Source organism: Streptomyces spinosisporus (genome assembly GCF_022698145.1).
Classification (GTDB): Bacteria; Actinomycetota; Actinomycetes; order Streptomycetales; family Streptomycetaceae; genus Streptomyces; species Streptomyces spinosisporus.
The window spans coordinates 1-57,671 of sequence record NZ_JALDAX010000026.1 but is presented as its reverse complement, the minus strand read 5'-3'; the positions used below and the strand labels follow the sequence as shown (position 1 = coordinate 57,671).

The 57,671-nt window shown below is 70.9% G+C and carries 50 protein-coding genes and 1 pseudogene (1 of these 51 running past the window's edge); 29 read left to right on the top strand and 22 right to left on the bottom strand.

Features of this window, described 5'->3' with window-relative positions; all coding sequences use genetic code 11:
- Positions 1-808, bottom strand: partial view of an amidase gene (locus MQN93_RS40250; RefSeq protein ID WP_242713396.1) — the 5' portion only. Its footprint begins 536 nt before the window's first position; 808 of the gene's 1,344 nt are visible here — the first part of the coding sequence; it begins with the start codon at positions 806-808; the stop codon falls past the left edge of the window.
- Between the two features lie 258 nt (positions 809-1,066).
- Between MQN93_RS40250 and MQN93_RS40245 the strand changes: the two genes are divergently transcribed.
- Genes MQN93_RS40245 through MQN93_RS40235 form a run of 3 tightly spaced genes read left to right on the top strand, consistent with a single transcriptional unit; the run spans position 1,067 to position 6,871 of the window.
- Complete coding sequence (locus MQN93_RS40245; RefSeq protein WP_016431122.1) at positions 1,067-3,442, top strand: alpha-L-fucosidase; 2,376 nt, start codon at positions 1,067-1,069, stop codon at positions 3,440-3,442.
- Entirely contained in the window at positions 3,435-5,279 is a 1,845-nt protein-coding gene (locus tag MQN93_RS40240) for a glycoside hydrolase family 20 protein (protein ID WP_242713395.1), read from the top strand. The genes MQN93_RS40245 and MQN93_RS40240 overlap by 8 nt, the downstream gene beginning before the upstream one ends.
- A gap of 50 nt (positions 5,280-5,329) precedes the next feature.
- The gene (locus MQN93_RS40235; RefSeq protein WP_242713394.1) at positions 5,330-6,871 is read left to right on the top strand and encodes an alpha-L-fucosidase; all 1,542 of its coding nucleotides are present in this window, start codon (positions 5,330-5,332) and stop codon (positions 6,869-6,871) included.
- 67 nt (positions 6,872-6,938) lie between these two features.
- Here the strand turns inward: MQN93_RS40235 and MQN93_RS40230 are convergent, their stop codons facing one another.
- The 4 genes from MQN93_RS40230 to MQN93_RS40215 form a co-directional block, all read right to left on the bottom strand.
- The gene (locus MQN93_RS40230; protein WP_242713393.1) at positions 6,939-7,547 is read right to left on the bottom strand and encodes a DedA family protein; all 609 of its coding nucleotides are present in this window, start codon (positions 7,545-7,547) and stop codon (positions 6,939-6,941) included.
- A 45-nt stretch (positions 7,548-7,592) separates the two neighbouring features.
- Complete coding sequence (locus MQN93_RS40225) at positions 7,593-8,123, bottom strand: MaoC family dehydratase (RefSeq protein WP_242713392.1); 531 nt, start codon at positions 8,121-8,123, stop codon at positions 7,593-7,595.
- Positions 8,124-8,171: 48 nt separating this feature from the next.
- Positions 8,172-9,077: a Sco1979 family transcriptional regulator gene (locus MQN93_RS40220; RefSeq protein WP_242713391.1), complete on the bottom strand. Its 906-nt coding sequence runs from the start codon at positions 9,075-9,077 to the stop codon at positions 8,172-8,174.
- 159 nt (positions 9,078-9,236) lie between these two features.
- Complete coding sequence (locus tag MQN93_RS40215; RefSeq protein WP_016431116.1) at positions 9,237-9,479, bottom strand: DUF397 domain-containing protein; 243 nt, start codon at positions 9,477-9,479, stop codon at positions 9,237-9,239.
- A 231-nt stretch (positions 9,480-9,710) separates the two neighbouring features.
- On the opposite strand from MQN93_RS40215, the gene MQN93_RS40210 reads away from it, so the two are divergent.
- A complete protein-coding gene (locus MQN93_RS40210) occupies positions 9,711-10,256 on the top strand; it encodes an ATP-binding protein (RefSeq protein WP_242713390.1) in 546 nt (181 codons plus the stop codon).
- Between the two features lie 73 nt (positions 10,257-10,329).
- On the opposite strand, the gene MQN93_RS40205 is transcribed toward MQN93_RS40210, so the two are convergent.
- The gene (locus tag MQN93_RS40205) at positions 10,330-11,232 is read right to left on the bottom strand and encodes an AraC family transcriptional regulator (RefSeq protein WP_242713389.1); all 903 of its coding nucleotides are present in this window, start codon (positions 11,230-11,232) and stop codon (positions 10,330-10,332) included.
- Between the two features lie 170 nt (positions 11,233-11,402).
- On the opposite strand from MQN93_RS40205, the gene MQN93_RS40200 reads away from it, so the two are divergent.
- Both MQN93_RS40200 and MQN93_RS40195 read left to right on the top strand, forming a co-directional pair.
- Positions 11,403-12,485, top strand: coding sequence for an aldo/keto reductase (locus tag MQN93_RS40200; RefSeq protein WP_242713388.1), 1,083 nt, complete (start codon positions 11,403-11,405; stop codon positions 12,483-12,485).
- Between the two features lie 139 nt (positions 12,486-12,624).
- A complete protein-coding gene (locus MQN93_RS40195) occupies positions 12,625-13,470 on the top strand; it encodes an RNA polymerase sigma factor SigF (protein ID WP_242713387.1) in 846 nt (281 codons plus the stop codon).
- A gap of 73 nt (positions 13,471-13,543) precedes the next feature.
- On the opposite strand, the gene MQN93_RS40190 is transcribed toward MQN93_RS40195, so the two are convergent.
- Positions 13,544-14,431, bottom strand: coding sequence for a YihY/virulence factor BrkB family protein (locus tag MQN93_RS40190; RefSeq protein ID WP_242713386.1), 888 nt, complete (start codon positions 14,429-14,431; stop codon positions 13,544-13,546).
- A gap of 59 nt (positions 14,432-14,490) precedes the next feature.
- Entirely contained in the window at positions 14,491-15,537 is a 1,047-nt protein-coding gene (locus tag MQN93_RS40185; RefSeq protein ID WP_242713385.1) for a LacI family DNA-binding transcriptional regulator, read from the bottom strand.
- Between the two features lie 220 nt (positions 15,538-15,757).
- On the opposite strand from MQN93_RS40185, the gene MQN93_RS40180 reads away from it, so the two are divergent.
- From MQN93_RS40180 to MQN93_RS40160, 5 genes are all read left to right on the top strand, one after another.
- Positions 15,758-17,050 (top strand): ABC transporter substrate-binding protein, encoded by a 1,293-nt coding sequence (locus MQN93_RS40180; protein ID WP_242713384.1) that lies wholly within the window; start codon positions 15,758-15,760, stop codon positions 17,048-17,050.
- A gap of 9 nt (positions 17,051-17,059) precedes the next feature.
- On the top strand, positions 17,060-18,001 hold the full coding sequence (locus MQN93_RS40175) for a carbohydrate ABC transporter permease (protein ID WP_242713383.1): 942 nt from the start codon (positions 17,060-17,062) through the stop codon (positions 17,999-18,001).
- On the top strand, positions 17,998-18,903 hold the full coding sequence (locus tag MQN93_RS40170) for a carbohydrate ABC transporter permease (protein ID WP_242713382.1): 906 nt from the start codon (positions 17,998-18,000) through the stop codon (positions 18,901-18,903). Before MQN93_RS40175 ends, MQN93_RS40170 begins: the two co-directional genes overlap by 4 nt.
- Before the next feature lie 35 nt (positions 18,904-18,938).
- Positions 18,939-20,201, top strand: a complete 1,263-nt coding sequence (locus tag MQN93_RS40165) for a glycoside hydrolase 5 family protein (protein ID WP_242713381.1) — start codon at positions 18,939-18,941, stop codon at positions 20,199-20,201.
- Between the two features lie 144 nt (positions 20,202-20,345).
- On the top strand, positions 20,346-23,366 hold the full coding sequence (locus MQN93_RS40160; protein WP_242713380.1) for an alpha-mannosidase: 3,021 nt from the start codon (positions 20,346-20,348) through the stop codon (positions 23,364-23,366).
- A gap of 113 nt (positions 23,367-23,479) precedes the next feature.
- Here MQN93_RS40160 and MQN93_RS40155 read toward each other — a convergent pair whose 3' ends face one another.
- Complete coding sequence (locus tag MQN93_RS40155) at positions 23,480-24,181, bottom strand: FadR/GntR family transcriptional regulator (RefSeq protein ID WP_242713379.1); 702 nt, start codon at positions 24,179-24,181, stop codon at positions 23,480-23,482.
- 165 nt (positions 24,182-24,346) lie between these two features.
- On the opposite strand from MQN93_RS40155, the gene MQN93_RS40150 reads away from it, so the two are divergent.
- The 8 genes from MQN93_RS40150 to MQN93_RS40115 are packed head-to-tail and all read left to right on the top strand — an operon-like array spanning position 24,347 to position 32,267.
- Positions 24,347-25,423, top strand: a complete 1,077-nt coding sequence (locus MQN93_RS40150; protein WP_016431100.1) for a sugar ABC transporter substrate-binding protein — start codon at positions 24,347-24,349, stop codon at positions 25,421-25,423.
- Positions 25,420-26,937: a sugar ABC transporter ATP-binding protein gene (locus MQN93_RS40145; RefSeq protein ID WP_016431099.1), complete on the top strand. Its 1,518-nt coding sequence runs from the start codon at positions 25,420-25,422 to the stop codon at positions 26,935-26,937. Before MQN93_RS40150 ends, MQN93_RS40145 begins: the two co-directional genes overlap by 4 nt.
- Positions 26,930-27,958 carry an ABC transporter permease gene (locus tag MQN93_RS40140; protein WP_016431098.1) on the top strand — a complete coding sequence of 343 codons (1,029 nt, stop codon included), beginning with the start codon at positions 26,930-26,932 and terminating at the stop codon, positions 27,956-27,958. Before MQN93_RS40145 ends, MQN93_RS40140 begins: the two co-directional genes overlap by 8 nt.
- Before the next feature lie 36 nt (positions 27,959-27,994).
- Entirely contained in the window at positions 27,995-29,374 is a 1,380-nt protein-coding gene (locus MQN93_RS40135) for an L-fuconate dehydratase (RefSeq protein ID WP_242713378.1), read from the top strand.
- A complete protein-coding gene (locus tag MQN93_RS40130; protein ID WP_242713377.1) occupies positions 29,371-30,126 on the top strand; it encodes an SDR family NAD(P)-dependent oxidoreductase in 756 nt (251 codons plus the stop codon). Before MQN93_RS40135 ends, MQN93_RS40130 begins: the two co-directional genes overlap by 4 nt.
- Positions 30,123-31,109 (top strand): aldo/keto reductase, encoded by a 987-nt coding sequence (locus MQN93_RS40125; protein ID WP_242713376.1) that lies wholly within the window; start codon positions 30,123-30,125, stop codon positions 31,107-31,109. The genes MQN93_RS40130 and MQN93_RS40125 overlap by 4 nt, the downstream gene beginning before the upstream one ends.
- A gap of 13 nt (positions 31,110-31,122) precedes the next feature.
- Entirely contained in the window at positions 31,123-31,437 is a 315-nt protein-coding gene (locus MQN93_RS40120; protein WP_016431094.1) for an L-rhamnose mutarotase, read from the top strand.
- Positions 31,434-32,267, top strand: a complete 834-nt coding sequence (locus MQN93_RS40115) for an amidohydrolase family protein (RefSeq protein ID WP_242713375.1) — start codon at positions 31,434-31,436, stop codon at positions 32,265-32,267. Before MQN93_RS40120 ends, MQN93_RS40115 begins: the two co-directional genes overlap by 4 nt.
- Before the next feature lie 17 nt (positions 32,268-32,284).
- On the opposite strand, the gene MQN93_RS40110 is transcribed toward MQN93_RS40115, so the two are convergent.
- Positions 32,285-33,706, bottom strand: a complete 1,422-nt coding sequence (locus MQN93_RS40110; protein ID WP_242713374.1) for a lipase maturation factor family protein — start codon at positions 33,704-33,706, stop codon at positions 32,285-32,287.
- A 125-nt stretch (positions 33,707-33,831) separates the two neighbouring features.
- Between MQN93_RS40110 and MQN93_RS40105 the strand changes: the two genes are divergently transcribed.
- Together MQN93_RS40105 and MQN93_RS40100 are read left to right on the top strand one after the other, a co-directional pair.
- Positions 33,832-35,907 (top strand): SpoIIE family protein phosphatase, encoded by a 2,076-nt coding sequence (locus tag MQN93_RS40105; protein ID WP_242713373.1) that lies wholly within the window; start codon positions 33,832-33,834, stop codon positions 35,905-35,907.
- Positions 35,908-35,948: 41 nt separating this feature from the next.
- Positions 35,949-36,812 carry an Fpg/Nei family DNA glycosylase gene (locus MQN93_RS40100; protein ID WP_242713372.1) on the top strand — a complete coding sequence of 288 codons (864 nt, stop codon included), beginning with the start codon at positions 35,949-35,951 and terminating at the stop codon, positions 36,810-36,812.
- Positions 36,813-36,858: 46 nt separating this feature from the next.
- On the opposite strand, the gene MQN93_RS40095 is transcribed toward MQN93_RS40100, so the two are convergent.
- From MQN93_RS40095 to MQN93_RS40085, 3 genes are all read right to left on the bottom strand, one after another.
- On the bottom strand, positions 36,859-37,518 hold the full coding sequence (locus MQN93_RS40095; protein ID WP_242713371.1) for a zf-HC2 domain-containing protein: 660 nt from the start codon (positions 37,516-37,518) through the stop codon (positions 36,859-36,861).
- Between the two features lie 172 nt (positions 37,519-37,690).
- Positions 37,691-38,197, bottom strand: a complete 507-nt coding sequence (locus MQN93_RS40090) for a hypothetical protein (RefSeq protein ID WP_016431088.1) — start codon at positions 38,195-38,197, stop codon at positions 37,691-37,693.
- A gap of 155 nt (positions 38,198-38,352) precedes the next feature.
- On the bottom strand, positions 38,353-38,898 hold the full coding sequence (locus MQN93_RS40085; RefSeq protein WP_016431087.1) for a sigma-70 family RNA polymerase sigma factor: 546 nt from the start codon (positions 38,896-38,898) through the stop codon (positions 38,353-38,355).
- Positions 38,899-39,132: 234 nt separating this feature from the next.
- Here MQN93_RS40085 and MQN93_RS40080 point away from each other — a divergent pair, with 234 nt between their 5' ends.
- Entirely contained in the window at positions 39,133-40,284 is a 1,152-nt protein-coding gene (locus MQN93_RS40080) for a CapA family protein (protein ID WP_016431086.1), read from the top strand.
- 4 nt (positions 40,285-40,288) lie between these two features.
- Here MQN93_RS40080 and MQN93_RS40075 read toward each other — a convergent pair.
- From MQN93_RS40075 to MQN93_RS40065, 3 genes and pseudogenes are all read right to left on the bottom strand, one after another.
- Positions 40,289-41,143 (bottom strand): annotated as a pseudogene (locus MQN93_RS40075) (hypothetical protein).
- Between the two features lie 78 nt (positions 41,144-41,221).
- Positions 41,222-42,634: an amino acid permease gene (locus tag MQN93_RS40070; RefSeq protein ID WP_016431084.1), complete on the bottom strand. Its 1,413-nt coding sequence runs from the start codon at positions 42,632-42,634 to the stop codon at positions 41,222-41,224.
- A 367-nt stretch (positions 42,635-43,001) separates the two neighbouring features.
- Complete coding sequence (locus MQN93_RS40065; protein WP_242713370.1) at positions 43,002-43,463, bottom strand: universal stress protein; 462 nt, start codon at positions 43,461-43,463, stop codon at positions 43,002-43,004.
- 89 nt (positions 43,464-43,552) lie between these two features.
- Between MQN93_RS40065 and lysX the strand changes: the two genes are divergently transcribed.
- Positions 43,553-46,834, top strand: coding sequence for a bifunctional lysylphosphatidylglycerol synthetase/lysine--tRNA ligase LysX (lysX, locus tag MQN93_RS40060; protein WP_242713369.1), 3,282 nt, complete (start codon positions 43,553-43,555; stop codon positions 46,832-46,834).
- Positions 46,835-46,930: 96 nt separating this feature from the next.
- Positions 46,931-47,779 carry a polysaccharide deacetylase family protein gene (locus tag MQN93_RS40055; RefSeq protein WP_242713368.1) on the top strand — a complete coding sequence of 283 codons (849 nt, stop codon included), beginning with the start codon at positions 46,931-46,933 and terminating at the stop codon, positions 47,777-47,779.
- Positions 47,780-47,810: 31 nt separating this feature from the next.
- Here the strand turns inward: MQN93_RS40055 and MQN93_RS40050 are convergent, their stop codons facing one another.
- Positions 47,811-48,476 carry a class F sortase gene (locus MQN93_RS40050; RefSeq protein WP_242713367.1) on the bottom strand — a complete coding sequence of 222 codons (666 nt, stop codon included), beginning with the start codon at positions 48,474-48,476 and terminating at the stop codon, positions 47,811-47,813.
- A gap of 331 nt (positions 48,477-48,807) precedes the next feature.
- Here MQN93_RS40050 and MQN93_RS40045 point away from each other — a divergent pair, with 331 nt between their 5' ends.
- Positions 48,808-49,305, top strand: coding sequence for a GVDTG sorting domain-containing protein (locus tag MQN93_RS40045; RefSeq protein ID WP_016431078.1), 498 nt, complete (start codon positions 48,808-48,810; stop codon positions 49,303-49,305).
- A 123-nt stretch (positions 49,306-49,428) separates the two neighbouring features.
- Here the strand turns inward: MQN93_RS40045 and MQN93_RS40040 are convergent, their stop codons facing one another.
- From MQN93_RS40040 to MQN93_RS44100, 3 genes are all read right to left on the bottom strand, one after another.
- A complete protein-coding gene (locus MQN93_RS40040) occupies positions 49,429-49,980 on the bottom strand; it encodes a hypothetical protein (protein ID WP_242713366.1) in 552 nt (183 codons plus the stop codon).
- 197 nt (positions 49,981-50,177) lie between these two features.
- A complete protein-coding gene (locus MQN93_RS40035) occupies positions 50,178-50,942 on the bottom strand; it encodes a bestrophin-like domain (RefSeq protein WP_016431076.1) in 765 nt (254 codons plus the stop codon).
- A gap of 16 nt (positions 50,943-50,958) precedes the next feature.
- Entirely contained in the window at positions 50,959-51,087 is a 129-nt protein-coding gene (locus tag MQN93_RS44100; RefSeq protein ID WP_278191731.1) for a hypothetical protein, read from the bottom strand.
- A gap of 100 nt (positions 51,088-51,187) precedes the next feature.
- Here MQN93_RS44100 and MQN93_RS40030 point away from each other — a divergent pair, with 100 nt between their 5' ends.
- From MQN93_RS40030 to MQN93_RS40015, 4 genes are all read left to right on the top strand, one after another.
- Positions 51,188-51,388, top strand: a complete 201-nt coding sequence (locus MQN93_RS40030; protein ID WP_242713365.1) for a hypothetical protein — start codon at positions 51,188-51,190, stop codon at positions 51,386-51,388.
- Between the two features lie 388 nt (positions 51,389-51,776).
- A complete protein-coding gene (locus MQN93_RS40025; RefSeq protein WP_242713364.1) occupies positions 51,777-52,739 on the top strand; it encodes an SCO0930 family lipoprotein in 963 nt (320 codons plus the stop codon).
- A 233-nt stretch (positions 52,740-52,972) separates the two neighbouring features.
- A complete protein-coding gene (locus MQN93_RS40020) occupies positions 52,973-53,785 on the top strand; it encodes an SAM-dependent methyltransferase (protein WP_016431073.1) in 813 nt (270 codons plus the stop codon).
- Positions 53,782-55,917: a putative bifunctional diguanylate cyclase/phosphodiesterase gene (locus MQN93_RS40015; protein ID WP_242713363.1), complete on the top strand. Its 2,136-nt coding sequence runs from the start codon at positions 53,782-53,784 to the stop codon at positions 55,915-55,917. The genes MQN93_RS40020 and MQN93_RS40015 overlap by 4 nt, the downstream gene beginning before the upstream one ends.
- Before the next feature lie 216 nt (positions 55,918-56,133).
- On the opposite strand, the gene MQN93_RS40010 is transcribed toward MQN93_RS40015, so the two are convergent.
- Both MQN93_RS40010 and MQN93_RS40005 read right to left on the bottom strand, forming a co-directional pair.
- Positions 56,134-57,219 carry an outer membrane protein assembly factor BamB family protein gene (locus MQN93_RS40010; protein ID WP_242713362.1) on the bottom strand — a complete coding sequence of 362 codons (1,086 nt, stop codon included), beginning with the start codon at positions 57,217-57,219 and terminating at the stop codon, positions 56,134-56,136.
- 270 nt (positions 57,220-57,489) lie between these two features.
- On the bottom strand, positions 57,490-57,671 hold a 182-nt coding region (locus MQN93_RS40005), incomplete at its 5' end, for a hypothetical protein (protein ID WP_242713361.1).

Sequence of the window (57,671 nt, the reverse complement as noted above, 5' to 3'; positions counted from 1 at the left end):
CGGCCGCGTCCCGGGCGGCGACCGCGTACGGCCTGCTGATCGTGACGCCGAACAGGGGGCTGCGCACCGACACGGCGATCCGGCGCATGCCCGGCTCGTGCGGTGCGACCGCCCCGGAGTCGGCGAGGACGGAGAGCATCAGACGCGCGTCCTCGGCCGTCGTGGCGAGCGGACCGTTCTCGGACATGCCGAACCAGTCGCCCTCACCGATGCCCGCGGGGACGACGCCACGTCCCGGCTTGATGGTGACCAGGCCGCAGTTGGCGGCCGGTATGCGCAGCGAGCCCATCCCGTCGTTGCCGAGCGCGATCGGCACCAGGCCCGCTGCGACCGCGGCCGCGCTGCCGCCCGAGGAGCCACCCGCGGTGCGGCTCGGGTCCCAGGGGTTGCGGGCGGTGCCGTGCACCCCCTCGGTGGTGCCGAAGACGCACAGTTCGGGCACGTTCGTCAGACCCACCACCACCGCGCCCGCCGCCCGCAGCCGGGCGACCGTGACATGGTCCTCGGCGGCGGGTGTGTCCGGTGTCGCCGCCGAACCGCACCGGCTGGACTCGCCGCGTACCGCCAGGTTGTCCTTGACGGCCACCGGCACGCCCGCGAGCGGCAGTTCGGCCAGATCCCCGCGACCGGCCACCTCGTCCGCCTCGGCGAGCGCCTTCTCGGCCCGCACCGTGCGGAACGCCCCGACCCGTCCGTCGAGCCGCTCGATCCGGTCGAGGTGCTCGGCCACCACCTCACGGGGAGTGGCGCGCTTCTCGCGTACGGCGGCGGCGATCTCGGTGGCGGTCCGGCCGATCCAGCTGGTCACGGGGGCTCCTCGGAGTGCGGCGAGCGTAACTACTCGTGAGTATGGGAGCACTCTGCCGGGCCGCGGCCCGGGCGTCGAGAGCGTCGGCTCTTGGACATTCGGGCGGCTCTTCTTGGACTTTTCGCGGCTGCACCGCGTCCGCCCCGTCGCTGACCTGCACGTCATCCGATCAATACGTCAACGACAGTGTGTTCACGCCTCATTGACAGGCTCCTGAGCTCGCCCAATTATCAGACATCCGATGAATTGGAGCCGCTCATGAGTCCGTATCCAAGACGTCAGGTCCTGGGCGCCGCGATGGCCGTCACCGCCTCCGCCGCCCTCCCACTCGCCGCCGCGACCGAGGCCGGCGCCACCGAGCGCGTGGACCAACAGGGCGCTGCCGTGGGCGAACAGAGCGCCGCACGGCAGTGGGCACCCGTCCCCGATCCGGTCCCCGTCCCGCTCGACTCCCTCTACGACAACGACGGCCTCGACACCGCCTCCGCCCGCGGCGGCGACTTCGACGGCTCCGGCTACACGTTCCCGGGCGAGGAACTCCCCGCGGGCCGCGTCGAAGTGGACGGCATCGTTTTCGACTTCCCGGCCTCCACGGCAGGCGCCAAGAACAACGTCGTCGCCCTCGGCCAACGCGTCGACCTCCCCAAGGGCCGCTATCTGTCGGCCGTCTTCCTCACCGCGGGCAGCTACGGCAACGCCGCCGGCCAGGCCACCGTGCACTACGCGGACGGCTCGACCAGCACCGCCGGGCTGAGCGGCGCCGACTGGTACGCGGCGGGCGGCCCGCTGTCGGTGCCGTACCGCTACACGCCGGACGGCACCAAGGACGAGCACAGCGTCGGGATCGGTACGTCGGAGGTGTGGACCGACCCGCAGCGCGAGGCCGTCGCCATCACTCTGCCGGTGACCAACCCCGCCGAGGCGAACAAGACGTCCCTGCACGTCTTCGCGCTCTCCCTCCAACCCGTCGCCCAGGGACGGGCGTTGGCCCTGCGCGACACCCGCTCCACCAGCTCCCTGCTGGAACCCGGCGGCGCCCAGAGCGTCGAGGCCACCGTCGTCAACGCGGGCACCGTCGCGATCCTCGCCGCCGACGACGTGACCGTACGCGTCGACGTCCCCGGCGCCCGCACCGTCCAGCCCGCCCGCATCCGCCGCCTCGACCCCGGCGAACAGGCACGCATCCATATCGGCATCCGCAACCGCGCGGGCACCGCACCCGGCACCCAGCAGGACGGCTCGGTGACCGTCCGCGGCCGAGGCGCCCAAGCCGCCACCACCGACCGCAGGTTGACCCTGGGCACGGCCGACTACCAGCCCACCGACGCCTCCCTGTCGGGCCATCAGGCGCCGTACTGGTTCAACGACGCCAAGTTCGGGATCTTCATCCACTGGGGCGTGTACTCGGTGCCCGCCTGGGCGCCGGTCGGGGTGCAGTACGCCGAGTGGTACTGGGACCAGATGCAGGACCCGAACAACCCCACCTACGCCTACCACCGGGACACCTACGGCACCGACTTCGCCTACGACGACTTCATCCCGCGCTTCACCGCCGAGAAGTTCGACCCGCGCGCGTGGGTGGAGCTGTTCCGGGACGCCGGTGCGCAGTACCACGTGCTGACCTCCAAGCACCACGAGGGCTTCGCCCTGTGGGACACCAAGGTCTCCGACCGCAACGCGGTCAAGCTCGGCCCGAAGCGGGACCTGGTCAAGGAACTGTTCACCGCCTCCCGGCGGTACGCCCCCGAACTCCACCGCGGCCTCTACTTCTCCATGCCCGAGTGGTTCAACCCGGACAGCCCCTGGATGGGCCACGCCCCGCGCAACCCGTACACCCTGGAGCCGGTGCCGTACACCGGATACACCGCGGGCAAGGACTTCGTGAAGGACTACCAGGCCCCGCAGATGCTGGAGTTGATCCACGGCTACGACCCGGAGATCATCTGGTGCGACATCGGTGGCGAGAACGACAGCCTCCATGTCCTCGCCGAGTACTTCAACCACGCCAAGAACCGGGCCCGTCCGATCGAGGTCGCGGTCGACGACCGCTCGGGCATCGCCTTCCACGACTTCACGACGCCCGAGTACACGACGTACGAGAACACGGTCGTCGCCAAGTGGGAGGCCAGCCGCGGACTCGACCCGCGCAGCTACGGCTACAACCGGGCCACCCCCGACGACGCCTACATGACGGCCGAGGAGGTCGTGCACAGCCTCGTCGACATCGTCTCCAAGAACGGCAACTTCCTGCTCGACATCGGCCCCCGCGCCGACGGCACCATCCCCGAGATCATGCAGACCCGGCTGCGCGAGACCGGCGCCTGGCTCGCGGTCAACGGCGAGGCGATCTACGGCACGACGTACTGGTCGCGCATGGCGCAGCTCGGCGACGACCTGCGCTTCACCGTCCGCCCCGACGAGGCCTTCTACATCCACTCCCTGACGAAGCCGGGCGCGAAGCTCACGGTCGAGGCACCCGTGCCCGTCCGCGCCGGCGACCGGGTGACGATGCTCGGCCACGACCGCCCCCTGACCTGGACCGTGCACAACGGAGCACTGGTGATCGACGTACCCGAATCGGCCCGCAGAGCGGGACAGCACGTGTGGGTGTTCAAGGTGGAGTGGCATGGCTGAAACGAGAAAGAGACTGCTGCGACTGCTGGGTGTCACGGCGGTGCTGACACTGCTCCTGGCGCCGGTCCCCGCGGTCGCACAGGAGCAGCAGAAGGCTCCGGTCACGGTGCCCGCGCTGACCGACTGGACGGCGGAGCACGGCAGTTACACATACGGCAGAAGCACCAGACTGGTGGCGGACAGCCCGGCCGAACGGCGGGTGGCCGACACCCTCGCCGACGACCTCCGGGCGGCCGGGCACGGTACCGTCCCCGTCGTCCGCGGCGGCGCACGCACCGGCGACATCGTCATCGACGTCCGCTCCTCCCGCGGCACCCTGGGCGCCGAGGGCTATGAACTCCACGCCGGCAAACGGCTGTCGGTGACCGGCGCCACCGAGACCGGCGCCTTCTACGGCACCCGCACCGTCCTGCAGCTCCTCGCCCAGGGTGACCGGATCCCCGCGGGACGGACCGTCGACACACCGCGCTACCAGGAGCGGGGCGTGGGCGTCTGCGCCTGCTACATCCACATCACCGTGCCCTGGCTGGAGAACCTCGTCCGCGAGATGGCGTACCACAAGCTCAACCAGCTGCTCCTGGAGCTGAAGGTGAAGAGCGACGCGCATCCCGAGGCCAACACCTGGGGCTACTACACCAAGGACGAGATCCGCCGCCTCGTCGCACTCGGCGACCGGTACCACGTCGAGATCATCCCCGAGATCAACTCCCCGGGGCACATGGACCCGTGGATCGAGAACCGCCCGGACCTCCAGCTGACCGACTCCGACGGCGCCAAGCAGCCGGCCCGGCTCGACGTCACCCAGCAGGCGGCCTTCGACTACTACACGAGCCTGATGGACGAGTACGCCCAGGTCTTCACCGCCAGGTCCTGGCACATGGGCGCCGACGAGTACATGCTCGGCTCCGACTACTCCAAGTACCCGCAGATGCTGCGCTACGCCCAGCAGAAGTACGGCCCCGAAGCCACCCCGCAGGACGCCTACATCGACTTCATCAACCGCGTCCAGGCCTACGCCGCGAGCAAGGGCAAGCGGCTGCGCATCTGGAACGACGGCCTGACCGGCGCCAACACCGTGCCGGTGGCCGCCGGGACGACCGTCGAGCATTGGCTGAACGTGGCCGTGAAACCGAGCGCATTGATCGCGCAGGGCTACCGGGTGGAGAACGCCGCCTACTCGCTCTACCTCGTCCGCGGCGGCTTCCACAGCGACACCGCGTCCCTGTACGACCAGAGCTGGGACCCGCGCAGCTTCGAGGGCGAGAAACTGGCGTCAGGCAAGGGCGTCACCGGCGCGAAGATCAGCCTGTGGCCGGACAACGGCCGGGGCGAGACGGAGAACGAGGTCGCCGTCGAACTCTGGCCCGCCCTGCGGCACATCGCGCAGGCGACCTGGGGCGATGCGCACCCCGACGCCACCTACGACGCGTTCACCGCGCGCGGCACGGCGGTCGGGCACGCGCCCGGATGGCGGGACCTGACCCGGCTTCCGGTGGCGGACGGCATGTACACCTTCCGTACCGCGGGCGCGTCCTTCCGGGCCGCCGTCACCCGCACCGCCGACGGCTACGCGAGCATCCAAACCGCCGACGGCTGCCTGGAGATCAGCGGCGGCAAGCTCACGCTCAACACACCGCTCCAGCCGGGCGTCGCGGCGACCTGGAAGACCTGCGACGCCTCGAGCACCCTGCAGCGCTGGCAGCTCATCCGTGACTCCGGCGGATACGAACTCGTCAACGCGATCACGCAGATGGCGCTGAGCGTCGACGACGGCCGGCTCGTGCAGTACCCGCCGGACCAGCACACTCCCGCCGTCTGGCACCTGACCGCCCACTGACCTCCGATGAACTCCACTGACCTCCGATGAACTCCGAGGAGTCCGCTCACATGGCCCTCTCCAGACGCCTGTTCGTCACCTCGGCCGCCGTGCTCGCCGCCACCGGCCTGCCCGCGCTTCCGGCCGCGGCGGCACCGCGTTCCACCGCATCCCGCTACCGCATCCCCGTCGGCCCCGACGACACCCCGGAGGAGCTGGTCCGCAAGGCCTCCCAAGTCCGGCCCACCGCACGGCAGGTGGCCTGGCAGGCCCTCGAACAGACCGCGTTCCTGCACTTCGGGGTGAACACCTTCACCGGTCTGGAGTGGGGCACCGGCGACGAGGACCCGAAAGTCTTCCAGCCCACCGGCCTCGACACCGACCAGTGGGCGCGCGCCCTGCGCGACGGCGGCTTCCGGCTCGCCATCCTCACCGTCAAGCACCACGACGGCTTCGTCCTCTACCCCTCCCGCTACACCGACCACACCGTGGCGTCGAGCAGTTGGCAGGGCGGCCAAGGCGACGTGCTGCGCTCCTTCGCCGACTCCATGCGCCGCCACGGCCTCAAGGTCGGCGTCTACATCTCGCCCGCCGACGAGAACCAGTACCTGCACGGGGTGTACGCCAACGGCAGCGCCCGCACCGAGCGCACGATCCCGACCCCGGTCGAGGGCGACGACCGTACCCCCGGCCGCACCTTCGCACTCCCCGCGACCGACTACGGCGCCCACATGCTCAACACGCTGTACGAAGTGCTCACCGAGTACGGGCCCGTGGACGAGGTCTGGTTCGACGGGGCGCAGGGCCGCATCCCGCCGGGCAAGGTCGAGGACTACGACTGGGACAGCTGGTACGCCCTGGTCCGCGCGCTCGCCCCCGACGCGGCGATCGCCGTCACTGGGCCCGATCTGCGCTGGGTCGGCAACGAGGGCGGGCTGGCCCGCGAGGACGAGTGGAGCGTCATCCCGGTCAAGGAGAACCAGTACGGCCGCACCGACTGGGCCCTGTCCTACGACACCCCCGACGAGGGCAGCCGCGACGCGCTGGTCACGGCACAGCCCACGACAGACTACCTGCAGTGGTGGCCCGCGGAGTGCGACGTGTCCATCCGCGACGGCTGGTTCTACCACGCGGACCAACAGCCCAAGAGCGTGGACGCGTTGACGGAGATCTACTTCGGTTCCGTGGGCCGCAACTCGGTGCTGCTGCTCAACGTTCCGCCGGACACCGACGGCCGACTGCACGACACGGACGTCACGCGGCTGCGCGAGTTCCGCGAGCGGATCGAGCACGAACTCCCCGAGGATCTGGCCCGCCGGGCACGGGTCACCGGCTCGTCCCGTACCCGGACGGTCGACCTGGGCGCCGAGCGGGAGGTGGACCGCATCCGCCTGGCGGAGGACATCCGGCACGGCCAGCAGATCGAGAGCGCCGTGATCGAGGCGTACCGCGACGGAGCCTGGACCGAGGTCGGCCGGGCCGGAACGGTCGGCGCAAGCCGCATCCTCCTCCTGCCGGCCCCCGTTCGCGCCCGGCGGTGGCGCATACGGGTCACCGCGGCGCGGGGGGCCGTGCACCTGGAGCGGTTCGAGTTGTACCGGTCGGCGGTCTGAGGGCATCCGGAACCGGGCGGTCACCGGAGCCTCGGCGCTCCGGTGACCGCCCGCCCGGCACCGCTTCTCACGTGCGGGACCGACGGTGCCGGCGCACCCACCAGACGACCAGCGCCGCGACGACCAGCACGGCCGAGACGAGGGCGACGGTCCGGCCGACCACGCCCTCGACGCGTTCGTAGGCGGCTCCGGCGGCATAGCCGACCAGGGCGTTGCCGACTCCCCAGACCAGTGCGCCGAGGGCGTTGTAGAGCAGGAAGCGGCGGTACGGCATGCGCGCGGCGCCCGCGAGGGCCGGGACGAGGGAGCGGAAGAGGGCGACGAACCGGCCCACGAACACCGCGGCCGGACCTCGTCTGCGCAGCAGAGCGCTAGCCTTGCCGACCCGGTCGGCGCGCCGTCGCAGCGGGCGGCTGTCGAGGAGTGGCGGTCCGAGGCGGCGGCCCATCTCGTACCCGACGCTGTCCCCGGCGACGGCCGCGACGACGACGGCGAGCGTCAGCCAGACCGGGTCGACGGTGCCCCGCCGAGCGAGGACGCCGCCGATGATCACGGCGGTCTCGCCCGGCAGCACGAACCCGAAGAACAGAGCGTCCTCGGCGAACACCAGGCCTACGACCACCAGGTAGACCACCGGTCCGGACAGGCCGGTGAGCCAGTCGACGAGAGCGTGCATCCGCCGGCTCCCTTCTCCGTCCGTGCCGCCTGTGCGCCGTGTGGCCTACGGGTACCCGGCCGAAGCGGTTTTCCCGGCGGCCTCCCGGCGCAGCAGGAAGTTCACCGCGGTCATGGTCAGGACGGCGTCGCCGTGCTGGTTGAGGACCTCGATCCCGGTGTGGACCAGCCCGCGGTCCGGCTTGGACCGGGAGATGCGGCTCTCGCGGACGGTCGTGCGCAGGGAGAGGCTGTCGCCCGGCCGGACCGGGCGTACCCAGCGCAGTTCGTCGATGCCGGGGGAGGCCAGGCTGCCCACCTTGCTGATGTAGTGGTCGGCGTACATCCGCATCATGACGGCGCAGGTGTGCCAGCCGCTGGCGATCAGGCCCTGGTACGGGCCGCGCAGCGCGGCCTGCTGGTCCGTGTGAATGCCCTGTGGGTCGAACTCGCGGGCGAACCGGAGGATGTCCTCCTCCGTCATGGTGACGCTGCCGTAGACGTAGACCGCGCCCGGGACGTAGTCCTCGAAATAGCGGTCCTCGATGGGGACGGCGAAGTCCGTGTCGCTGAGCGTGACGGTGATCGGGGGTGTCATTCGCGGCACGATAGCCGCCGGACGGCGCGGTCCCGTGCCGCGACGGACTCAGGTCTGCTCGAGGACCCGCTCCAGGAAGGCCACCGAGTCGGCCGCCGGCGAGGCCACCAGGCTGAGGCGGTCCATGACCGCGAGATAGTGGTCGACTTCCTCGGGCTTGTCCAGGTACAGGGCGCTGGAGAGCTGTTCCAGATACACGACGTCGGGCAGGTCGGGCACGGGGAAGCGCAGCACGGTGATCGGGCCGCCGGCCGCCGCGTGACCGCCGACGTGGAAGGGCAGCACCTGGAGCGTGACGTTCTGCAGGGCGGCGATGTCGATGAGGTGCCTCAGCTGATCGCGCATCACGGCGGAGCCGCCGAGCGGACGGCGCAGCGCGGCCTCGTCCACCACGACCCACAGCTTGGGCGCGCCCGGCCTGGTCAGCAGCTCCTGCCGGGTCATCCGCAGCTCGACGCGGCGCTTGATCGCCTCGGGGGAGCTGATGGGGTGGCCGAGCCGGATGACGGCCTCGGCGTAGGCGGGGGTCTGCAACAGGCCCGGGACGAACTGGACTTCGTACGTCCGGATGAGGGAGGCGGCCTCCTCCAGGCCCAGATGCTGCTCGAACCAGCTCGGGAAGGCGTCTCCGTACGCCCTCCACCAGCCGGGTTCATTGGCCCGCTGCACCGAGTCCAGATACTCCTGGCGTACGTCGGGCTCCTGGACGCCGTAGAGCGTGAGCAGGTCGGCGACGTCGCGCTGTTTGAAGCCGACGCGGCCCAGCTCCATCCGGCAGAGCTTGGCGTCGGAGGCGCGTATGGCCGAAGCGGCGCTGTCCCGGCTGATGTTGAGGGACTCGCGCAGGCGGCGCAGTCGGGTGCCCAGCATGATGCGCTGCACCGTCGGACCGCCGCGCCGGAGGCTGAGTACGTCGGAACCCGGGACGATCGGGTCCGGTTGGAGTGCCGTCATGGTGATCCCCTCGGCCGCCGCACCGGCTGCGTGTGCATGTGTTCGGGACTCACCCAAGGAGAGTAGCACCGTGGCGTCGGACGGCTGCGGTGCGTGAAGTGGCCGGAAGGCGCCGACCGTTGACGGGCGCCTTCCGGCCGTCCGCGGGTGTGCAAGACCTCAACGGCCGGGGAGTAGGCCGTCGAAGTCGCCGTCCTTCACCCCGCGGACGAAGGCGGAGATCTCGGCACTGGTGTAGACGAGGGCCGGACCTTCGGGGTGGCGGGAGTTGCGTACGGCGACGCTGCCGTCCGGAAGTGCGGCGAGTTCGACGCAGTTGCCTTCGGGGTTGCTGTGATGGCTCTTGCGCCAGACCGCTCCTCTCAGCTCGGTGGCAGGTATGCCGTTGCTCACGTGCTGCATCTGGAAGCCTCTTTGAGATGAAGTCGCGATACCGGCTCTGCAATTGCATCCTCAATTGCATCCACGGGTTGTGCCGGGGACGATAGCGCCCGCCTCGCGCCGCCCGCAAGATCGTCTGCAATTGCAGCGGTAATTGCCGATGCACTTGCGCCCGGACTGACGGGCGTAGCACGATACTTCGCACAGGTGTAGCGCTCGGTTGTTCTCTCCGCAGGGGTACCAGGGGTCGCGATGTCCGCAGAGCAAGTCGCAGAACCGGCAGACCCCCCACGTATCGAGGCGACTTGGCAGTGGCTGTGCCGCGCGGTGGACCACATCGGCCGGCCGGGACCCGGGATCACCTTTCCCCTCGCTCCACCCTCCGACGACGGCCACGGCCCCGCCCGCTGCTCGGTGCTCGTCGTGCCCTCGTTTCCCCAATCCGCGCACATCGCCCGCGACTTCATCCGGACGACCCTCGCCGGGCGGGCAGCCCTCGAGCGCATCGACGACATCGCTGTCACCGTCTCGGAGCTGCTGAGCAACGCCCTGCGCTACGGCCGCCCGCCGGACGGCGAGGAGTTGCAGCCCGCGCTCTGGCTCGCCTACTGGGACCGCTGGTCCTGCGCCGTGTGCGGGGTCACCGACGAGAACGACCAGGTCCCGGTCCCCGTGGAGGCGGGGGAACTCGCCGAGTCCGGGCGGGGGTTGCAGGTCGTCGCGGCGCTGAGCGACAGCTGGGGCTGGAACCCGCGCGCGGACGGCGGCAAGGTCGTCTGGGCGTTGTTCCGGCTCTGACCGCGGCTTTCACGCCAAGCGGGCCCGACTCTCACGCCGAATGGGCCGACTCTGACGCCAAGCGGCCCGACTCTCACGCCAAGTGGGCCGCCGTGCCCGCCCGTCGCGGCGGCTCGGTGCGCAGGCGTGCCGCGTCGCGGCCCGGGGGCAGGCCGAAGTGGCGGCGGTACTCGCGGCTGAACTGCGAGGCGCTGTCGTAGCCGACCGCAAAGCCCACGGTCGCGACGTCCTCGGTGCTGCTCATCAGCCGCAGCCGGGCCTCCTGCAGCCGGATCTGCTTCTGGTACTGGACCGGTGTCATCGCGGTCAGCGCGCGGAAGTGGCGGTGGAAGGGCGACAGGCTCATCCCGGACATCCGGGCCAGGTCCTCCACGCGCAGCACATCGGTGTAGTGGTCGCGGATCCAGCGCAGGGCCCGGCCGATCTGGGTGAGGCGGCTGTCGGCCAGGCCGATCTGCCGTACCAGCGTGCCCTGTTCGCCGTTGAGTAGCCGCCAGAGGATCTCCCGTTCGAGCATCGGGGCCAGCACCGGGATGTCGGCGGGGCGGTCGAGGAGGCGGATCATGCGGACGAAGGCGTCGACCAGGTCGGCGGAGGCGTCGCTCACCGCCAGGGCCGGCGAGGGGGCCCGGCCGGCCGGCGCGGCGTCCGTCTCCAGGAGCAGCGAGGCGATCGCGGCGGGTCTCAGGGCGAGCCCTGCGCCGAGCTCGGGACGCTCCGGACTCGCCTCGGTGACATGTCCGGTGACCGGCAGGTCCAGCGGCACCACGAGGTACTGCCCGGCGCGGTAGTCGTAGACGCGGTCGCCCAGGACGATCCGCTTCGCGCCCTGGGCGACGAGCGCCAGCACGGGGTCGGCGACCCCGGCGCGCGGGGGCGTCGGCCGGTACTCCGCGGACAGCATCAGGCCGTCGACCGCGGTGGTGGGCCGGTCCACGTGCCGGGCGATCAGGGTGCGCAGTTCATCCAGGGACACCCCTCGATTGAAGACCGCGGTCGGTCCTCGCGCAATGCCGATCGCTGAGCAGGCCGGGCAACTTCGACAGGATCGTGCAAGAGCCCGACGGGATCGCACTAACAACTGCCCTGCTCAGCCTGGTTTCCTCGAAGTGTCCCTGCTTCTTCGTATCTCTCACGGAGCATTTCATGGCACTCGACTCGTACGTCGGACTCGGCCGCAGCGGCCTCAAGGTCAGCCCCTTCTGCCTGGGCGCGATGAACTTCGGCGAGGACGGCGGCTTCGGCTGCAGCGTCGAGGAGTCCGAGAAGATCCTTGCGACCTACCTCGACCGCGGCGGCAACTTTGTCGACACCGCGAACTTCTACACCAACGGCCACTCCGAGGCGATCCTCGGCGACTTCCTCGCCGCCCGCCCCGGCGTGCGCGACCGCCTGGTGCTCGCCACCAAGTTCTTCGGCAACCTCCACCTCGGCGACCCCAACGGCGGCGGCGCGAGCCGCAAGGCGATCATCGGCCAGCTGGAGGACTCGCTGCGCCGGCTGCGCACCGACTACATCGACCTGTACTGGCTGCACAACTACGACTGGTCCACCCCCGTCGAGGAGACCCTGCGCACCCTGGACGACCTCGTCACCGCGGGCAGGATCCGCTACGTCGGCTTCTCCGACACCCCCGCCTGGTTCACCGCCAAGGCGCACACCACGGCCCTGCTGCGCGGCTGGACCCCCGTGACCGCCCTGCAGATGGAGTACTCCCTGCTGGAACGCACCATCGAGGGCGAGCTGATCCCGCTCGCCCAGGACGCGGGGATGGGGGTGCTGCCCTGGAGCCCGCTCAAGAGCGGCTTCCTGTCGGGCAAGTACCGCCGCGACCAGGCCGGCCCCTCCGACACCAGGCGCTCCGCCGTCCTCGGCAGGCCCACTGAGGCCCAGTTCACGGTGATCGAGGCGCTCGCCTCCGTCGCCGAGGAGATCGGCGCGAGCCCCGCGGCGGTGGCCCTGTCCTGGGTGCAGAACCGCCCCGGCGTCAGCTCCACCCTCATCGGCCCGCGCACCCTGGAGCACCTGGAGTCCAACCTCGCCGGCCTCGATGTGACGCTGACCGCAGAGCAGACGGCGGCCCTGGACACCGTATCCGCGCCTACGCTGAACTTCCCCCACGACCTCAACCGCAGTGTGGGTCCCATGCTCAAGTACGCGGGTGCCACCGTGGACGGAATGACCAGCGCGGTGTATCCGCCGCTGGTGGAGAGCACCGCGCGCTACTGAGGCGGACGGCTCCGGCGGTGTGCGGGTCGAGCGGGCTCGAAAAGATGTGAGCATGTAGGTCGGCAACCGGGGTATCCGGGTGTAGCCGGGCCGAGGACCGACCGGCACCAACGACGCCGATCGATACAAAAAGGGGTGCATGATGACGGCAACGGCCGCGCAGACTGCGGAGCAGACGGTGGACGTGCCGGAGATCGCGGACCCCTCCAAGGTCGCACCCCGGGACGCGCGGGAACTGTCGAAGCTGTTCTTCGACCAGCTGGAGACGCTGGAGGAGGGCACGCCCGAGTACCAGTACGCGCGCAACACGCTGATCGAGATGAACATGTCCCTCGTCCGCTTCGCGGCCGGCCGCTTCCGCAGCCGCGGGCCGGAGGAGATGGAGGACATCGTCCAGGTCGGCATGATCGGACTGATCAAGGCCATCGACCGGTTCGAGCTGTCCCGCGAGGTCGAGTTCACCTCCTTCGCCGTCCCCTACATCGTCGGTGAGATCAAGCGGTTCTTCCGCGACACCACCTGGGCCGTGCACGTGCCGCGCCGGCTGCAGGAGGCCCGGGTCCAGCTCGCCCGCGCCTCCGACGAGCTGCGCAGCCGCCTGGGCCGTGTGCCGACGACCAAGGAGCTCTCCGAGCTGATGAGCCTCCCGGAGAACGAGGTCGTCGAGGCCCAGCTCGCCTCCAACGGCTACAAGTCGGCGTCCCTGGACGCCGCGATCAACAGCAGCGAGGACGGCGAGTCCGCGCTGGCGGACTTCATCGGCGACGAGGACGCGGCCCTCGATCTGGTCGAGGACTTCCACGCCCTCGCGCCCATGATCGCCGAACTCGACGACCGCGAGCGGAAGATCATCCACTGGCGCTTCGTCGAGGAGCTCACCCAGGCGGAGATCGGCGAGCGTCTCGGCGTCTCCCAGATGCATGTCTCCCGGCTGCTGTCCCGTCTGCTGGCCGGTCTGCGCGAGGGCATGCTCAGCACGACCTGAGCCCCGCACCACCTGAGTCCTGCACCACCTGGGCCCCGGCTGCCCCGCCCGTCACGGGCCGGGCGGCCGGGGCCTACGTGTGCTCCGGCACGGGCGCCGGGTGATCGGCCGTGTCCCGTGGCGCGGGCCTCGCCAGCTCGGCGTTGAACTGGGCGCCCGCCAGAAGTGCCAGGTTGGACAGCCACAGCCAGATCAGGAAGATCACGACACCTGCCAGCGAGCCGTACAGCCGGTGGTAGGTGCTGATGTGGGACGTGTAGACGGCGAACCCGAACGAGACGGCCAACAGCAGCAGCACCGCCAGGGTGCCGCCGGGCGCCATCCGGCCGACGGGCCGGGACGCCGCGGGGCCCGAGCGGTACAGGACGAGCACCATCGCCACGGCGACCGCCGCCACCACCGGCCACCGCAGCGCGTCCCACGCGGCCTGGGGCCCGGTGCCCAGGTCGAACGCCCTGCTCAGGCGTCGGGCCAGGCTGCCGGTGAGGAAGAGCGTGAGGGTGGACGTCAGCAGCAGGGAGATCAGCACGAGCGCGGTGACGACGATGCGCGGGGCCGTACGCCAGACCGGACGGTGCGCACTGATCCGGTGCATGCCGTGCAACGCCCGGCGGAAGACGCTCAGATAGCTGGAGCCCGACCACAGGGCCGCCGCCCCGGCGAGGAACAGCAGCGTCCACGCCGCCGACGACTGTCCGGACAGCTGCCGCAGGGTGGAGCACAGCAGCGCGCGTGACGCGACGGGGGCGGCCTGCGACATCCGGTCGATGACCTCCGGCTTGGCCGTCGGCACGGTCAGACCGATGATCGAGAGGATCACCAGCAGCACCGGGAACAGGGCCAGGACCGCGTAGTACGTCAGCGCGGCGGCCCAGTCGGTGACGTCGTCGTTCCAGACGGACACCGGGGTGCGGCGCAGCGCCGCCCACCACTGTGCCCGGCGGCCGTCTGCATGATCCATGACGCGGATGCTCTCACCTTCGTTGCTCGGCCGGCCTGCCGGGCCGGGCCTCGGCAGGCTCATGCCCCCCGTGCGGCCCCTGTACTCTCTCGCACGATCACCTGCGGCACCGGCACCCGCACCGTGCGGGCCGGGCCCCCGTCCAGCAGGGCGGTGAGTTCCCTGGCCGCCGTTCGGCCGAACTCCACGCTGTCGCGGGACAGGGCGGAGAGCCAGGGCCTGACCATGCGGCACAGCGCGGAGTCCTCCCAGGCCACCACCGAGACGTCGGCCGGTACGGAGAAGCCCAGTTCGGTCGCGGTGGTCACGCCGGCGACGGCCATCACGTCGTTGTCGTAGATCAGGGCGGTCGGGGGAGCGGGGCGTCCCAGGACCCGGCGGGTGACGGCCGCGCCCTCCGCGTCCGAGTAGTCGGTGGTCACCGACTCGACCTCGGTCAGGCCCCGGCGTTCGGCCTCGGCCCGCAGGGTGCGCACCCGGCGTTCGGTGTGGGCGAGGCCCGGCAGCCCGGCGATGTGCACGATGCGGCGGTGGCCGAGCCGGTACAGCTCGTCCACGACCGAGGCCATCGCGCCCGCGTCGTCCGCCCAGACCGTCGACAGACCGGGGTGGCGTTCGTCGGGCGCTCCGCCGATCACCACGGCGGGCAGACCGAGTTCGTCGAGGAGGCCGGGGCGCGGGTCGTCGGTGCGGGGGTCCACCACGAGCACACCGTCCACCCGGTGCTCGGCCCACCAGCGCCGGTAGACCGCGCACTCGTCGGTGACGTCCTCCACCACCTGGAAGAGCAGGCCGAGATGACGCTCCGCCAGCACCTCCTGGATCCCCGAGACGAGCTGCAGGAAGAAGGAGTCGACCCCGAGGGTGTCCGCGGGCCGGGCCAGCACGAAGCCGACCGTCGCCGCGCCCTCCCCGGACAGCTGGCGCGCCGCCGTGCTGGGCCGCCAGCCCAGCTGCTCGGCGACCCGGCGCACCCGGTCGCGGGTGACCTCGGAGACTCCGGGACGGCCGTTGAGCGCGAAGGAGACCGCGCTCTCGGAGACACCGGCGCGCTGCGCGATGTCCTTCATCGTCGGCCGCCGGGCCGGGGAACGCCTGGCCGGCACCCTGCTCACCCTTTTCTCTGCTGTCGTAGCTAATGCGCTTGAGTGCGAGGATGATAAAGCGCATTAGTGATCTGCCGCAAGCTCTCGGCCAAAAGCATCTGACCTGCACTAATGCGAGGTGAATTTCTTTAGTTGGGGTCAATCCATTGACTTCCCCGGAAGTTCCCGGGCATGGTCCCTGGCGTCACCGCCACCGACCTTTCGAGGGAGCCGTGTCCCCGTGCCCACATCCCGCAGAACCTTCGCCGCCGCTGCCCTCGCCGCACTCGTCCTGCCGCTGAGCGCCTGCGGTTCCGGGAACGACGACAGCGGCTCGTCCGACGCCTCCGGCAAGGTCGAGGGCGACATCACCTTCCAGACCTGGAACCTGAAGGCCAACTTCAAGTCCTACTTCGACGGTCTGATCGCCGACTTCGAGAAGCAGTACCCGGGCACCCATGTGAAGTGGATCGACCAGCCCGCCGAGGGCTACGCCGACAAGATCAGCGCGGACGCCGCCGGCGGCACCCTGCCCGACGTCGTCAACGTCTCCCCGGACCTCGTCGCACCGCTCGCCAAGGCCGGCCTCGCGCTCGACCTCGACAAGGCCGCCGCGAAGTACAAGAAGGAGTACCTCGCAGGGGCCTGGGCCAGCCATCAGATCCCGGGCATGACCGGCACGTACGCCTTCCCCTGGTACCTCAACACCGGGCCGCTGTTCTACAACAAGTCCCTGTTCAAGAAGGCCGGACTCGACGCCGGGTCGCCGCCGAAGACGTACGACGAACTCTTCGCCGACGCCCTGCAGATGGCGAAGAAGAGCGACGGCAAGGTCGCCACCCTCGCCAACGTCCCCACCATCGAGGACTTCGGCCGCTACGGCGTCGCCCTGATGAACAAGGAGGGCACCGCCTTCACCTTCAACGACGCCAAGGGCGTACAACTGCTCACCAAGTACAAGGAGTTGTACGACGCCAAGGCGCTCGACCCGCAGGCGCTGACCGCCACCCCCGAGTCGTCGGGCAAGAAGTTCCTCACCGAGGCCGTCGCCATGAACCCCGGCAGCGCCCTCGACCTCGGCAACTTCAAGAAGCAGGCGCCGAACCTGTACAAGAACATCGGCATCACCGACCAGATCACCAGCACCGGTCACGTCAACATGTACGTGATGGGCGTGATGGTCAACTCCAAGACCAAGCACACACCCGCCGCCGTGGCCTTCGCGCACTACGTCACGGACGCCGAGCACCAGATGTCGTTCGCCAAGAAGGTCGCCATCTTCCCGTCCACCGCCGGCTCCCTGGACGACCCGTACTTCACCAAGGAGGACGGCACCGACGAGACCCGCGTGCGGGTCGCCGCCGCCAAGTCCCTGAAGACCGCGGTCAACTACACGCCCGTGCTGTTCAGCGAACAGATGAAGACGGCGCTGCGCAACGAGGTCGCCAAGGCCCTGCAGGGCAAGGAGAGCCCCAAGGAGGCGCTGGACAACGCTGTCAAGCAGTGCAACACGCTTCTGGCGCAGCAGGGTTAGGGACCTCAGATGGCCTTGTCCACGCTGTCCGGAAAGCGGATCGCCGGTAAGGCGGTGTCCGGGGCGCGGCCCCCGCGCCGGGTGCGACGCCAACTGCCCACCAGCCCCTGGCTGTTCGCCGCCCCCGGACTGCTGATCACCGGCGTGTTCATCCTCTATCCGTTCGTCTCCACGGTGATCAACTCCTTCACCGACCGCCGGACCCTGATCCCCGGACAGTTCGTGGGCCTCGCCAACTTCCGCGAGCTGCTGCACGACGACATGTTCTGGATCGGACTGCGCAACAGCACGCTCTACGTCCTCGGGGTCGTCCCGGCCCTGGTGATCCTGCCGCTGCTGCTCGCGCTGCTGGTGCAGAAGAACATCCCCGGCATCACGTTCTTCCGCTCCGCCTTCTACACCCCCGTGGTCGCCTCGATCGTCGTCGTTGGACTGATCTGGGTGTGGCTGCTCGACGAACGCGGCCTGATCAACTCCCTGTTGGAGGCGGTCGGCATCGGCCGTGTCGGCTTCCTCAGCGACCAGTGGCTGCTTCTGCTGAGCGCGATGGCCGTGACGGTGTGGAAGGGCCTCGGCTACTACATGATCATTTACCTCGCGGCGCTCGCCAACGTGCCCCGTGAACTCCACGAGGCCGCCTCCGTCGACGGCGCGGGCGCGGTCCGCCGCTTCCTCACCGTCACCGTCCCCGCCGTCCGCTCCACCATGGTCCTGGTCGGGGCGCTCTCCTCGGTCGCCGCATTCAAGGTGTTCTCCGAGGTCTATCTGATGGCGGGCCCCAGCGGCGGCCCGGCCGGCGAGGACACCACGCTCGTGATGCTCGTCCAGCGCACCGGCACCGGCCTGACCGGCCGGGTCGGCTACGCCTCCGCCCTCTCCCTCGTCGTCTTCGTCGTCACCGTCGCGCTGATGCTGCTCGTGCTGCGCGCCGACCGCAGGGAGGAGACATGAGCCTCGCCGAGAAGACACCGCCCGTCCGGGAGGCGCCCGTCGCACGGGAGCCCCGCGTCACCGACGAGCACGGCCGCCGCGTACGGGTGTGGGAACTCGTCCTGCGCTACGTCCTGTTGCTGGCCGTCCTCGCCCTGACCGTGGGCCCGTTCGTGTGGCAGCTGTCCACCTCGCTCAAGGGCCCCACCGAGGACATCTTCAGCTCACCGCCGAAGTTCCTGCCCAGCCACCCCACCCTGCACAACTACAAAAGGGTCGCCGACACCATCCCGGTCTGGGACTACGCCTTCAACTCGCTGAAGGTCGCCGCCGCCAACGTGGTGACCAACTGCGTGGGTTCGGCCCTGGCCGGCTACGCGCTCGCCCGGCTGCGCTACCGGGGCCGCCGCATCGCCACCCTCGTGTTCATCCTGGCGATGCTGGTGCCGGTGGAGGGCATCATCATCGCCCAGTTCACCACCATGCGGGAACTGGGCCTCAACAACACCCTCATCGGGGTCGTCCTGCCGGGCTGCATCGGCGCCATGAACGTGCTGCTGATGCGCAACGCCTTCCTCAACCTGCCCTACGAGATCGAGGAGGCGGCCTACGTCGACGGCGCCAACGTCTGGCAGCGGTTCCTGCGCATCGCCCTGCCGTCGGTGAAGGGCACCCTCGCCGTCGTCGCCATCTTCGCCTTCATGGGCGCCTGGGACGACTTCCTGTGGCCGCTCATCGTGCTGAGCGACCCCTCCAAGTTCACCCTGACCATCGGTCTCAACTATCTGCACGGCACCTTCGCCAACGACGAACGGCTCGTCGCCGCGGGCACGGTCATCGCCGTGGCACCGCTGATCGCCCTCTTCGCCTGTCTGCAGCGGTACTTCTTCCGCGGGGTGGGCGAGGGGGCCGTCAAGGGCTGAGAACCGCACCCCAGTTCAAGGACACAGGACATCGCATGCCTTCTGCCGTGCGCTTCGGCGTCAACTACACCCCCAGCGAAGGGTGGTTCCACCACTGGCTCGACTTCGACCCCGACTCCGTACGGGCCGACCTGGACTCCATCGCCGCCCTCGGCCTGGACCACATCCGGGTCTTCCCGCTGTGGCCGTACTTCCAGCCCAACCGCACCCTGATCCGGCCGCGCGCCGTCGAGCAGCTGGTGGCGCTCGTCGACGCCGCCGCCGAGCGCGGCCTGGACGTCAACGTCGACGGTCTGCAAGGCCACTTGAGCAGCTTCGACTTCCTGCCGGCCTGGACCCGCACCTGGCACCGGCGCAACCTCTTCACCGACCCGGACGTCATCGACGGCCAGGCCACCTATCTGCGCACGCTCGCGGCCGCCCTCGCCGACCGGCCGAACTTCCTCGGCATGACCCTCGGCAACGAGGTCAACCAGTTCTCGGCCGGACCCCACCCTGACCCCGACCGGGCGACCGACGAACAGATCGACGCCTGGCTGCAGCGGATGCTCGCCGCCTGCGAGAAGGGCGCACCCGGCAAGCTGCATCTGCACGCCGAGTACGACGCGACCTGGTACCAGGACGACCAGCCCTTCACCCCGGCCCAGGCCGCCCGCCACGGCTCCGTCACCGCCGTGCACTCCTGGGTCTTCAACGGCACCGCCCAGCGCCACGGCCGTACCTCCGTCCCGACGGAGCACCACGCCGCCTACCTCGTCGAACTCGCCAAGGCCTGGGCCGACGAGCCGCACCGGCCCGTCTGGCTCCAGGAGGTCGGCGCGCCCGCACCCCTGATCCCGCCCGAGCACGCCGCCGCCTTCACCGAGGCGACCGTCGAGGGCGCCCTGGACTGCCCTGACCTGTGGGGTATCACCTGGTGGTGCTCGCACGACGTCTCGCGCGACCTCGCCGACTTCCCCGAACTCGAATACGGCCTAGGGCTGTTGACCAACGACCGGCGCCCCAAGGACACGGCCCGGGTCCTCGCCGACGCGGCGGCCCGCGCGCGCGACTCCACCCCGCCCGCGCCCCGCACCACCGCCCTGGTCGTCCCCGCCGACCCGGCCCGGCGCTCCCTGTGCGCCCCCGGCGGCCCCGTCTTCGACGCCTTTTTCCGGCTGACGGCCGACGGCGCCCGCCCCACGACCGTCCTGGACACCCGCGCGGACGACCAGGACCACCTCGCCGCACGCGGCATCACCGAGACCGTCACCGCCGAGCAGGTACCGGCCGCGCCACCAGGAGGCACCGGCTCATGAACCCCACCGGACCCACCGCCCTGTCCGCGGGCACGGTTGGAAGCGCCCGTCGTGGGGGAGCTGTACACCTCGTCGGACCCCGTCACCGCGACCCGCACCCGGTACCACCCGCAATCCGTACCCCCCGGCCTTGGAGCACCCCGCATGCATGACGACCGCAGCCTGGTCGAAGCCCGTCTCAAGCGCGTCCTCGACGAACGCATCCGCCCCGCCGTGTACCCCGAGTCCGTCCCGCTGGACGTGGCGGTCTGGCACGCGCCCGGCGAACCGGTCCCGGTCGCCGAGGGTCTCGCCGCCGAACCCGAGCCGATACAGGTGGGCGCCCGCTGGGGCGCCCCCTGGGGCACCAGCTGGTTCCGCGTCACCGGAACGGTCCCCGAGAGTTGGGCCGGGAAGACGGTCGAGGCCGTCCTGGACCTCGGCTTCGACGAGAACATGCCCGGCTTCCAGTGCGAGGGCCTGGTCTACCGGCCCGACGGCACCCCGGTGAAGGGCCTCAACCCCCGCAACCAGTGGGTGCGCATCGGCGCCCCGGTCGCCGGCGGGGAAGAGGTGCGCCTGCATGTCGAGGCCGCCTCCAACCCCGTCATCCTCGACTACCACCCCTTCCTGCCCACGCAGTTGGGCGACAAGGAGACCGCGGGCAGCGAACCGCAGTACACCCTCGCCCGGATGGACCTCGCCGTCCTCGACGAGACGGTGTGGCAGCTGGTGATCGACCTGGAGGTGCTCGGCGAGCTGATGGCCGAACTGCCGGTGGACTCGGCGCGCCGCCACGACATCGTACGAGCGGTGGAGAAGGCGCTCGACGCGCTCGACCTCCAGGACGTCGGCGGCACGGCCGAGGCTGCCCGGGCGCGGCTGGCCGGGGTCCTGGCCGCCCCGGCCGTCTCCTCCGCCCACCGCATCAGCGCCGTCGGCCACGCGCACATCGACTCGGCCTGGCTGTGGCCGCTGCGGGAGACGGTGCGCAAGGTGGCCCGTACGACCTCCAACATGACCGCGCTGCTGGAGGACGAGCCGGACTTCGTCTTCGCCATGTCGCAGGCCCAGCAGTGGGCGTGGGTCAAGGAGCATCGGCCCGAGGTGTGGGCGCGGGTGAAGAAGGCGGTGGCCGACGGACGGTTCGTGCCGGCCGGTGGCATGTGGGTGGAGTCGGACACCAACATGCCCGGCTCGGAGGCGATGGCCCGTCAGTTCGTGCACGGCAAGCGGTTCTTCCTCGACGAGTTCGGCATCGAGAACGACGAGGCGTGGCTGCCCGACACCTTCGGCTTCGCCGCGGGCCTGCCGCAGATCATCCGCGCGGCCGGTTCCACCCGGCTGCTCACCCAGAAGATCTCGTGGTCCCAGACGAACAAGTTCCCGCACCACACCTTCAACTGGGAGGGCATCGACGGCACCCGGATCTTCACCCACTTCCCGCCCGTCGACACGTACAACTGCTCGATGAAGGGCAGCGAGATCGCCCACGCGGCCCGCAACTTCAAGGACAAGGGCGTGGCCCGCCACTCCCTGGCCCCCACGGGCTGGGGCGACGGAGGCGGCGGCACGACGCGTGAGATGGTCGCCAAGGCGGCGAGGCTGCGCGACCTCGAAGGCTCGGCGAGCGTCGTCTGGGAGACCCCGGCGCAGTTCTTCGCCAAGGCCGAGGCCGAATACCCCGAACCCCCCGTCTGGGTCGGCGAGTTGTACCTCGAACTCCACCGCGCCACCCTCACCAGCCAGGCCGGTACGAAGCAGGGCAACCGCCGCAGCGAACACCTGCTGCGTGAGGCCGAACTGTGGGCGGCGACCGCCGCCGTACGCACCGGATTTCCTTATCCCTACGAGGACTTGGACCGGATCTGGAAGACGGTGCTGCTGCACCAGTTCCACGACATCCTGCCCGGTTCCTCCATCGCCTGGGTGCACCGCGAGGCCCGCGCCACCTACGCACGGCTCGCCGAGGACCTGACCGCCATCATCGAGGCGGCCCAACGCGCCCTGGCCGGCGAGGGATCGACGGAGTTCGTGTTCAACTCCGCTCCGCACGGCCGCGACGGCGTCCCGGCGGGCGGCGCCGGTACGCCCGCCGTCAGCGGACACACGGCGCTCTCCGCACGCGAGGGCGGCGGCCACGTCCTGGACAACGGCCTGCTGCGGATCGAGATCGACGCCCGTGGACTCGTCGTGTCGGCCTACGACATCGAGGCGGACCGGGAGACCGTCGCGCCGGGCCGGGCGGCGGGCATGCTCCAGCTGCACCCGGACTTCCCGAACATGTGGGACGCCTGGGACGTCGACGAGTTCTACCGCAACACGGTCACCGACCTCACGGACGCCGACGAGGTGAGCGCCGGCGAGGACGGCGCATCGGTGCGGGTCGTACGGTCCTTCGGCGCCTCGCGCGTCACCCAGGTGCTGTCCCTGCCGCCGGGCGAGCGGCGGCTGGTGCTGGACACGGAGGTGGACTGGCACGAGACGGAGAAGTTCCTGAAGCTGGCCTTCCCGCTCGACGTGCACGCCGAACGGTACGCGTCGGAGACCCAGTTCGGGCACTTCTACCGGCCCACGCACTCCAACACCTCATGGGAGGCGGCCAAGTTCGAGGCCTGCAACCACCGCTTCGTGCACGTCGAGGAGCCCGGCTGGGGCGTGGCGATCGTCAACGACTCGACGTACGGCCACGACGTGACCCGCGCCGTCCGCACCGACGGTGACCGCGGCACGACCACGACCGTCCGGGCGTCCCTGTTGCGTGCCCCGCGTTTCCCGGACCCCGAGACGGACCAGGGCGTCCACCGCTTCCGACATGCGCTGGTGCCGGGCGCGGGCATCGGGGACGCGGTGCGCGAGGGCTGGCGGATCAATCTGCCCGAGCGCCGGGTGACCGGCGCGCAGGACGTGGCACCGCTGGTGGGCGTCGACCGGGACGGGGTCGTGATCACGGCCGTCAAGCTGGCCGACGACGGAAGCGGCGATGTGGTCGTCCGCTTCCACGAGGCGCACGGCGCCCGGACGAGGGCCACGCTCACGGCCCATTTCCCGCTCGCCGGGGCGACGGTGACCGACCTGCTGGAGCGCCCGCTCACCGACGCGGCCGCCCCGGAGCGGGACGGCGACGCCGTCACGCTGTCCCTGCGCCCCTTCGAACTGGTCACGCTCAGGCTGGCCAGGGGCTGACCCGCGGGGTCGGGAACGCGATGGAAGGGGGGGCCGCCAGGAGCAGGCGGCATCCCCTTACCGTCGGGCGCGCTCACGAACCGTCAACTCCCGCTCCCAGAAGCTCAGTTGGCTCATGCCCCCAGTTGCGTCCTCAACCACTCCTCCACCTCGCCGACATGCGCGGCCGCCGCCGCGCGCGCGGCCTCCGGGTCGTGGGCGACCAATGCGCGATGGATGGCCGCGTGTTCGCGGCGGGTGCGGTCGAAGGCGCCCTCCTCCTCGTAGCCGCGCCAGACGCGGGCGCGGAAGGTGCGCGAGGACAGGCCCTCCAGGATGGCCGCCATGGTGTCGTTGCCCGCGGCGGCTGCGATCTCGCGGTGGAAGGCGAGGTCGTGGGCGAGGATCTCCTCGGGGTCGTCGGTCGCGTTCATCGCCGTGAGGTGCTTCTCCACCTCGGCGAGCTGGTCGGCGCCGATGCGGGCCGCCGCCAGCGCGGTCGCCGTGGACTCCAGGATGCGCCGCACCTCCAGCAGCTCCACCAGACGCGGGCCCCGGGACAGGTCGGCGACCACGCCGAAGGTCTCCAGCAGGTCGCCGGCCTCCAACTGGGTCACATAGATCCCGGAGCCGTGCCGGGCCTCCAGGACGCCGAGCACCGTCAGCGCGCGGATCGCCTCGCGCATCGAGCTGCGCGACAGGCCCAGCTGGGCGGCGAGGTCACGCTCGGTGGGCAGCCGCTGGCCGGGCTCCAGGCGGCCCTCCGCGATCATCGCCTTGATGTGTTCCATGGCCCGCTGCGTCACGGTGCCCTTCTGCGGAGCTGTCTCGTCCACGCCACGCCTCCAGTCACCGGGTCCGCCGCAGTCTAGCCAGCAGAGTGGTCGGACCACTACCGCTTCAAAGCCACAAAATATGGTGTGCGGGGGTGTTGTATCGGGGAAGTGGTCTGATAAGTATGCCGTCATCTGCTCGACACCGCTCAACGAGGAGCCGCCAAGATGCCCGGCAGGACAGTGCGGAAACGGAACAGGTCCAACATCGTCGGCGTGGTGGCCATCGCGGCCTGCGCCTCGCTCGCTCTCACCGCGTGCGGCAGCACCAAGGACACCGGGGGCTCCGCCAGTGCCGGGGGAGGCGGCGGCGACGGCAAGGTCGGAGTGATCCTGCCCCTGCTGACCTCGCCGTTCTGGCAGTCGTACAACGACTACGTGCCGAAGATGGCGAAGTCCGAAGGCGTCGACGCGCTCAAGACCGTCAACTCCAACAGCGACCCCTCGCAGCAGATCACCGACATCAACAACCAGCTGAACCAGGGCGTGAAGGGGCTGGTCGTCGCCCCGCTGGACAGCGCCGCCATCGAGGCGGGCCTGGACCAGGCCGAGCGCAAGGGCGTGCCCGTGGTCGCCGTCGACGTGGCCCCCGACAAGGGCAAGGTCGCCATGGTCGTGCGCGCCGACAACGTCGCCTACGGCACCAAGGCCTGCGACTACCTCGGAGAGCACGTCACCAGCGGCAAGGTCGTGCAGATCATGGGCGACCTGGCCTCCGTCAACGGCCGCGACCGCTCCGAGGCGTTCCGCTCCTGCGTGAAGAAGAAGTACCCGAAGCTCAAGGTCCTGGAGATCCCCGCCAAGTGGGAGTCCGACACGGCCGCCTCGAAGCTCGACACCCTGCTGAACGCCAACCCCGACATCAAGGGCATCTACATGCAGGCCGGCGGTGTCTACCTCGCCCCGACCCTGCAGACCCTCAAGTCCAAGCACCTGCTCAAGGCGGCGGGCCAGAAGGGCCACATCGTCATCGTCTCCAACGACGGCATCCCGCAGGAGTTCGACGCCATCCGCAAGGGCCAGATCGACGCGACCGTCTCGCAGCCCGCCGACGCCTACGCCAAGTACGGCATGTACTACATCAAGGCGGCCATGGCCGGTAAGACCTTCAAGCCGGGACCGACCGACCACGACTCCACGATCGTCAAACTGCCCAGCGGCATCCTGGAGGACCAGCTGCCCGCCCCGCTGGTCACCAAGAAGAACGTCGACGACCCCGAGCTCTGGGGCAACACGGTCAAATGAGCACCCAGGAAAGCCCGGCCGTGCCCCTCGTCGAGGCGCGGGGCGTCGTCAAGCGCTACGGTCCGGTCACCGCCCTCGCGGACGGCCGGCTCACCGTGCTGGCCGGCGAGTCCCACGCGCTCGTCGGCCGCAACGGCGCCGGAAAGTCGACCCTGGTCAACGTCCTGACCGGCCTCCAGGCCCCCGACGAGGGCACCGTCCGCTTCGACGGCGAGCCCGCGCCCGCGCTCGCCGACCGGGACGCCTGGCGCCGCAAGGTCGCCTGCGTCTATCAACACCCCACGGTCGTACCGGAGTTGACGGTCGCGGAGAACCTCTTCATCAACCGCCAGCCGCAGCACCGCGGCTTCATCAGCTGGCGCCGGCTGAAGGCCGAGGCGGCCGAGCTCCTCGACACCTGGGACGTACGCGTCGATCCCGAGGCGCGCACCGCCGACCTCAAGGTCGAGGACCGCCAAATGGTGGAGATCGCACGGGCGTTGAGCTTCGGCGCCCGCTTCATCATCCTCGACGAGCCCACCGCCCAGCTCGACAACCGCGAGATCGAGCGGCTCTTCGACCGCATGCGCGGCCTCCAGGACTCCGGCGTCACCTTCCTGTTCATCTCGCACCACCTCCAGGAGGTCTACGAGGTCTGCCAGACCGTCACCGTGCTGCGCGACGCCCGCTGGATCACCACCGCCCCGGTCGCCGAGCTGCCGAGGACGGCACTGATCGAGGCCATGGCGGGAGAGTCCATCGAGACCCTCGCCGAACAGGGCGTACAGGAAAGGATCGTGGACGAGAGCGCGCCCGTCCTGCTCGACGCCCGCGGACTCACCTCGGAGGCGTACGACAACGTCGACCTCACCGTCCGGCGCGGCGAGGTCGTCGGACTCGCCGGCTCCAGCGCCAGCGGCAAGATCGAGCTGGCGGAGGCCCTCGCGGGACTGCGCACGCCGACCGGCGGGACCGCCCAACTCGACGGCCGGCGGCTGCCGTTCGGCTCGGTGCAGGCAGCCCTGAAGGCCGGTGTCGGCTGCGTCCCGCGCGACCGGCACGACCAGGGCCTGGTGGCCGGCATGACCATCGGCGACAACACCACCATGAGCGTGCTCGACCGGCTCGGCCGCTACGGCTTCATCGGCACCGACCGCAAACGCGGCTTCGCCGCCGAGCTGATCGACCGCCTCGACATCCACACCGAGGGCCCCGAACAGCCCGTCTCCGATCTGTCCGGCGGCAACGCGCAGAAGGTCGTCATGGCCCGCGCCCTCGCCTCCGACCCACGGCTGCTCGTCCTGATCAACCCCACCGCGGGCGTCGACGTGAAGTCCAAGGAGTCACTGCTCGCCCGCGTCGACAGCGCCCGCGAGGACGGCACCGCCGTCCTGGTCGTCTCCGACGAACTCGACGACCTGCGCCGCTGCGACCGCGTCCTCGTCCTCTTCCACGGCCGCGTCGTCGCCGAGCACGCGGCGGGCTGGCGCGACCACGAGCTGATCGCCTCCATCGAAGGAATTGACCATGGCTGACACCAAGGCGGCCGAGCCGCTCGCGCCGCCGAAGGTCCCCGCCGCGCGGTCCGCCAGGACGGTGCTGCTGCGCCGGGCCCGCGAACTGGCCCTCGTACCCGCCCTGTTGCTGCTGATGGTGCTCGGCGCGGTGGTCAACGACTCGTTCCTCACCGAGCGCAACCTGATCTCGATCCTGGGCGCCTCCGCCGCGCTCGCCATGGTCGTGCTCGCCGAGTCCCTGGTGCTGATCACCGGCAAGTTCGACCTGTCCCTGGAGTCGGTCGTCGGCATCGCGCCCGCCGTCGGAGCGCTGCTGGTGCTGCCCGCAGCGCAGTCCGGCTGGGGCACCGAACTCCCCGCCGGGCTCGCCCTGTTCGCGGTTCTCCTGGTGGGCGGGGCGGTCGGCGCCTTCAACGGCATCCTGGTCGTCAAGCTCAAGCTCAACGCGTTCATCGTGACGCTCGCGATGCTGATCGTCCTGCGCGGACTGCTGGTCGGCGCGACCAAGGGCAAGACCCTGTTCGGCATGCCCGACAGCTTCTACACCCTGGCCACCAGCACCTTCCTGACCGTCCCGATGTCGGTGTGGCTGGCCGCCGTGGCGTTCGCCGTGGCGGGCCTGGTCCTGCGCTACCACCGCGTCGGACGCGCCCTGTACGCCATCGGCGGCAACGCGGAGGCGGCCCGCGCGGCCGGTATCCGGGTCGAGCGCGTGATGCTCGGCGTGTTCGTCGTCGCCGGTGTGCTCGCCTCGGTCGGCGGCATCATGCAGACCGGGTACGTGGGCGCGATCAGCGCCAACCAGGGCCAGAACATGATCTTCACCGTCTTCGCGGCCGCGGTCATCGGCGGCATCAGCCTCGACGGCGGCAAGGGCACCATGTTCGGCGCCCTCACCGGCGTACTCCTGCTCGGCGTCGTACAGAACCTGCTCACCCTCGCCCAGGTGCCGTCCTTCTGGATCCAGGCCATCTACGGCGGAATCATCCTGGTCGCCCTCATGATCGCCCGCGTGACGACGGGCCGCGCGCAGGACTGACGTCCGCCCGACCTGCCCCCGACCGAAAGGCCATCCGTGTCCCCGACGCCCGACCCCTCCTGGCGCATCACCGCGCTCGAGACGCACGACATCCGCTTCCCGACCTCGCGCGAGCTCGACGGCTCCGACGCGATGAATCCGGACCCCGACTACTCGGCCGCGTACGTGGTGCTGCGCACGGGCAGTGAGGAGGGCGGGGACGGGCCACAGGGGCACGGCCTGACCTTCACCATCGGGCGGGGCAACGAGGTCCAGGTCGCCGCGATCCACGCGCTGCGCCACCATGTGGTCGGACGGTCCGTCGACGAGGTGTGCGCCAACCCGGGCGCGGTCTACCGCGATCTGATCGGGGACAGCCAACTGCGCTGGCTGGGGCCCGAGAAGGGCGTGATGCACATGGCGATCGGCGCGGTCACGAACGCCGTGTGGGACCTGGCCGCCCGGCGCGCCGGCACCCCCCTGTGGCGGCTGCTCGCCGAGGCCGATCCCGCATGGCTGGTCGAGCAGATCGACTTCCGGTATCTCACGGACGCGCTCACCCCCGAGGAGGCGCTGGACCTCCTGCGGCGCGGCCGGCAGGGCGCCGCCGAGCGGACCTCCCGGCTGCTGGAGTGCGGCTATCCGGCCTACACGACGTCCGCCGGCTGGCTCGGCTACAGCGACGAGAAGCTCACCCGGCTCGCCGCGCAGGCGGTCGCCGACGGCTTCACACAGATCAAGCTCAAGGTGGGCGCGGACCTTCAGGACGACGTACGGCGCTGCCGGGTCGCCCGCTCGGTGATCGGCCCGGACATCCGCCTGGCGATCGACGCGAACCAGCGCTGGGACGTCGACGAGGCCGTCCGCTGGACCAGGGCGCTGGCCGAGTTCGACCCGTACTGGATCGAGGAGCCCACCAGCCCCGACGACGTCCTCGGGCACGCCGCCATCCGCAAGGCGGTCGCACCGGTCAAAGTGGCGACCGGCGAACACGTGCAGAACCGCGTCGTCTTCAAGCAGCTGCTGCAGGCGGGCGCCCTCGACATCGTCCAGATCGACGCGGCCCGCGTCGGCGGCGTCAACGAGAACCTCGCGATCCTGCTGCTCGCCGCCAAGTTCGGCGTGCCCGTCTGCCCGCACGCCGGCGGCGTCGGCCTGTGCGAACTCGTCCAGCACCTGTCGATGTTCGACTACGTGGCCCTCTCCGGCACCACCGAGGACCGCGTCATCGAATACGTCGACCATCTGCACGACCACTTCCTCGACCCGGTGGTGATCCGGGAGGGTCACTACACGGCACCCACCGCGCCGGGCTTCTCGGCCGCCATGCACCCGGAGTCGATCGCGCGGTACTCCTTCCCGGACGGCGCCTTCTGGGCCGCCGACCTCGACCGGAAGCACGACAAGAACGACCAGAAGAAGGGACGGGCGGCATGACGGACTTCGAGGGGCTCAAGGCTCTGGTGACGGGCGGCGCCTCCGGCATCGGACGGGCCACGGCGGAACTCCTCGCCGGCCGCGGCGCTCAGGTGGCCGTCCTCGACCTCGACCCCTCCTCGGTCGGCAAGCCGCTGCTCGCCCACCGCGCCGATGTCACCGACGACGCGTCCGTACGCGAGGCGGTGGCCGCTGCGGTCGCCGAGCTCGGCGGACTCGACGTACTGGTCAACAACGCGGGCATCGGCGCCCAGGGCACCGTCGAGGACAACGACGACGCCGAATGGCACCGGGTCCTCGACGTCAACGTGGTCGGCATGGTGCGCGTGGCCCGCGCCGCGCTCCCGCACCTGCGCGCATCCCGGCACGCGGCGATCGTCAACACCTGCTCCATCGCCGCCACCGCAGGTCTGCCGCAGCGGGCCCTCTACAGCGCGACCAAGGGCGCCGTGTACTCCCTGACCCTCGCCATGGCCGCCGACCACGTCCGCGAGGGCATCCGCGTCAACTGCGTCAACCCCGGCACGGTGGACACCCCGTGGGTCGGGCGCCTGCTGTCCAAGGCCCCCGACCCCGCCGCCGAACGCGCCGCCCTGGAGGCCCGCCAGCCCACCGGCCGCCTCGTCGCGGCCGATGAAGTCGCGGCCGCCATCGCCTACTTGGCCGGTCCACTGTCCGGAGCCACCACCGGCACCTCCCTCGCCGTCGACGGCGGCATGCAGGGACTGCGCCTGCGGCCGGTGGGCCAGTGACGGCGCTGGGTCGCAGCGGCGTCGAGGTCGGACCGCTGGCCTTCGGCGGCGCCGGCATCGGCGGTCTGTACACCGAGGTGAGCGACGAGCAGGCCCACGAGGCGATCGCCGCGGCCTGGTCGGCGGGGATGCGGTACTTCGACACCGCGCCGCACTACGGCCTCGGCCTGTCCGAACGGCGCCTGGGCGCCGCCCTGCGCGAACACCCCCGCGGCGCGTACACCCTCTCCACCAAGGTCGGCCGCCTCCTGGAGCCGACCGACGCGGGCGGCGACGACCTCGCGAACGGCTTCGCCGTGCCCGCGACCCACCGCCGCGTCTGGGACTTCAGCGCCGACGGCGTACGCCGCTCCCTGGAGGCCAGCCTCGAACGGCTCGGCCTCGACCGCGTCGACGCCGTCTACCTCCACGACCCCGACGACCACGCCGAACAGGCCTTCCGCGAGGCCTACCCGGCCCTGGAGAAGCTCCGCTCGGAAGGCGTCGTCGGCGCCATCGGGGCCGGCATGAACCAGACCGCCATGCTCACCCGTTTCGTCCGTGACACCGACGTCGACATGGTGCTGTGCGCCGGCCGCTACACCCTGCTCGACCAGCAGGCGCTGACCGAGCTGCTGCCCGCAGCGCAGGAACGCGGCACCTCCGTCGTCGTCGGCGGTGCCTTCAACTCCGGCCTGCTCGCCGACCCGAAGCCGGGAGCGACCTACAACTACGGCCGGGCACCTGCGGAGTTGCTGGAGCGCGCCCTGCGCCTGAAGGCCCTCGCCGACCGGCACGGCACCACCCTGCGCGCCGCCGCCCTCGCCTTTTGCGCCGCACATCCGGCGGTCGCGAGCGTCCTCGTCGGCACCCGCTCGGCGGACGAAGTACGCGACTGCGCCGAGCAGTTCGCCGCACCCGTCCCGCAGGAGTTCTGGCAGGAACTGCACCGCACGGGCCTGCTGCCCCCCAAGGCCCCCGTCCCCGCCGAGGAGCCGTCGTGAGAGAGGAGCTGTCGTGAGAGTCGCCCTGCACACCAAGGTCCGCGCGGACCGCATCGCGCAGTACGAGGCCGCCCACCGCGAGGTCCCCGAGGAACTCACCAAGGCCATCCGCGCCTCCGGGGCCACCTCCTGGACCATCTGGCGCAGCGGCACCGACCTGTTCCACGTCCTGGAGTGCGAGGACTACGCCCGGCTGCTCGCCGAGCTGGAGCAGCTCCCGGTCAACGTCGCCTGGCAGGCCCGTATGGCGGAACTGCTGGACGTGGTCCACGACTACTCCGACGAGGGCGCGGCGGCCGGCCTGCCCGTGGTCTGGGAGCTGCCATGACGGTCGACGCCCACCACCACGTCTGGGACCTGTCGGTCCGCGACCAGGACTGGATCCCCGAAGTCAGCCCGCTGCGCCGCGACTTCGCCGTCACCGACCTCGCCCCCGAGGCACGGACGGCGGGCGTCGACCGCACCGTCCTCGTGCAGACGGTCACGGTCGCGGAGGAGACCCCGGAGTTCCTTCAGCTGGCCGCCGCGCACGAGTTGATCGCCGGCGTGGTCGGCTGGACCGACCTCACCCGCCCGGACGTCGCCGACGAACTCGCCCGCTTGCGTGAACTCCCCGGCGGGCAGTACCTCAAGGGCATCCGCCACCAGGTGCAGGGCGAGCCCGACCCCGGGTGGCTGCTGCGCCCGGACGTGCTCCGCGGCCTCGCCGCAGTCGCCGAGGCAGGCCTGGTCTACGACCTGATCGTCCTCGCGCACCAGCTCCCCGCGGGCGCCAAGGCGGCCGCGACCCTGCCCCAACTGACCTTCGTCCTGGACCACTTGGGCAAGCCCTCGATCGCGTCGGGCGCACGGGAACCCTGGGCGTCGGACCTCCGTGCCCTCGCCGCCCTGCCCAACACCTCCGCCAAGCTGTCCGGCCTGGTCACCGAGGCCGACCCCGCCTCCTGGAGCGTCGACGACCTCCGCCCGTACGCCGAAACGGCCCTGGAGGCCTTCGGCCCGGACCGGCTGATGTTCGGCTCGGACTGGCCGGTGTGCACGGACCGGGCGACCTACGGTCAAGTTCTTTCCGCGGCACGGGAGTTGACGGCGGGTCTCAGCCCGGCGGAACACACCCTGCTCTTCGAGACCACGGCCACCCGCGTCTACGACCTGTAGGCCACCCCGCCCCGCGCCTACGACCTCTGCGCCACCCCCGCCAGCCGCGTGGGCGGCAGGTACTCCCGCACATACGTCCGCCGCCAGCACGCCCCCGTCTCCCGCAGCTCACGCCAGCTCGTGTACTCGTAGCGGAAGAGGCGTGCGCGGACGTAGCGGGGCGGGGCGTCGGGCGGGAACGGGGAACGGCGCAGCAGGCGCAGGGTGTCGCGGTCGTTCTCCAGGAGCCGTTCGACCAGTGCGCTGAACCAGGCGCCCGCGTAGGCGGGCGAGAGCGCGGCGAACCACATCAGCCAGTCCAGACGCAGATGGTACGGCGCGAACTGGCGCGGCCAGCGCCGTGGATCGCCCGGCTTGCCCTTGAACTCGTACTCCCGCCACTCGGAGTCCTCACGCGGCACCGCGTCGTGCGTGCCCTCGATCACCACCTCGTGGCGCAGCCTGCTGACCGTGCCGAACGCGCCGTAGGTGTTGACCAGATGGAGGGGGTCGAAGGAGCGGTTCATGACCTGGCGGCGGGAGAGCATGTTGCGGACCGGCCGGTGGCTGAGGTCGAGGAGCAGCACGGCGACCGCGAGGACCAGGACCTCGTACCAGAGCGGGGGACCGGGCACCGGCGGTGCGTCGCCGGGCAGCCGCAGCGCGGAGACGGCCAGCACGATGGTGATCCAGTTCAGCCAGGCGAAGTTGCCCGACAGCACCAGCCACAACTGGGTGACGATCATCAGTGACGCGGCGGCCGTGGCGATCGGCTGAGGGGTGAACAGGAGGAACGGCACGGCGAGTTGGGTGACATGGTTGGCGGCCACCTCGACCCGGTGCAGGGGCCGGGGCAGATGGTGGAAGAACCAGCTCAGCGGGCCCGGCATCGGCTGGGTCTCGTGGTGGTGGTCCAGGCACGTCAGCTTGCGCCAGCACGCGTCGCCGCGCATCTTGATCAGACCCGCCCCGAACTCCACCCGGAACAGGATCCAGCGCAGCAGGAAGACAACCACGACCGGCGGGGCCACGTCGTCGTTGCCGAGGAAGACGGCCAGGAAGCCCACTTCGAGGAGCAGCGACTCCCAGCCGAACGAGTACCAGGTCTGGCCGACGTTGACGATCGAGAGATAGAGCACCCAGGGCACGAACCACAGCACCATGCCCGCCCACAGGGGCAGCAGGGAGTCCGCCCCGGCGATCAGCGCCACCGAGACCGCACAGCCGGCCCAGGCGCAGGCCGCGAAGAAGCGGTCCGAGTAGTGGAGTTGGAACAGGCTCGGGGCCTGCCGGAAGCGGAGCCGTGCGACGAAGCGCGGGACCGGCAGCATCCCCCGCTCACCGATCAGCGCCCGGAACTGCACGGCCGCCGCCAGGAACGCCACGAGGTACAGGACGGCCAGAGCCCGCTGGAAGACCAGCCGGCTCCACCAGTACTCGGATGCGGTGAACCAGTCCACGGCAGTGCGCCCCTCACTCACATTGTCGCGCCGAACCCTATGTCACTCTCCGTATATCCGTCATCCGGGAAACAACTCTGTGCTCCCGGGTCGAAGAATCGGGCGAATCCTGGCAAGGTGGGCCCATGGTTGATCGGGGAGCGAGCGCCCTGTCACTTCCGGACGACTGGCCCGCCCACCCGGATCCGATCCTCGCGCTCAACCTCATGGGCAGCTTCGACTGGGACCTGGACACCGGTCTGTTCCACATGGACGCCCAGGCCCACGAGGTCTTCGATCTGCGCCCCGACGAGTACGACAACCACCCCGAGAGCCTCGCGATCCGGGTCCCCGCGGCCGAGGCCTACCGGCTCGACGGCGCGGTCTCCCGGGCCATGAAGGACGGCAGCGAGAACTACGGCGCCTACTTCCGCATCCGCCGCCGCGACGGCACCCTGCGCTGGACCCACACCCAGGGCTACATCCGCCGCGACGAGACCGGCCGCCCGCGCCGGATCATCGGCATCGTCCGCGACGCCACCCAGGAACTCGGCGACAGCGAGGCCCGCCGCGAGCAGGACCTCAGGAGCGCGGCCCGCCGCGAGCAGACCAACGTCGTCCAGCTGACCACGGCCGCCCTCGCCCACGCCCGCACCGTCCAGGACGTCATCGACGTCGTCAAGGACACCCACGGCCTCACCCACCTCGGCGCCACCAGCCTGGTCATGGGCCTGGTCGAGGCGGGCCGCATCCGGCTGATCGCGGAGGGCCCGGCGGGCAGCTTCGTGCCCGGCACCCTCGTCACCCGCATCGACGAGCCGTACCCGATGAGCGACGTCGTACGGACGCTCACGCCCTGCTTCATCGAGTCGCCGGAGGAGTTCGCCGAGGGCTACCCCGTGCTGTGGCCGCACATCACGGACCTGAACATCACCTCGGCGGCCTATCTGCCCCTGATCGTCCAGGCCCGCCCGATCGGCGCCATGGGCCTGCTCTACAGCGACCGGCGCGGCTTCTCCACCGAGGAGCGCAACGTCCTGCTCGCCCTCGGCAGCAGCATCGCGCAGAGCCTGCAGCGGGCCATGTTCTTCGAGCAGGAGAAGGACCTCGCGACCGGCCTCCAGCAGGCCATGCTGCCGCGCACCATCCCCAGCGTCCGCGGCGCCGACGTCGCCGTCCGCTACCGCTCGGCCTCGCTGGGCCGGGACATCGGCGGCGACTGGTACGACCTCATCCCGCTGCCCGGCGGGCGGGTCGGCGCCGTCATCGGGGACGTCCAGGGCCACGACACGCACGCGGCGGCCGTCATGGGCCAGCTCCGTATCGTGCTGCGCGCCTACGCCGCCGAGGGCCACACCCCCGCCGCCGTCATGGCCCGTGCCTCGGTCTTCCTGCACGAACTCGACACCGATCGCTTCGCGACCTGCCTGTACGCGGAGGCCGACCTGTCCACCGGAGTGGTCCAGGTGGTCCGCGCGGGGCACATCGACCCGCTGATCCGGCACACCGACGGCAGCTGCCGCCGGGTGCCCGTCGACGGCGGGCTGCCGCTCGGCCTGTCCGCCGAGTTCGGCCGGCTCGACTACCCGGTCGGCACCCTGGAGCTCGACCCCGGCCACACCCTGCTGCTGTGCACCGACGGCCTGGTCGAACAGCCCGGCGCGGACCTGGACGAGGGCGTGCACACCCTCACCGCCCTGATCGCCTCCGGACCGGACGACGTACGCGACCTCGCGGACTGCCTGATCGACGTGGCCGAGGAACGCGGCGGCGAGGACGACGTGGCCCTGCTCCTGCTGCGCCGCCGCGGCCTGGAGACCGGCGAGTGCGGCGGCCGGCTCCAGCAGCACGTGGCCCCCGGTGACCCGGAGGCCCTCACCGAGGCCCGGCACATGATCCGCGCCGCCGTGCGCACCTGGGGCGCCGGGGACCGCGCCGACGAGATCGAGCTGGTCGCCGACGAGGTGATCACCAACGCGCTGATGCACACCGAAGGGTCCGCGGTCGTCACCCTCAGGGTCCTGACCGGCAAGGACCGCAGACTGCGCGTCGAGGTCGAGGATTCCTCCAGCGCCCTGCCGCGCCGCCGCGAGGCGGGGGAGTCGGGCGTCTCCGGGCGGGGTCTGCTCCTGGTCGACCTGCTCTCTGACGCGTGGGGCGTGGAGGCGCGGGGCGGCGGCAAGTGCGTGTGGTGCGAGTTCGTGGTCCCCGAGGACGACTGACACCACCTGGCACTGTCGGTGCCGGGTGGCACTCTGGACGTATGCCGGAACTCCCCGAGGTGGAAGCGCTCAAGGACTTCCTCACCGAGCACCTGGTCGGTCACGAGATCGTGCGGGTGCTGCCCGTCGCGATCAGCGTCCTGAAGACGTACGATCCCCCGCTCACGGCCGTCGAGGGCCGCGAGGTCACCGCCGTGCACCGGCACGGCAAGTTCCTCGACCTCGTCACGGACGGCGGCCCGCACTTCATCACCCACCTGGCCCGTGCGGGCTGGCTGCACTGGAAGGACAGGCTGCCGGACGGCCCGCCCCGCCCCGGCAAGGGACCGCTCGCCCTGCGCGTGGCCCTGGAGACGGGGTCGGGCTTCGACCTGACGGAGGCGGGCACCCAGAAGCGCCTCGCGGTGTACGTCGTCGAGGACCCCCAGGAGATCCCGGGCGTGGCCCGCCTCGGCCCCGATCCGCTCGCGGACGACTTCGACGCCGGGCGCCTCGCCGAGCTGCTGAAGTCCGAGCGCCGCCAGATCAAGGGCGCCCTGCGCGACCAGAGCCTGATCGCCGGGGTGGGCAACGCGTACAGCGACGAGATCCTGCACGCGGCGAAGATGTCCCCCTTCAAGCTGGCCGCCTCCCTCACCCCCGAGGAGACCGACCGCCTGTACGAGGCCCTGCGCGGCACCCTCACCCAGGCCGTCGAGCGCTCCCGCGGTGTGGCGGCGGGCCGTCTGAAGGCGGAGAAGAAGAGCGCCCTGCGGGTCCACGGGCGTACGGGCGAGCCCTGCCCGGTGTGCGGGGACACCGTCCGCGAGGTCTCCTTCAGCGACTCCTCGCTCCAGTACTGCCCGACCTGCCAGACGGGCGGCAGACCACTGGCGGACCGCAGGATGTCACGGCTGCTCAAATAGCCGCGAGCCGTGCGCCGGACACGGGCCGGACGTGGGGGCAGCGGCCCTAGTCGGCCCGGAGCGTCACCAGATGTTCGCCGTCGATCGTGCGCACGTCGTAGCGGGCGATCTCGGTGGGATGCATGGCCGAGCTGCCCTGCATGGTGATGGGGTGGGCGTCGTGGCGGGGCACGGTCCAGCTGGTCACGATCTGCTCGGAGCCGTCGCGTCCCACGGCGATCAGACGACAGGAGCGCGGGCCCGCGCCGTCCTTGATCTCCAGCTGGACCTGGCTGCCGCTCTCCGCGTTCTGGGTCGTGACCTGCGCCCAGACGCCGGACTTGGCGTCGGTCGCCGTGATCCGGTCGACCGTGTCACCGCCGCCGGCGTTCGCCATCATCGTGATGCCGGGGCCGGCCACGGCGATCGCCGCGGACGCGGCCAGGCCGAAGATGAACCGCCGGCGGCCGGCCCGGTGGCGGGCCGCCACCGCGGCCATCAGCCGGTCGAGCAGTTGCGGACCGGGCCTGGACATGGGGCTCACGAACCGTGGGGTCGCCCGGCGGTACAGCATCATCTGCCGGGTGATGGGCCCGAATTCGGTCACGTGAGCGGCGCAGCGCGCGCACTCCATGAGGTGGTCCTCGAAGCGGAAGGCGTCCGCCTCGTCCAGCACGCCGAGCGCGTACGCGGCGACGTCGCGATGCCTCTCCTGGGACGACCACATGCCGAATCCTCGTGCCGTTGGGTGCGGGTGGGGTTACTCCTTGCTCCCACCGGTACGCACCAGACAGACGAATCACTCAAGGCATACACAGAATCGCAACCCAGGGATTCGGAGCGGCCGGGCCCGCGGATTGGTCGCGGGCCGAACGCGTCCGAAAAAGATGGCCGGCGACCTAGAAAAGATGGATGGCGAGATGACCGAGCGGCAGACCCAGCTGCCACGCCTTCGTCCACACCTTCGGCCCCTCGTCCTCGCCGACCGCCGCGGCCCCGCCCGGCACCGCGTTCAGATCGGGCGCGAGCAGCTCCGTCTCCTCCAGCCAGCGCCAGGCCGCCCGCGCCAGTTCCAGGTCGGGAGCGGGCTCGCCCGACTCCGCGACCTCGGCACCGAGCTTCGTCATCCGCTCCCGCACCCAGTCCTGCCACGGCTGGTCGTAGGCCGTCAGCGACAGCCAGGTCTCCAGTTGCGAGACCACCCGGATGCCGGGGAGTTCGCCGTCCGTGTCCGACAGGAAGACGGTCAGCGCCAGGGCGTCGCGACCGGCCCGGAACTCGAAGGACGTCGGCGGCATCAGGTCGCCCGTCCTCAGCAGCTCGTCGGCGATGTACTCGGCGTACAGCCACGCCATGGGGACGATGAGCTCGCCGTCGTCCGTGCTCTTGTGACCTCTGTGCAGCATCCCTTCCTGCCTTCCTCCGGTGCGTGCGCGTCGCCCGGCCCCCGATCCCGTGCGGGATCCAGGGCCCCCAGTCCGGAACACGGATGAAGACAGCTGATTGCTCAACGCATGTCTTCAGCAAGGCGCTTTACCGAGGTTTGACTCAGCAGTCCGTTTCACCGCAGGTCGGCCGCATAGCCCGGTAGCACCCGGCGCAGGGCGCGCAACGCGTAGTACGCGCGGGACTTCACCGTACCGGGCGGAATCCCGAGGGCTTCGGCGGCTTCCGCAACACTCGCACCCTGGAAGTACACGAGCACCAGGACTTCACGGTGTTCCGGAGTGAGTGTCTTCACAGCCTCGCGCACATCCAGGGCGGCGGCGGCCCGTTCGGCGTGGTCGCCGATCACCCGCGCGTTCTCCAGGACCGCGTCCCCGACCTCGGGCGGCCTCGCCTGCCGGGCCCGGCGCGCGTCGATGGCGAGCCGCCGTCCCACCGTCATGAGCCACGGCCGTACGGAGTCGAAGTCGTCGGCGCGCAGCGCCTCGGGATGCTGCCAGGCGCGCACGAGGGTCTCCTGCACCAGATCCTCAGCGCGTTGGCGGTCGCCGTCGCAGAGCCGGAGGAGGAGGGCGAAGAGAGGTCGTCCGTGGTCCCGCTGCAGTGCGGCGAGTTCATGCTCGGCGGTCGTCGCGTTGGTGAGGGTGGGTCCGGCCGTCATGGGCGTATGGCACCGCAGGGCGGCATGCCGGGACAGGGTCCGCACCGGGATCTGCGGCGGACGGTCGATCGCGTCGACGAACGGTTCGACGAGCGGTTCCGGACACCGCTCGCAGCGGTCCGCGCCGCCACCCGGCGGGCGCCGGACGGGCTAATGGAAGGGCCCGGGTTGTTTGGGGGCGCTCTCAGTTTCGTACCTATTTGTGCGTAAATACGACCACAGTGGGGTGAGCTGATGATTGCACGCAGACGACAGGTTGCCCTGGCGCTGACGGCCCTGCTGGCCGCGGGCGCCGCCTGCCAGGCCGAGCGCCACGATCCCTCCGCCGCAGCCGGGCGGCCGGCTCCGGCCGCGGCCCGCGGATTCACGCTGGTCGCCACCGGCGACGTCCTGCCGCACAGCCCGGTCATCGAACGCGCACGGTTCGACGGCGGCGGCACCGCCTACGACTTCAAGCCGATGTTCGCCGGCGTCGAACCCGTCGTCTCCCGCGCCGATCTGGCGCTGTGTCACATGGAGACCGTCTACGGGGCGAACGGCGTCTACACCGGCTACCCCGACTTCAAGTCGCCGCCCGAGATCGCCCAGGCCCTGGCCGCGACCGGCTACGACGGCTGCTCCACGGCCTCCAACCACAGCCTCGACGACGGGGCCGAGGGCATCCGCCGCACCCTCGACGCCCTGGACCGGGCGGGCGTACGGCACGCCGGCTCGGCGCGCTCCGAGGCCGAGGCGCGCACCGTCACCGTCCTGCGGGCGGGCCCCGCCAAGGTCGCCCACCTCGCCTACACCTTCGACACCAACGGCAAGCCGCTGCCCGCCGGACAGCCCTGGGCCGTTGACCTCCTCAACGAGAACGCGATCCTCAGCGACGCCCGGGCGGCCCGGAAGGCGGGCGCCGACGTGGTGGTCGTGTCCGTGCACTGGGGCACCGAGTGGCAGGACTCACCGGACCAGCAGCAGCTCACCCTGGCCCGGCACCTGACCGCCTCCCGCACCGGCGGCCGCCCCGACATCGACCTGATCCTCGGCACCCATGCCCATGTCCCGCAGGCGTACGAGAAGGTCAACGGCACCTGGGTCGTCTACGGCCTGGGCGACCAGATCGCCGGCGAGATGACCAACAACGCGAACGTCCAGGACCCGCGCGGCAACGAGTCCACCCTCGCCCGCTTCACCTTCACCCCGCCCGCGCGGCCGGGCGGCCGCTGGGAGGTGGCGAAGGCGGAGTTCGTCCCGCAGTTGTTCGACGTCGACGCCGGACGCGTGGTGAACCTGAACAAGGCGCTGGAGCAGGGTGCGGGGGTGCAGGCGGTGCGTGACTCGATCCGGAACGTGGTGCTGAGTCGGGGTGCGGCGAAGGACGGGTTGGTGATGGGGAAGTAGTGCGCTACGAGGCGCTGGGGGAGGGGGACGCGGGCGGATGGCTGGGGTGCAGGGAGGGGGACGCGGGCGGATGGCTGGGGTGCAGGGAGGGGGAGAGCGGGGCCAGTGACTCGCACATCGAGGTCGGGAAGCCGGGCTCCTTGCGCTGAACGTTGCGGCAGCCTCCGGCGGCGCCCCCGGCGATCGGCACCCAGCCGGACTTCTCCGCCTTGAAGAACCAGCGGTCGCCGAGCCGGGACTCGCAGCCGTTGTCCGCCCCGTCGCCGCAGACCGGCCCGGTCCGCTAGGAAAAGTCCATCACCAGCCACTTGCCGTCGCACTGCTGGGAGTTCCGGTACGTGTGCGCGGGCGCGCCGACCGCCAGCAGGGCCTGGTCGTAGGAGGCGGCCGTGCAGCCGGTGGCGGGTGGAGTGCAGCCCAGCTGTCCGCACAGCCGCAGCGCGGGCGGCCGGGCGCCGTCGGCGGTGAACACCGTGTAGTTGTCGACGACCAGCTCCCGGTCGCCCAGGGGCGCGTCCAGCCGGACCCGCGTCGTCGCCGTCCGCTCCTTCGTGCAGCCGGAACGCAGGTCGCCCGACGGCGAGGTGAAGGTGACCTGGACGTGCACGGTGTTCCGCACCGGGTCGGTGAGCACCGCCTTGAGCCCGCGCATGCACGGGTGTTCACCGTCGGGCACCCGGGCGTCCAGCAGCAGCGTGCGGCCACCGTCGGCGAGGCGGACCCCGGTGACGGCGGACGGCTGCGCGGTGGTCCACGGGATCGGGCCGGTGGGCGACGCCGAGGCCCCGCGCCCGGCCACCTGTGTCCCGCACGCACCGAGCAACAGCACGGCCACGGCACAGAACACGGCGGTCACCACGGCCCGGCATGCGCCATTCGTTCGCACAGCTCTCAATCCCCCCGTACCGCACACCTGTTGCCCCGCCCGCGCGGAACTCTAGCCGCGTGCCAGCTCCGAGCGCTTGTACGAGTAGCCGAAGTAGATCACGACGCCGATCACGAACCACACGGCGAACCGCACCCAGGTCTGCCACTGCAGATAGGTGATCAGCCAGATCGAGGCGACGACACCCACCGCCGGCACGAGCGGCATCCACGGGGTCCGGAAGGAGCGCGGGAGTCCGGGCTGCCGGTAGCGCAGCACGATCACCGCCGTGCACACCACCACGAACGCCAACAGGATGCCGATGTTGGTCAGTTCGGCCGCCTCGCCGATCGGCAGGAACCCGGCGATGATCGCCGACGCGACCCCGACGATCCAGGTCACCCGGGTCGGCACGTGCCGCGTCGGATGCGTCTTCGCGAACCACTTGGGCAGCAGCCCGTCCCGGGACATGGAGAACCAGACCCGGGTCACGCCCAGCATGAAGGTGAACATCACGGTGAGGATGCCGATGATGGCGCCCACCGCGATCACGTCCGCGAGGCCGCCGAGCCCGACCGCCTTGAAGGCGGTGGAGAAGCCGCTCTCCGGGTCGATGTGCTTGTAGTCCTGCATGCCGGTCAGCACCAGACAGGCGGCCACGTACAGGACCATCGAGATGATCAGGGAGTAGATGATCGCCTTCGGCATGTGGCGCGTCGCGTCCTTCGACTCCTCGGCCGCGGTCGACATGGCGTCGTAGCCGAAGACCGCGAAGAACACGGTCGCCGCGCCGGTGAAGGCGCCGCCGACGCCGAAGGGGAAGAACGGGTGGTAGTTGCCGGTGTCGATGTGGAAGACGCCCACGGCGATCACCAGCAGCACGACCAGGACCTTGAGCGCCACGACGAACGTCTCGAAGCGGGCCGCGTTCCTGATGCCCAGGTTCAGCAGATAGGCGATCAGCAGGCACAGGACGGCCGCGAACAGGTCGACCTTGTGCCCGTCGCCCGTACTCGGCGCCCCCAGCATCCAGTTCGGAAGCTCCGCGCCCATGTCCTCGACCAGGAAGCTGAAGTAGCCGGAGATGCCGATCGCGACCACGGCCACGATCGCCGTGTACTCCAGCAGCAGGTCCCAGCCGATGAACCAGCCGGCGAACTCGCCGAGCACCGCGTAGCCGTAGGTGTAGGCCGAGCCGGCCTTCGGGATGAGGCCCGCGAACTCGGCGTAGGACAGCGCGGCCGCGGCGCTCGCGACGCCGGCGATGAGGAAGGAGATGAGGACCGCGGGTCCCGCCGTGCCGTTGGCCACGGTGCCCGCGAGGGTGAAGATGCCGGCCCCGATGATGCCGCCCACGCCGATGGCGGTCAGCTGCCACAGCCCCAGGGACCGGTCGAGCCGGGTGCCCTCGCCGACCTCCGTCTCCTCGATGCGCTCGATCGGTTTGCGGCGGAGAATCCCCTCGCCCATCCGGAGCCCGGCCATGCGCCTCACCCTTCACGTTCGGCAACGCCTGACGGCCGATCATGATGGCCCACCGCCGCCCCCGAGGGAAGACGCCGCGCAGATCCCCGAACCGACGGCGCCCCCGCTGCCCGCCGCCCCGGACGCGGAGGGTTACGGATCGGCTCGGCCCAGAGACATGACGCACGGCCGAGCCGACCGCGTCCCCGCGGACCGGGCCCCCCGCAGCCGACGCATTCCCGGAGCACCGCTCCGCGGCCCGCCGTTTCCCGGACCGGCCGATCCGTGTCCGTCAGCTTCCGGTACCAGCCGACCTGCGGCCATCCGCCACCCGCCCGTCTCCCGAACCGGTCAACCCACGCCCCCCCCGCCCCCGCCCCCAATGCCGCTAAGGCACCACAGTCACCGGCCACCGCCCCGCCTTCACCAGGCGGACCGCTACCGAGCCGATGATTCGGTGGCCGGCCTGTTCGGAGGCGCCGACCACTACCGCGTCTGCTTTGAGTTCGTCGGCTGCCTTCACCAGGCCGCCGTAGGGGTCGCCGCGGAAGGTGTGGAACTCCCAGCGCACCTCGAATATCCCCTTGAGGCGCTCGGTCGCCTCCCGGATGTAGGAGATCAGCCCCTCGGCGATTTCGTCCGTCGTCTCGGCGACCGGCGCTCCCATGGCGGCGCCCGCGGCCATCACCGGCTGCACGTACACGACCGCGAGCAGCGCATGCTGGCGGCGGGCCAGACCACCGGCATATGCCGCCGCGCGGAGCGAGGAATCGGAGCCGTCCACACCGACCACGATGACCTTGGGCCCGTCCGTGCCGCGCTCGAACTGATGCGAGTGGTGATCCGTCACGGCGCTGAGGCTATCGGAAGCCGCAGGTCCTGCCGATATGCGGGACCGTTCGACGGGACAGGCGGCCGCCCGGTTCCTACAGTCGGAACATGAGTGCCAGTGCGGAGGCCTCCCCGAAGAAGGGCACCGCGGGCCCGGCACCCCCGCCCGGAACCGGGCCGACGAGCAAGGTGCCCGAGGCCTTCGCGGCCTTCTTCGGCGCTCTCGGACTGTTCTGCGTCCTGCTGGCCCTCATCCCGCCCCTGCGCAGACTGCTGCGCCCCGTCGTCCGCTTCCTCGACCTGCTGACCGTCCCGGTCAGCGCCAACCTCGCCTACGCCGTCTTCCTCTTCCTGCTCGCCGCGGCGACCGCCGCCCGCAAGAGGATCGCCTGGTGGCTGGTGGTCGTCTACCTGGGCCTGCTGGTCCTGGAGGACGTCCTCGGTGTGGCGCTCGGCCTGTACGCCGAGTCCGTCCCCTCCCTCGTCGTCTGCTCCCTCGCCCTGGCCCTGCTGATCGTCGCCCGCAAGCAGTTCTACGCCGCCTCCAGACGCGCCGCGTTCCGGCGCGCCCTCGGCGTCCTGCTGGCCGGACTCGTCCTCGGCATCCTCGTCGGCTGGGGCCTGGTGGAGCTGTTCCCCGGCACACTCCCGCACGGCCAGCGCCTGGCGTGGGCCGCCAACCGCGTCTGCGGCGGCCTGGTCTCGGCCGGGTCCTTCGACGGCCGCCCGCCCCACGCCCTGTACTTCCTGCTCGGCCTGTTCGGCGCCCTCGCCCTGCTCAACGCCGCCGCCACCCTGTTCCGTTCGCAGCGCATGGAGTCCGCCCTGCACGACGACGAGGAGACCCGTATCCGCGCCCTGCTCGGCGCCTACGGCGAACAGGACTCCCTCGGCTACTTCGCCACCCGGCGCGACAAGGCCGTCGTCTTCTCGCCCAGCGGCAAGGCCGCCGTCACCTACCGCGTCGAGGCCGGCGTCTGCCTCGCCAGCGGCGATCCCGTGGGCGACCGGGAGGCCTGGCCGCACGCCATCGCCGCCTGGCTGGACGCGGCCCGCGGGCACGCCTGGGCACCCGCCGTCATGGGCGCCTCCGAGGACGGCGCCCGAGCCTTCGCGCGAGCCGGGCTCGGCGCGCTCCAGCTCGGCGACGAGGCGATCCTGTACCCGGCCGACTTCGACCTGGACGGCCGCGACATGCGGGTCACCCGGCAGGCCGTGCACCGCGTCCGCCGCACCGGAGCCCACTGCCGCATCCGCCGCCACGACGCCCTCACCGACGAGGAGATGGAGGAGATCGTCGACAGGGCGGACGCCTGGCGCGACACCGAGACCGAACGCGGCTTCTCCATGGCGCTGGACCGCCTCGGCGACCCGGCCGACGGCAACTGCCTCCTCGTGGAGGCCCTCGGCGTGAACGGCCGCCTCCTCGCACTGCTCTCCTTCGTGCCCTGGGGCCGCGACGGCGTCTCCCTGGACCTGATGCGCCGTGACCGCAGCGCACCCAACGGCGTCATGGAGTTCATGGTCGACGAACTGTGCACGGCCGCGCCGAAACTGGGCGTACGCAGGATCTCGCTGAACTTCGCCGTCTTCCGCTCCGCGTTCGAGGAGGGAGCCCGCATCGGCGCCGGACCCGTGCTCAGGCTGTGGCGGCGGCTGTTGCTGTTCTTCTCCCGGTGGTGGCAGCTGGAGGCCCTCTACCGCTCCAACGCCAAGTACCACCCCCAGTGGTACCCCCGCTTCATCTGCTACGGCGACACCGGCTCCCTCGCCAGGATCGGCCTGGCCTCCGGTATCGCCGAAGGGTTCGTTTCCGTACCGTCGTTGCGGAAACTCTGGGGGAAGGGGCACCACCCCAAGGTCTCGCCCAGACCCGCGACCACCGAGGGACTGCCGTCGCTGTCGGCGCTCGGCCTCGCCGGAGGGGACGAGGCCGGGCCCGGTGACGCGTACGCCGCCCTGCCCGACCAGATCCGCATCCGGCACCGCACCCTGGACCGGCTGCGCGCGGACGGCACCGATCCCTACCCGGTGGCCGTCCCCCGGATCACCCACGCCCTCGCCGACGTGCGCGAGGGCGACCAGGTCACCGTCGCCGGACGCATCATGATCGTGCGGGACCTCGGCGGCATCGTCTTCGTCGTCCTGCGCGACTGGTCGGGCGACCGCCAACTCGCCCTCACCCGCGACGGCTCAGGACCCGCCCTCGACCGCTTCACCGCGGACACCGACATCGGCGACCAGATCACGGCCACCGGCCGGGCAGGCGTGAGCGACAGCGGCGAGCCCACGATCTTCGTCACCGACTGGCAGCTCGTCGGCAAGTGCCTGCGCCCGCTGCCCGACAAACGCCACGGCCTGGCCGACCCCGAGGCCAAGGTCCGCATGCGCTACGTCGACCTGATGTCCAGCCCCGACGCCCGCGCCGTCGTCCGCGCCCGCTCCACCGCCGTACAGGCGCTGCGCCAGGGCCTGTTGCAGCGCGGCTACCTCGAGGTCGAGACGCCGATGCTGCAGCAGATCCACGGCGGCGCCAACGCCCGCCCCTTCACCACCCACATCAACGCCTACGACCTCGACCTCTATCTGCGCATCGCCCCGGAGCTGTACCTCAAGCGGCTGTGCGTCGGCGGCCTGGAGAAGGTCTTCGAACTCGGCCGCACCTTCCGCAACGAAGGCGTCTCCTACAAGCACAACCCCGAGTTCACGATGCTGGAGGCCTACCAGGCCTTCGCCGACTACGACGTGATGCTCGACCTCGCCCGCGAACTCATCCAGGGCGCGGCCACCGCCGCCTTCGGCGCACCCCTCGCCCGCAAGGACGGCAAGGAGTACGACATCTCGGGGGTCTGGCCGGTCAAGACGGTCCACGGCGCGATCTCACAGGCCCTGGGGGAGGAGGTGGACGCCGACACGGAACTGCCCGAACTGCGGCGGCTGTGCGACCGCGCGGGAGTCCCGTACACCGCCGACGACGGACGCGGCGACGTCGTCCTGGAGATGTACGAGCGCCTGGTCGAGGAGAGGACCCAACTGCCCACCTTCTACAAGGACTTCCCCACCGACGTCTCCCCGCTCACCCGCCGGCACCGCGTCGATCCACGGCTGGCGGAGCGCTGGGACCTGGTCGCCTTCGGCACCGAACTGGGTACCGCGTACTCGGAGTTGACCGATCCGGTCGAGCAGCGCCGACGTCTGACCGCCCAGTCCCTGCTGGCCGCAGGCGGCGACCCCGAGGCGATGGAACTGGACGAGGACTTCCTCGACGCCCTGGAGTACGCGATGCCGCCCACCGGCGGCCTGGGGATCGGCGTCGACCGCCTGATCATGTTCCTGACCGGTCTGACGATCCGCGAGACGCTGCCGTTCCCCCTGGTGCGCCGCCGCTGAGCGCGCCGCCGGCCGCTGTGGGCCGGGCGGGTGTTTTTTCGCCGCCGGGCAGGTGTCGCGGCGGGCGCGGGGCCCCGGTTGGGCGACTGATGAGTCATGAAGAAGGATCAGTTGCTCACGCGGCGCCGTGCGTTGATCGCCGGCGCCGCCGCTCTGGGCGCCGCCGGCACCGCCGGTGCACTCGCCCTGGGCGGGGGCGAGGAGCCGGTCCGGCGCACCCCCGCCCCCGCCCCGGCCGCAGGCCCGAAGCCGCACTCCGCGCCCGCGTCGTCCGCCTACCGCCTCCAGCCGTTGACCGGTTACGGCGGACCCCCGCGCGCGGCTCCCGCCAAGCTCCCCGTACGGCACGAGCCGTTCCTGCGGATGCCAGGCCGCGGTCGCACCATCGTGCTGACCTTCGACGACGGCCCTGACCCCCGCTACACGCCGCACATCCTGGACACCCTGGCCGAGTACGAGGTCCGGGCGACGTTCTTCGTGTGCGGAGAGATGGCCGACTGGAACCGGGACCTGTTGTCCCGCATGGCCGACGAGGGGCACGTCGTCGGCAACCACACCTGGTCCCACCCACTGCTGACCCGCCTCAGGCGCTCGAAGATCCGCTCCGAGATGGAGCGCACCAGCGACGTCATCGAGAAGGCGTACGGAGAGCGCCCGCAGTGGTTCCGCGCCCCCTACGGCGCCTGGAACCGCGCGGCCTTCCAACTCGGCGCCGAACTCGGCATGGAGCCGCTGGCCTGGACGGTCGACACCCTCGACTGGACCACCCCCGGCACCCGCTCCATCGTCCACCGGGTCGAGGACGGCGCCGCCCCCGGCGTCGTGGTGCTCTCGCACGACGCCGGGGGCAACCGCTCGCAGACCGTACGCGCCCTGCGCACATGGCTGCCGCATCTGCTGGACTCGGGCTACCACATCACCGTGCCGAGACGACGTCACGCATGATGCGCATTTCGTCCGCCCGGTCGGGGTGCTTTCACCGGACCTCGACCAGGCGGGCGAATGCGACGACATTCCCGTCGTAACCGTGCTGCTTGGAGAAACCGCCCCCGCAGGTGATGACCCGCAATTCCGGGGCGCCCTTGGAGGCGTAGACGCGATCTCCGGGGAAGTTCTTCTTGTCGAAGACCTCGATGCCGTAGATCTCGAACACCGCCGTCTTTCCGTCCTTTCGGGCGACCTCGACACGTGTTCCCTTTTTCAGGGCCCCGAGATTGTAGAAGACGGCAGGTCCCTGTTTGTTGTCGACATGGCCGACCACGACCGCGGTGCCCTTTTCGCCGGGCGTGACCCCGCCGGTGAACCAGCCCGCCAGATTCGGGTCCTCGGGCGGCGGCGCCGCGACCCAGCCGTCCACGTCCAGACCCACCGGCATCACCGGCGCGTCGACCCGGATCGTGGGAATCCTCACCCGGTCGGGCAGCGCGTACGGCAGGGGCTGGACGGTGGGCGTGTCGCCCGGGACCCGGCTGTCGGCCGCCGCGGCGGAGGCGGGCTGCGGCGGACCCACGTCGAATTCGCCCGAGCCGTTGCGAATGAGCGCGAGACCGGTCAGCAGGACAAGCGCTATCACGCCCCAAGGAGCGCGCTTCTTGCGCCGCTCCTCCTCTTCCGCCAGTTCGTCCAGCTCGGACGCAGCCATTCGTCACCCCTCTCGACGCGACCGCCGCCACGTCATTCGCGCATACGGCAACGCTAAATGCCGTGCGGGCAACCGGCGACGGGGCAGGGGCGAACGGGTGGCCCGTGCGCTGTCGGTGCGCCATCCGAGGTGCCGCAGACAGGAAATTTCCGACCCTCCCGTGACCTGCGGCGATATCGGATTGCGCAATAACTGCCCGGCGTGTCCTCTCACCAATACGGACCATTGCCGAAATGCGGGCGCGTGCAGGGCATCTGAGGGTCTTTCTGGGAGGCGCTTTCTCGCCGACAGACCGGGGACGGGCCCCGGGGTGCCTTCCGCGGAGGATCACATGAGTACTCATCGTGCCCTGGCGGTCTCTGCCGCCGCGGTCGCCGCCCTCGGCCTCGCCGCGCCGGTGGCCGTCGCGCGCGACGGCATGAACATCAACCCCAGCAACATCGTCGCCCTGCCCAGCGTCATCGCCCGCGGCGGTCAGCTGACCATCACCGTGGACGGCTGCCCGACGGGCGGCGAAGCGACCTCGGACGCCTTCCCGAGAACGCATCTGTCGCTGGTCCACGGCACCAACAGCACGTCGAAGGGGACGGCGACCGTCCACAGGAACGCCAGGAACGGATCGCACAGCATCACCGTCGTGTGCGGTGGCAAGTCGCTGACGAACCCCGCCGCCTTCACCGTCATCGGCGGTGTCCAGGGCGGTATCGGCGGCTCCAGTTCCAGCGGTGCGACGCCGACCGACATGGCCATCGGCGGTGGGCTCGTCGCCGCGGCGGTGCTGGCCGGCGGATTCTTCTGGCTGCGACGCCGGTCCGAGAAGCGGATCTGACCCCCTTTCGACCCTTCCTTCGGAGCCATTCGCACTGCTGCAGGTCTTCGCCCCGGAACCCAAGAGACGTTCCGGGGCGAAGACCTGCGTACGCAGTCGTGCCGTCATGCGCCTGCCGTGCCGTCAGGCGCCGTTCTCCTCGCGGCGGCGCGAGAAGTGGTACGCCGCTCCGACCGAACCGACGATGAGTGCCGCGCCCATCCCGATCTCCTTGAGGTCGAACCCGGCGATGCTGCCGCCCTCGCCGGCGTGCACCCCTCGCTGCGGGGTGACCGGCACCGGCGTGGGATTGACCGGTACCGGCATGGGGTGGCGGGGATGACCGCCGGCGATGGTCAGATCCGTGGAACCGCTCGCACCGTCACAGGTGAACGTCACCCGGTAGACCGCGCCCGGCTTCGCGTCCCGGTCGACCGTCGCCGCTCCCCAGGACTGCCCCGGCCGGAGGACGACCGTGTCGAACACCGCCGACCTGACCGTGGCCGGGCCTCTGCAGTCGCCGTCCCGGTTCACATGCAGGGTGACATGGCCGCCGGCCGCGACGGTCGAGGGCAGCACGCTGAAGGCGAAGGGCGTGACGTCGTGGTCGTGGCCCTTGGCGAGGGCGGTCGGTGCGGAGAGGGCGAGGGCGCCAAGGCCCAGCAGTGCGGCCGAAGCGACGCGTATCGCGCGCATGGTGTTCCTCCGGTCCCCGAGGAGCAGCTGCGGACCCTTTCCGCTGACGTGATCAATGCACCTCGATGACCGAAACGCTAGGAACGGTCGCGCGTGTGCGCGATCGCAGTAGCGCGAATGGGGCAATCGTGTGGGCCACCCAGGGGACGGCGACGGCGTGGCGCGCGTCCCCCGGCGGTCGTGCGGGAGCGGGCCCGTCAGCCGTTGAGGTGCGGGAAGAGCGTGAGGAACGGTGAGGACGAGGCGGTGATGCCCCGTGTGTAGGGCGCGTCGAAGTCCCAGATGAGGAACAGCAGGAACGCGATCAGGGCGGAGAACAGCCCGGCGAGGACCAGCTCGCGCGCCGTGCGCCGGATCTGCAGCGCGAAGACCATGCCGATGGTGACCACGGCCCCGGCGAGCAGCCCGAACCACACGACGCCCGGCATGGTCGCCCCCATGGAGTCGGCCCGGGCGCTGCGCGCCGTGTTCGCCGCGGTGACCTGGTCGAGGAGCGGCTGGTAGGCCTGGGACTCGAAGTCCGTCCTCGGCTGGTAGTCGGTGACGTCCGCGCGGATGCGGTCGAAGAGCTCGTCGCCGCGGGAGGTCAGATGCCCGTCGTCGTTCATCGTCTTCCACTCGGTGTTGACGACTTGTCCGACATAGGCGTTGACGTCTTCCCTGATCCGGTCACGGATGTCGGCCGGATAGACCCGCACCCGCTCCGAGATCTCGTGCAGTGCGACGGCCTCCGCCTGCACATGGTCCTGGGCGGCGCTGCGTCCCTCCCACACCCCGGCGATGGCCAGGCCCAGGACGATGGCGTAGACGACGCCGATCCACATCGTCATGTACTCGATGACGTCCGGGGTCTCGCTGGTGTCCTCGTCGTCGGGCGCGGACCGGTGCCGTACCAGGGTGACGATGATCACCACGGCGCATGCGGCCAGCATCGCGAGGGTCAGAACAAGCCATTCCGGCAAGAGTTTCCTCCAGGAATCAGCGCGCCCGCAGGGCGGCGACGGCGATCACGGCGGGCGCCGTGATGAGCAGGACGAAGACGATCGGTGAGGTGCTGCCGTGGGACGGCGCCTTGCGCACCGGCGCCCGGTAGTGCGGATAGGCCACGTGGTGCACCAGGGGGCGGCGGCTCGGCCGCGCCGAAGGCGTCGGTGTCGGTGTGGGGGCCGCGGGTGGCGCGGAGGGAGGTGGCGGTTTCCGTGTGGGCGTGGGCGCTGGGGGCGGAGTGGGGGTGGGCGTGGGCTTCGGCGGTGGCGGCGGCTTCGGCGGCGTGGGTGTCGGCGTCGGAGTCGGCGTGGGTGTGGGAGTGGGTGTCGGTGTGGGCTCGGGGCACAGCGGGGGAGACGGCCAGGAGACGTCTCCGGCGACCGCCACCGCCCGGGTGCCGTCGGGGCCCGCCGAGGCGTAGGCGCAGGCGTCGGCCCGCGCCGGTCCTGCCGGCACTCCGACCAGCAGCCAGAGGAGCGTCGCCACGGCCAACGCCCGTGCGGCGAAGGCGGTTTGGGTCGATTCGGGTCCATACACGACGAAGATCATGAGCCCTGGCGTCGCGGGGCACGCCGGAGCCCGCCGGGATTGGCCCGAACGAAGGATCAGACGTGCGCGGCCGTTTGACCGCCCCCCCGCCCGGGCGCCCGTAGATACGCACGCGTGTGCGAGATGACGTGCCGGTGTCACAGGTTCCGGAAAGAAATTTGTGAGGCGGTTGAACACAACCACCGGTCCCATTCGTACCCATGCTCGTGCGGCGGCGCAGCAGGGCGCTGCAACACCCGTGTGATTATGGGGAGTTGACGATGAAGACCTCCTGGCGGAGCGCCTCACTCGTGGCAAGCGCTGCGGCTGTGCTGGCGCTGACGACGGCGTGCGGTCAGGAAAGCGGCACGTCGGCGTCGGTGGGCAGCCAGAACGTGGGTGCCACGGCCGCCACGGCCGCCACGGGCGGCTACGGCAGCGTCGGTGCCGGCGGCAGCGCGAGCGCCAGTCCCGGCAACGGCTACGGCGCCGACGGACAGGCCCAGGCCCCGTCCGCGGGCAAGCTCGCCGTCACCCAGAACGCCAAGCTCGGCAAGGTGCTGACCGACGGTGCGGGCAAGACGCTGTACCGCTTCGACGACGACACCGCCGAGCCGCCCAAGTCCAGTTGTGACGGCGACTGCGCCAAGGCCTGGCCGCCGGTTCCCGCGGACGACGCCACGGCCGGCGCCGGGATCGACAAGGCCCTGCTCGGCGAGGTCACCCGGTCCGACGGTTCCAAGCAGCTGACCATCGGCGGCTGGCCGGCGTACCGCTATGCGAAGGACACCAAGGCCGGCGACGTCACCGGCCAGGGCGTGGGCTCCAAGTGGTACGCGCTCGCCCCCGACGGCAAGAAGGCCACCCTCGCGAGCCTGCCCGGCCTGTCGGTCCGTACCGACCCCAAGCTCGGCAAGATCGTCGTCGACAAGAACGGCATGACGGTCTACCGCTTCCTGAAGGACGTGGCCTGGCCCGACCCGATCTCCAACTGCACCGGTTCCTGCCTGGAGAAGTGGCCGGCCGTCGCCCCGGTGAAGGCCGACGACACCAAGGGAGTCGAGAAGAAGGGCCTGATGGGCTTCACCCGCCCCGACGGCGTCAAGCAGATGACGGTCGACTGCTGGCCCGCCTACACGTTCTCCGGCGACAAGGCGCCCGGGGACACCAACGGCCAGGGTGTGGGCGGCACGTGGTACATCATGTCGCCCGACGGAAAGCCGGTCGGCGCGCCGAAGAAGTAGGCATCACCTCCCCAGGGTTGTTGCACCCGGACGCGCGTTCGGCCCCGGCCCGTCCCCTCCGCACCGCACGGAGGGGGCGGGCCCTTCTTGTGGCGCAGCACCGGGCGAATGTGGCAATTGCCGCAGGCAGTGACCGGGAACGGATGGTCAATTTCCGGTTCCACTCGCCCCGTTGGCAGGCGATCAGTAGCCTCAGCTCGAACACCGGATCGCCAACGCCCTTGGAGAGATAGATGGAGCGTCCCGCCTGGGCACCACGGAGCATCGACATCTCGGTGCCGAGTGTCTCGCGGATCTACGACTACTACCTGGGCGGTTCGCACAACTTCGAGGTCGACCGGGAGGCGGCCCGCAAGGCGATGGAGTTCATGCCGGGACTCCCCAAGGTCATGCAGGCGAACCGGGCGTTCATGCAGCGGGCCGTGCGCTTCGCCGTCGACGAGGGCATCGACCAGTTCCTGGACATCGGTTCGGGCATCCCCACCTTCGGCAACGTCCACGAGGTCGCCCAGTCGGCCCGGCCGGGCGCCCGCGTCGTCTACGTCGACCACGACCCGGTCGCCGTCGCCCACAGCCAGGCGGTCCTGGCGGGCAACGAGGACGCCGGCGTCGTCGCGGCCGACCTCCGCAAGCCCCGGGAGATCCTCGCGAGCGCCGAAGTGGAGCGACTGATCGACCGGAACCGGCCAGTGGCGCTGCTTCTCGTTGCCATACTGCACTTCGTGGAAGACGAGGACGACCCGTACGGGGCGGTGGCCGAGCTGCGCGACGCGCTCGCGCCCGGCAGCCTGCTGATCCTCACCCATGCCTCGTACGAGGGAATCCCGCTCCCCGCCGAGCGGGCCGCGGGGACGGTGGACGTGTACAAGGACATTCGCAACCCGCTGATCATGCGTTCGCGCGAGGAGATCGCGCGGTTCTTCGAGGGGTACGACATGGTGGAACCGGGACTGGTGTCGATGCCGCACTGGCGGCCGAGGACGGCACCGGAGGACGAGGATCCTTATGCCTTCTCCGGGTTCGCCGGCGTGGGGCGTACGGCGTGACCGCGGAACCGGACGGGCCCAAGGACAGACTGCGCAGGTTCGCGACGATCTGGAGCCGGGCGGTCTTCCCGGTCACCTCGACGTCGCTGACCCGGCCGGAGTTCGAGGAACGACTCCTGCCACTGGCCCGGCGGTTGACCGACGCGCTGCACTCCCGGACCGTCGCCGCGGACGAGGGCAGGGCGGTCGGTGCCGCCCTCGTCACCGCCCACTGCACCGACCCCGAGGCGCTCACCCGCACCCTGGACTGCGTCGACGCCTATCTGGTGCTCTACTGCGGCGAGGACGGCGACCCCGAGGAACTGCGCTCGCGCTGTGCGCGGTTGCAGCACACGATGGCCGCCGGGTTCGCGCAGGCGCTGCGTGAGCGGACGCTCGCCGAGCAGGAGGCGATCTCCGCGGCGGCGCTCAAGGCGCAGGGCGTGGTGGCGCAGGCCCTGCACGCGACCGAGGCCCGCTTCCGCGCGGTCTTCGAGGGCGCGGCGATAGGGATCAGCATCGCCGACCTGGAGGGCAACATCCTCCAGGTCAACGGCGCGCTGCTGCGCATGTTCGGCCTGTCCGAGCAGAACATGCAGACCCGTAACGTCAAGGCCTGGACCCACCCCGAGGACGCGCCCCAGACGTGGACGCTCTACGACGAACTCGTCCGCGGCGAGCGCGAGCACTACCACGTCGAGAAGGCGTTCTACCGGCCTGACGGAACGGTCCTGTGGACCAACCTGACGGTGTCACTGCTGCGCGACGCGGACGGCAACCCGCAGTACCAGCTGGCCCTCATGGAGGACACCACCGAGCGCCGGCTGCTCAATCTGCGCCTGCGCTACGAGGCCACGCACGACGCGCTCACCGGCCTGCCCAACCGCACCTTCTTCTTCGAGCGCCTGGAGAAGGCGCTGGGCGCGGGGGACGGTCAGCGCTTCGGCCTGTGCTATCTCGACCTCGACGGCTTCAAGACCGTCAACGACAGCCTCGGCCACGCGGCCGGCGACCGGCTGCTGGTGGAGGTCGCCGACCGGCTGCAGGCCTGTGCGACCGCGCCCGGGGAGATGGTCGCGCGGCTCGGCGGGGACGAGTTCGTGGCGCTGACCACCGGCCCCGACACCGAGCGCGACGTCGACGAACTCGCCGCGCGCATCATGAACGCGCTGGTCACCCCGGTCAGCATCGACGGCCGTTCGCTGACCGTGCGCGGCAGCATCGGCATCGTCGAGGGGCCGGCGGGCGAGCGCAGCCCCGCCGAGGTGCTGCGCAGTGCCGACATCACGATGTACCGGGCCAAGTCGGCGGGCGGCAACCGCTTCGAGCTCGCCGACGAGGAGGCCGACGCCCGCGCCATCACCCGGCACGGCCTGACCACCGCGCTGCCCACGGCACTGGACCGGGGCGAGTTCTTCATCGAGTACCAGCCGCTGGTCCACCTCGGCGACGGCAGTGTGCGCGGCGCGGAGGCGCTGGTGCGCTGGCTGCATCCGCAGCACGGTGTGCTCGGCCCGGACCGGTTCATCCCGCTCGCCGAGCACACCGGACTGATCGTGCCGCTCGGCCGCTGGGTGCTGGAGCAGTCGGTGCGCCAGGCCCGCGAATGGCGTGAGCGCCATGTCGACGCGGGGCCCCTGCGCATCAACGTCAACCTCTCGCCCTGCCAGCTCACGCACCCCGCCCTGGTGCAGGACACGGTCGACATCCTGGAGCGTGCGGGCGTCGCACCGGACGCGCTCTGCCTGGAGGTCACCGAGTCCGCGCTCATCGGCGCCGACGACGCGCTGCTCAAGCCGCTGCGCCGGCTCGCGGAGATGGGCGTCGACATCGCCCTGGACGACTTCGGCACCGGCTACTCGAACCTCGCCAACCTGCGCCGGCTCCCGGTGAGCATCCTCAAACTGGACCGCTCCTTCACCCAGAGCATGCAGCAGTTCCCGGCGGACCCCGTCGACCTCAAGATCGTGGAGGGGATCGTCGCCCTGGCCCACTCCCTGGACCTCGCGGTGACCGTCGAGGGCGTGGAGACCGGCGCCCAGGCCGAGCAACTGCGCATACTGGGCTGCGACACGGCCCAGGGCTGGTACTACGCCCGCCCCGGCCCACCGGACCGCCTGCACGACCTGGCGCTGGTGGATGCGACGGGCTGAGCGGGGACGGCGGATCGGTTGCCGGACGTACGCGAGGGGGGTGAGCGAGAGGATCGCTCGCCCCCCTTGTCGTGCGGCGACGTCTCAGATGACGGCTCGGGCATCGATGCGTGTTCGTGCCACGGCCCGGGGTCGGCGTTGCGGCCGCTCCAGGCTCACTGGACCGCCTGCACGACTTGGCGCTGGGGGATGCGACGGGTTGGATGGCGGCTGCCGTCAGGGTAGTTGGAGCGACCGCAGTGACGGGTGCGTGCGTGCCAGGACGAGGAGGTGGGCTGTGGTGCCGGGCGGGACGACGAGCAGTGGGTGCTCGGCGTCCTTCGTCTGCGGGTACGGCTCCGACATGCGAGGCGCCGCGGCCCCGGTCGCCCGGGGGCCGGCGTGCAGGTCGGCGGTGATCACGCGGCCCCGTGTGGTGCGGTCGCTGACGCGGGTGAAGGTCACGAAGCGGTCGTCGGCGATGGCCGCGTCCGACTCGGTGGCATCGGAACTCCACAGTCTGCGGTTGTTGTTGAGGTCGTAGGCGTTCCAGTTGCCCGCGCTCGTGTCCTCCGCGCCGGCCTCGTACAGCACCAGGACCCCGTCGTCGGAGATCAGCCCGCGTACGGGTTTGTCGCTGGTGTTCCTCGGGGTGGGCAGCGGCCGCAGCATGGCCGGATCCAGGCGCCGCATGGGCGGGAAGGTGTCCCCCGCGAAGGACGGACTGCCGGTGCAGACCAGGTAGCGGCCGCCGGTGACGAGGTGGTCGCACCGGAATCCCGTCGGGCTCGTCGCCACGATGGCGCCGGTGCGGGCGTCGCGGGCGGTGACCTCGGTGCCGTCGGCGGTGTAGACACGGCCCCCGAAGGCGGCGAGGGGTTCCCTCGGCGCCCAGGCGACGGTCCGGCGCCACAGAGAGGTGCCGTCCACGGCCCGAACGGCGTCCAGGACAGCGGCACTCGACGAGGAATCCGTCGCGTCGAGTGCGTACACGACACCGTCCGCCGCGCCGAGGACGGTGGAGGCGTCGCCGGAGGGAAGGCGATGGGTCCAGGCCGTCGCCCCCGTCCGCAGATCCGCCGCGCGCAGCACACCGGCGACACCGGTAACGGCCCGTTCGTCGGCGGTGTCGACGACCAGCCCGGCGCTCTTGCCGTGCTCGTGCGCGTCCACGCTCCACGAGACTCGTCCGTCGGCCCGTGAACGCCCCACCAGGCCGCCGGAGTCGCTCGCGCACACGACCTGATGTGCCGTCGCGCCGCACGCGCCGCGGGCCTCACCGGCAGAGAGGCTGACCGCCCAGGACCGCCAAGGGCCGGACACGGGAGACGGCGCCGCCGCGCGGCTCGCCGCCGCGGAGGGCGGCGCCGACGTCGTCGTAGGCCTCGATGGGGAGGACGACGCCCCGCCGGATCCACCGTCCCCCGGTGCCCCGCAGCCGGCGGCCAGCAGGCCGCACAGCGCCATGCCCACCCCAACTGACGTGCGTCTCCTGCGCCGTTGCCCTGGCACCGTCGCCTCCCCTGCAGACACGGCCCCGGGAGAGGGGCCGTGCGGCACAAGGTAGCGACGGCCCAGAACCGTCGCCACGCCTCAGGCGGCGCTGCCGCGCAGTTCGGTGACGGCGTCGTGGGTCGGCGTGCGATGGACGAGCGCGCCGCGCGGGGAGCGGCCGACGGCGACGGCGTAGACGCCGATGCGTACCCGTGACACGGCCAGACCCGGCACTACGGCCGCCCCGGGCCGGAGCGGTTGCATGATTTGGCCCTGGTGGC

Excerpts from the sequence above, each read along its gene's own strand:
- MQN93_RS40245 (WP_016431122.1), top strand. The coding sequence starts at position 1,067 with ATGAGTCCGTATCCAAGACGTCAGGTCCTGGGCGCCGCGATGGCCGTC.
- MQN93_RS40240 (WP_242713395.1), top strand. The coding sequence starts at position 3,435 with ATGGCTGAAACGAGAAAGAGACTGCTGCGACTGCTGGGTGTCACGGCG.
- MQN93_RS40235 (WP_242713394.1), top strand. The coding sequence starts at position 5,330 with ATGGCCCTCTCCAGACGCCTGTTCGTCACCTCGGCCGCCGTGCTCGCC.
- MQN93_RS40230 (WP_242713393.1), bottom strand. The coding sequence starts at position 7,547 with ATGCACGCTCTCGTCGACTGGCTCACCGGCCTGTCCGGACCGGTGGTC.
- MQN93_RS40225 (WP_242713392.1), bottom strand. The coding sequence starts at position 8,123 with ATGACACCCCCGATCACCGTCACGCTCAGCGACACGGACTTCGCCGTC.
- MQN93_RS40220 (WP_242713391.1), bottom strand. The coding sequence starts at position 9,077 with ATGACGGCACTCCAACCGGACCCGATCGTCCCGGGTTCCGACGTACTC.
- MQN93_RS40215 (WP_016431116.1), bottom strand. The coding sequence starts at position 9,479 with ATGCAGCACGTGAGCAACGGCATACCTGCCACCGAGCTGAGAGGAGCG.
- MQN93_RS40210 (WP_242713390.1), top strand. The coding sequence starts at position 9,711 with ATGTCCGCAGAGCAAGTCGCAGAACCGGCAGACCCCCCACGTATCGAG.
- MQN93_RS40200 (WP_242713388.1), top strand. The coding sequence starts at position 11,403 with ATGGCACTCGACTCGTACGTCGGACTCGGCCGCAGCGGCCTCAAGGTC.
- MQN93_RS40195 (WP_242713387.1), top strand. The coding sequence starts at position 12,625 with ATGATGACGGCAACGGCCGCGCAGACTGCGGAGCAGACGGTGGACGTG.
- MQN93_RS40190 (WP_242713386.1), bottom strand. The coding sequence starts at position 14,431 with ATGGATCATGCAGACGGCCGCCGGGCACAGTGGTGGGCGGCGCTGCGC.
- MQN93_RS40175 (WP_242713383.1), top strand. The coding sequence starts at position 17,060 with ATGGCCTTGTCCACGCTGTCCGGAAAGCGGATCGCCGGTAAGGCGGTG.
- MQN93_RS40170 (WP_242713382.1), top strand. The coding sequence starts at position 17,998 with ATGAGCCTCGCCGAGAAGACACCGCCCGTCCGGGAGGCGCCCGTCGCA.
- MQN93_RS40165 (WP_242713381.1), top strand. The coding sequence starts at position 18,939 with ATGCCTTCTGCCGTGCGCTTCGGCGTCAACTACACCCCCAGCGAAGGG.
- MQN93_RS40160 (WP_242713380.1), top strand. The coding sequence starts at position 20,346 with ATGCATGACGACCGCAGCCTGGTCGAAGCCCGTCTCAAGCGCGTCCTC.
- MQN93_RS40150 (WP_016431100.1), top strand. The coding sequence starts at position 24,347 with ATGCCCGGCAGGACAGTGCGGAAACGGAACAGGTCCAACATCGTCGGC.
- MQN93_RS40145 (WP_016431099.1), top strand. The coding sequence starts at position 25,420 with ATGAGCACCCAGGAAAGCCCGGCCGTGCCCCTCGTCGAGGCGCGGGGC.
- MQN93_RS40140 (WP_016431098.1), top strand. The coding sequence starts at position 26,930 with ATGGCTGACACCAAGGCGGCCGAGCCGCTCGCGCCGCCGAAGGTCCCC.
- MQN93_RS40130 (WP_242713377.1), top strand. The coding sequence starts at position 29,371 with ATGACGGACTTCGAGGGGCTCAAGGCTCTGGTGACGGGCGGCGCCTCC.
- MQN93_RS40115 (WP_242713375.1), top strand. The coding sequence starts at position 31,434 with ATGACGGTCGACGCCCACCACCACGTCTGGGACCTGTCGGTCCGCGAC.
- MQN93_RS40105 (WP_242713373.1), top strand. The coding sequence starts at position 33,832 with ATGGTTGATCGGGGAGCGAGCGCCCTGTCACTTCCGGACGACTGGCCC.
- MQN93_RS40100 (WP_242713372.1), top strand. The coding sequence starts at position 35,949 with ATGCCGGAACTCCCCGAGGTGGAAGCGCTCAAGGACTTCCTCACCGAG.
- MQN93_RS40095 (WP_242713371.1), bottom strand. The coding sequence starts at position 37,518 with ATGTGGTCGTCCCAGGAGAGGCATCGCGACGTCGCCGCGTACGCGCTC.
- MQN93_RS40090 (WP_016431088.1), bottom strand. The coding sequence starts at position 38,197 with ATGCTGCACAGAGGTCACAAGAGCACGGACGACGGCGAGCTCATCGTC.
- MQN93_RS40085 (WP_016431087.1), bottom strand. The coding sequence starts at position 38,898 with ATGACGGCCGGACCCACCCTCACCAACGCGACGACCGCCGAGCATGAA.
- MQN93_RS40080 (WP_016431086.1), top strand. The coding sequence starts at position 39,133 with ATGATTGCACGCAGACGACAGGTTGCCCTGGCGCTGACGGCCCTGCTG.
- MQN93_RS40070 (WP_016431084.1), bottom strand. The coding sequence starts at position 42,634 with ATGGCCGGGCTCCGGATGGGCGAGGGGATTCTCCGCCGCAAACCGATC.
- lysX (WP_242713369.1), top strand. The coding sequence starts at position 43,553 with ATGAGTGCCAGTGCGGAGGCCTCCCCGAAGAAGGGCACCGCGGGCCCG.
- MQN93_RS40055 (WP_242713368.1), top strand. The coding sequence starts at position 46,931 with ATGAAGAAGGATCAGTTGCTCACGCGGCGCCGTGCGTTGATCGCCGGC.
- MQN93_RS40050 (WP_242713367.1), bottom strand. The coding sequence starts at position 48,476 with ATGGCTGCGTCCGAGCTGGACGAACTGGCGGAAGAGGAGGAGCGGCGC.
- MQN93_RS40045 (WP_016431078.1), top strand. The coding sequence starts at position 48,808 with ATGAGTACTCATCGTGCCCTGGCGGTCTCTGCCGCCGCGGTCGCCGCC.
- MQN93_RS40040 (WP_242713366.1), bottom strand. The coding sequence starts at position 49,980 with ATGCGCGCGATACGCGTCGCTTCGGCCGCACTGCTGGGCCTTGGCGCC.
- MQN93_RS40025 (WP_242713364.1), top strand. The coding sequence starts at position 51,777 with ATGAAGACCTCCTGGCGGAGCGCCTCACTCGTGGCAAGCGCTGCGGCT.
- MQN93_RS40020 (WP_016431073.1), top strand. The coding sequence starts at position 52,973 with ATGGAGCGTCCCGCCTGGGCACCACGGAGCATCGACATCTCGGTGCCG.